Raw genomic sequence first — 57671 nt, forward strand, 5'->3', positions numbered from 1 at the left:
TTTGTTGAAAGTATACTGGGCATTCACCACCGCCAGTAACCAGCCCTGCTTACCGTCCAGCACCCCGCCACGCAGCAGCAACGTTTTCAGAAACGCGCCCAGCGTGTGGGTGAAGATGCCGGTCAGCGTGGCCTTCTTGCCGCGCTGGTGGCGTTCCTGCGCCCACGCGGTGGCATAGCTGAGCTGTTTACGCTGGAAGCTGGCGAAATCGCGGCAGGTCAGGTGTAGCAAATCGCCCGTCAGGGGGATCTGCCGGGCGCTGTCGCAGACCAGTGACTCGTGGACCAGGTTGTCGTTGTACTGATAGCGCTCGCGCTCATAGAGGCGCATTACGCGGTCTGGATACCAGCCGCTGTGGCGCATAAAACGGCCCAGGAAATAGTTACGACGGGCAATGCTGTAGACCGCTTCGGGCTGCGGCGCGGCAAGCACGGTCTGAATGGCTTGCTGGAGTTCCGGGGTGACACGCTCGTCGGTGTCGATCATCAACACGTAATCACCGGTAGCATACTTTTGCGCGCGCTGGCGCTGGATGCCATAGCCTTGCCAGTCCGTATTGATAAAGACCTTTGCACCCGCTGCGCGGGCAACGTCCACCGTGTTGTCCGTGCTGCCGGAGTCAAGGACGACGATTTCGTCAGCCCAGGCGATCGAAGCCAGGCAGTCCGGAAGCAGGTCGGCGGCGTTTTTGGCGATCATCACGACCGACAGACGCGTTGACATTAGTGGCTCCGCTGAGGCAGATAAGGTTGCAGAAGCTGCAGAAGACGGGTGAGTGCGCCCTGGTTCTGATGCAGCACTTCGACGGCATGGCGACCGTACCACAGACGATAATCTTCGTCCGTCAGAAGGGTCGACACCTCTTTGACGACGGAGTCCGCGTCGGTCACGGTAATTAAACCATCGGCCTGCTGCAATTTGGCGCAGATATCTTTGAAGTTAAACGTGTGCGGACCCATCAGCACCGGAATGGCGTGCGCAGCTGGCTCGAGCGGGTTATGGCCGCCGCGTTCCACCAGGCTGCCGCCGACAAAGGCGAGGTCGGCAATGCCGTACAGCAACATCAGCTCGCCCATGGTATCGCCAATCACCACCTGGGTGCTGCCGGAAGGGATCTCACCGCTGCTGCGCAAGGTGAAGCTGAAGCCGCCTTTCTGCACCATTTCACGGGCATCTTTAAAACGCTCCGGATGGCGGGGAACGAGGATCAGCAGTAAATCAGGGAATTTTTCCAGCAGCTTGCGGTGCGCCTGCAGGATGATCTCTTCTTCGCCATCATGGGTACTGGTTGCAATCCAGACCTGACGACGCGGGGCCCACTGGCGACGCAGCGTGATCGCGCGGGCGGCGAGTTCAGGGGTAACAGAAATATCAAATTTCAGGCTGCCCGTTACCGCAAGCTGGTTGCGTTTCAGGCCCAGCGCGATAAAGCGTGCGGCATCTTCTTCATTCTGCGCGGCAATCAGGGTGATTTTGCTCAGGAGACGGCGCATAAATTTACCCAGCTTGCCGTAGCCTTTCGCCGAGCGCTCTGACAGGCGCGCGTTGGCAATCACCAGTGGAATTTTACGGGCATGCAGGGCGGAAATCATGTTCGGCCACAGTTCAGTTTCCATCACGATCACCAGTTTCGGGCGAACGGTATTCAGGAAACGATTCATGGCGCAGGGCAGATCGTAAGGGAGGTAGACGTGATGAACGTCTTTGCCAAAGGCGGATAACGCGCGCTCTGAGCCGGTCGGGGTCATCGTCGTGACGGTGATGGGCAGCGACGGGTAGCGGTGACGCAGGGCGCGAACCAGCGGGATCGCTGCCAGCGTTTCACCAACAGAAACGGAATGCAGCAGAATACCGTCCGGGGCGACTTTATTGCGGCAAAAGCCATAGCGCTCAGCCCAGCGTTTACGGTACGCAGGCGCTTTACGGCTACGAAGCAACAGTCTCAGCCACACCAGTGGCTGAATGATGTAGAGCAGGGCGGTATACAACAATTCCAAGCGATTATCCGTTTTTTAGTTTCGGCCGGGAAATTCTAAGCATTTAAGCGTGCTAAAGCTATCTCTTATGCCAGATACCGTTTTAAACGGAAGTAGCGTCGACCCAGACGCCAGCGCAAACGCGGACTTTTAGCACTTTTCCAGATAAGCTTCCAGATCCCGGTATCAAAGAACTCTTTGATAATCATGGTCTTCTTCGCCTCATCCTTCATGTTGTCGAAGGTATGAATGATCCCCAGCCCCTCTTTGGCGATTTGCCAGTGGCAAGCCGGGATATTTTTCACTTTATCCGGGTAACGCTGGTTAATGGCGTCAAGCATCTGCAGGATTTTCATGTAATGACGGGCGGAGCGAATCAGCGTGTCGTCATTATCCGGAGTATGCGATACCGAAGCAGAGTGAATGTAGTAGTCATAAAAGCGTTCGCTGGTGTACTGAACGCGTTCCGCGGCAAGCAGCACTTCGGTCGTCCACGGAATATCCTGATGGCGAAGGCCGGGTTCAAAATGGAAACTGTGTTTACGAATAAAGTCGTGGCGATAGATGTTTAACCAGGTGACGTGCAGGAACTTTCGTGAATCCAGCGCCTTCTTTAACCACGCCGGGCCAGTCATGACATCCGTCGAGGCGAGTTTATCTTCAGGGAAAATAGGGCGAGAGGGTTTCTTGTTGTTTTCCCAGACGTAGTTCCCATTGCAGGTCGCGACATCCAAATCCTGCGTGACGGCCATATCCAGAAGACGCTGGTACATGCCCGGCTTGAAGACATCATCAATATCCGGGAAAGAGAGATACTGACCCGTTGCGACGGCCAGGCCGGTATTACGCGCGATGGATACGCCCTGATTTTGCTGTTCAATCACCTGCAACTGCGGCAGTTTTTCACGCCAGCTTTCGACGATCTGCATCGAACGGTCAGTAGAGCCGTCATTGACAATAATGACTTCCATGCTGTCGATGCGTTGATTCACAAGGCAGGTAAAGAACTGATCCAGAAAAGCTTCACCGTTATATACGGCAACCACCACGCTTAATAATGGCGCTGAATTTTGCATAAGAAACCTGATTATTTTTGATTGTCTACCAAAGCAATATATTGCCGGCAAATGGCATTGATGCCGAACGACGCAATGGTTGCACCGCCAACGACCGGCGGGGAGGTATAAATATCGACCAGCGTTTTTGCCAGTGATTCGTCGTTTAACTCTGACAGCCCGCGCGCCAGGTCTCCCGTGAGGATTTCAGCGGGGCCTCCTGGACAATTTGTACTGACCGGCGGGGTCTGGCAGATAATGGATTCGACCAGCACATTACCAAAACCTTCGCAGTCAGAACTTAACACTAAGAGCCGCGCCCCTTTTATCCAGGGGTAGGGGTTAGCGTCGAATGGGCGGAAAACCGTTTTGTTTTCAATACCCAAATCTCTGGCAAGCTGCTGTAATTTTTGGATTTTGGCATCGGACCCATTGCCCATCATGACCAGTGTAGTGTCAAGTTGACTCAGTGCGAACGCACGTAAAAGCCGATCGTGACGTTTGTGCTCATGGAAGCGGCCAACATGAATGATGTAATCCTTCCCTTGCATTTCAAAGGGGGCATCAGCCAGACGCTGAATTTCAGGGATATCAAACGGGTTATGGATTACCGCTTTGCGTCGAAGCGTGAGCGCCAGCGTTTCTGAAAGATCTTTCAACACGGCGCCTGAAACAGCGACAACATTACGATTTTCGTAGGTATGACGAATTTTAAGATGCTTAAACCAGCGAGAAAGCCCGCGGCGATGGCGCAAATAGGAGAACGAGAACATGCCATGCACGCAAAACCAGACTTTATCGCGTTCCAGCGCACGGCAGTGTGCAACAATGCGGTCGGTTTTGTGCAAATGAGAGAACACAACGTCAAATTTTCCGCTGCGTTCAGCCCGCTCAATAGCCCGATCCAGCAGATGGGCGCGGCGTGGGATCTCCGTCAGCTTTCGCCACGGTTTTTTGCAGGTATCCTGAACAACCTGATAATCAATGCCTTCCGGGATGGCGTAATCGCATACTTTCCGCAGGGAGAAGAGAGAGACCTGATGTCCCATTTCTATCAATCCACTGGAAAGTGTAAGAACCGTTTTTTCAGCTCCCCCACCGGGTAAACCATCAATAATCATTAGGATGCGCATTTTTAATCCAGTAATTTTTGATAAAGCGAAATAAGCTGACTTGACAGTTTTTCGGGGGTGGCGTCTTTCACACGTTCCCGTGCCGCGCGTCCCATATTGTTATTTTTTTCCAGAGAAGGAATGGCGGATATCGCTTCCTTCAATGTCTTGATATCAAGGGCGTCGCAATAAAATCCGTTCTGGCCTTGCTGAATAAATTCAGCGCCTCCGCAACTCTCTGAAGTTATGACGGGTAAACCGCAGGCCATTGCTTCAAGAATGACGTTAGGAAAGGGATCATACAGCGTTGGCAACAGTAAACCATCGGATAGCTGATAAAAAGGAAGCGTTTCTTTTTGCATCCCCAGGAAACGGATTTGCCCTTCGCAGCCGAGTGAACGGGCAAGATCGCGATAACGACGTTCTGCTTTATCCTGTCCAACCACAATCAGCCATGCCGCTGTTCCAGCGATAGCCCGTATGGCGCTGGCCAGGCCTTTTCGTTCGAACCCGGAGCCGACAAAACAGAACACCACGGCATCGGCTGGCAAACCAAATTGCTGACGCAACGCGGCACGTTGTGCCTCCTGAGCCGGAACGAAGCGGCTGGAATCAATAGAATTATAAATTACATGTATTTTTTTTGCGTCAATATCAAAATCTTCGACAATTTCGCGTTTGATCATCTCCGCATTACAGATAACCGCTTTGAGTTCCGGTGCCTGGTACATCTCTCGTTCGGCATGCATCACATAGCGGTGATAGCGATCGACCATCAGCATCTTTGCACGCCAGGCGGGTAGAATGCGTGCACGCTGCAGTAGCCAGCGGCGGTGGACGCCATCGCCTGCGCGGTAGATGTCACAGCCCGGGATTCGCTCGTGGCTTTGCACAATATCAAACTGTTGTTGTTGCCACAGTTCACGTGCGGCATGGGCAAAACCACGCTCGCGGCTGATGCGGCCCCACTTTCGCGGATCGCAAATGTGGATATGCCAGTCGTCCTGCTTTTCTCCCTGCCATTCACGGGTGATGACATTCAGCTCAAGATTTTGGTTGCTTAACGCGGTGAGCGCGCGGGAGACGAACCGTTCCGCTCCGCCATCAGGACGATATTTTTGGCGCACAATAGCCAGACGATGGTGTTTCATGACAGATATCTCTTTGCAGCAGAGACGACAGCATCCACGGGAATGGCGTCGAGATAGCGCTCTTTAGTGTTGGTATCAATGGCGTCCGGATCGGGGAGCGGGCCGAAGTCGCCAGCCCAGATAACGTCGCCATTGACCTGCCACGGAGACCAAAACGTCAGCTTGGAAGGGCCAAAGAGTGCCACGCAGGGCGTCTGCAGCGCGGCGGCCATATGCATCGGAACCGAATCAACCCCAATAAACAGGCAGGCATGATCGATCAGCGCTGCAAGCTGGCGCAGCGTTAATTGACCGGCCAGCGAGACGACGCCGATCTTCGGGGACGCGGCGAGAATGCGATCGATCATCGCCATCTCTTTTTTATCCGGCCCGGCCGTGAGTACGACGGTATGCCCATCTTGCTGCAGCGCTGTAATCGTTTGCGCCATTTTGTCTTCATCCCAGCATTTGAAGAACCAGCGGGATGTTGGCTGAATCACGATATAGTTATCACTCACACCCTTTTTCTCCAGCTGTTGGCGGGCGAAGTGCCAGTCATCTGCGCTGTAGGCCATGGTGACGGCGGGCTGCGCCGCGACTTGTAATGGAGACAGAATGGAGAGGTTTTGCTCGACGGTGTGCAGAGACTGGTGATTTGCAACGGAGACTAAATCGCTGTGACAAAAACGCCAGAATGCATTGTTGCGTTTGTTAAAGGCAAATCCGAGACGAACCGGCGCGCCGGTGAAGCGGGTGACAATAGCGCTACGCCACTGATCGGCAAGGTTAATCACCAGATGATAATGTTTTTTCCTTAACGCACACAGCAACTGCCACTCTTTCTGTAGATGCTTGAGTGTGCCCAGGTGCTTCCATTTACGATCGATTCCATAAATGGTGCCAATTGCCGGATGCGCGGCGAGCATGTCGCGCGTTTCTTCATACAACAGCACATCAATTTGCGCGTGTGGCCAGTGTTGACGTAATGAATCAATGACGGGGGTGGTCAATAACATATCGCCATGATGGCGGAGTTTGATCAGTAAAATGCGCAAATCAGGCGTGTCAGGTAAGTTATTCATCATCATCTTATCGGCGTTGTACTGTTGGCAATTCTAATAGACCTGATAGCGACTTGCACTCTTTCTCCATAATCTCAGGAATTTCCCAGCAAGGGTTTACTGATGGTTTGGAGAGTGCGTAACATAGCGCTAACTTCCCTGTCTTGCGGACTCATTATGAAAAAACCCGCGTTTATCATCACGATTGATACTGAGGGCGATAATCTCTGGCAGAACCACCGCGTCATTAAAACGGAAAACGCGCGCTATCTGGCCCGGTTCCAGACGCTGTGTGAACGTTTCGGCTTTAAGCCCGTGTGGCTGACAAACTATGAGATGGCGATCGAGCCCGTTTTCATCGACTTCGCCAGGGACGTGATCGCTCGCGGCCAGGGGGAGGTGGGCATGCACCTCCACGCATGGAATAGCCCGCCTGAGCACGATCTCACGGGTGATGACTGGCGCTGGCAGCCTTATTTGATTGAATTTTCAGACGAGGTGATGCGCGAGAAAGTGCTGTTCATGACCCGCCTGCTGGAAGAGACGTTCCAGACCAAAATGTTAAGCCACCGCGCCGGGCGCTGGGCGTTTGATAGCCGTTATGCCAGGTTACTGATTGAGCTGGGGTATCAGGTTGATTGCTCGGTGACGCCACGGGTGAACTGGCGCAATGCGAAGGGGGCTCCGCAAGGCCATGGTGGGACGGATTACCAACATTTTCCGGACCGTGCCTACTTTATTGACGTTAACGATATTTCCCGGGCGGGCACGAGCCCTTTACTCGAAGTGCCAATGAGCATTCAGTATAAACATCCTGCCTGGCTGAACACGATCAAACAGGGTTACGATCGTCTTCGTGGTAAATACCGCTCACCTTCTGTGAACTGGTTACGTCCGACAGGTGGTAATGCGTCGCAGATGATTGAGGTTGCGCAGCAATGCCTTTCTCAGGGAAATGATTACGTCGAGTTTATGCTCCATTCGTCGGAATTTATGCCCGGGGGCAGTCCTACGTTTAAGGACGAGGCGGCGATCGAGGGGTTATACGAGGATCTGGAAGCGCTGTTTAGCTGGTTATCCGACAAGACGGTGGGGATGACGCTGGCGGAGTTTTATCAACACAAGAAAAAATAATGCCCGCATGGCGGGCATTATCACTTACTGGCGTTGTCTGGTTTGTGAAAAGAGTGTACTCAGCGCAAACACGGTGACAAAGAAGATGAGCGCCTCTGAGCTCAACAAAATGACGTCCGTCAGACCATAGAGCAATAAAAGAAGCATGGTCGTCAGCAGCAGACCATTTTTATTTTTAAGTGCGTACACGATCATCGAGATATAGAAAAAGAATAATATTACCAGCCCGGGGATCCCCTGCAGAGAGTATTTTTCAATAAACTCGTTGTGCAAATGTACCCTGATAAATTTGAGTGCTGCGGCGAGGTGTGGATGCCCATTTTTCACATATTGCTGTGTCCAGACTTCACGGTCCTCGACTGACTGTCCCAAAGGATGGGCAAGTCCATTTTGAATACCCACATTCCACATAGAAAAACGTGCGCCGAGTGAGGTGGCATCATATCCTTTTTGATAACGTTCTATTTCAGATTGTGTTTGTTGTATCTTAGGCAGAATTAACGGCTTGTAACTTACAACCACTATACCTGCCACAATACATAAGAAAATTAGCGTTGATTTCAAATGGATTCTTCTGAAGTGGTAGAGTGTGAGTACAATTGCCAGGAGCAAATATAATCCCATTGCGGCGCGCGTAGCCGTCAAAAGAATGACGAAATAAGATATCAAGATGGTGAGTCCTGCGGCCACATACAGCTTTCTATTTTTCTGAAGATAAAGACTGTATACAAACGCCAGTGACAGTACAGAGTAAACATAGGCCGTCACGGTCGCTCTATTTATTGCCATTTCGATACGTCCCATACCCTGAGACGCTTGCCATAAGCCATAGCCAGTGGCAAGGACAAACCCTGCACCAGAGGCATACAAGAAATATTTCTGAAAAGCTTTTTTATCAATATAAGATTTGAACTGATCAAGATAGAAAACGAGAATACTCGCCAAAATCAATTTCTTGCTGGCGCCAAGGTAATCGCTATAAGCGTTCAAGCCTTCGTTATGGTATTCATAGGTCATATACCAGATAAGATTGAGCAACCCAATCAGCATAATGGGCAGTGCAATGGAAAAGGGGCGCAGGGTGATTCTTTTATATTCGCACGCCAGGCCGATAATGCTGGCATAAACCGCAATATAGAAGAATTCACGCTGTTTCCCTGAGCTCAGTAACGCCAGCGCAAGCGAAATGAGGCTCAAAATAAGCGTCAGTTGATAGAGCCGCAGTTTTACTTTTTCCATAATGCCTCAATAACCCTTTTTTTGTAGCTGAAACGAACATCGCTGGAGAAGAAAAAAGAGAACGAATAAAGTGCTTTTACTCGTTGCATAACCAGTTTGAGTTGCGCGTCGGTCAGATATTGTCGATGGTTACTGTAAATATCAAACCAGTGGCAATTAATGAGATGCCTGAATGATAGCGGGAATATCTTTTCCATCTGTAATGTGCATTCTACAAGCGTAGCGATTTTACTGGCGTCAAGACGGCTCGATAAACTATCGTTACGTTTGATGTAATAATAGTGCCCCTTCCGCTGGAAGACTATTTTACTCGATTGCATCAGCATGCCGGGAAACACGGCGAAATCTTCATAACAGACCATTGAAGGGATCGGGTTGCTTTCGTACAGCTTCCGATGAACGAATTGCCCGATGAGGTGCGCCTGAAAGTCTTTATGCTGCAGGAAACGCGTTATTGCCTGGTGTTGTGATAAAGCAACGGGAGAGAACCCATGCCAGTCAGTGGTGATTTTTTGCGTATCGCGTATTTCCAGCAGGCGCGTCAGGAGCATATCAGGCCGCTGTGCTTGCAGAAATGCCACGGCGTCCCGGATGCTGCCCGGTTTCAGTCGGTCATCGCTATCCAGCATGGTAATGTACTCACCTGACGCCAGAGAGAGTGCGCTGTTTCGAACATGACCGACGTTACGGTACTCAACGTATCGGGATTGCGCATTCGGAAGCTTTGGCAACCACGTCTCAATAATATCCTGTGTGGAATCATTGGAACTGTCATTAAAGATAATGATTTCTACATCATCGCCCGCATTATCAATCGCGTTTTGCAGGCTTTGTAGCGTTGCGTCAAGCGTGTCCTGGGCGTTATGTGCGGCAATAATGATGCTTAGAAAAGCCATAACAATTAGTTTCCCTGGGCATCAACGGTATATGCGGCCGCGTTAGCCGTTGGTAACGCGCAAATGAAATGTCTAATGTTGTCCAACGATTCATCTGTTACAGAGAAGAGTTCTTCCCGGCTTTGTGAGAAGTAATAGCGAGTCTCAAAAACATACGAGCAAATATTGTCATCATTCCCAACCAACAGTACGTTGCCAAGCGGACGCTGTTCATAGTGGCAACAGGGTCCAAACAGTAAGATTACCGGCACGTCCACCGCGTCGGCAACGTAGACATTTCCTGAGTCGGACGCGATATAACAATTCATTTTTGAAATGGCCCACGGGAGTTCTTCAAGCGAAATTTTGCCAATCAGATTGATGAAGTTGGGCAATTCGCCATACGCGCGGGTGATATCATCCATCCACGATTGTTCGTTCGGGGCGCCAAACACATAAAACTCGCAGGGCAGGTCGGCGAGATGATCGGCAATCCGCTTCCAGATGCCCGGCGGGACGGTTTTCGCTTTATTTCCTGCGGCAATACTGATGCCAATGCGGATCACGCCGGGTTTATCAAGGATTGCCGGATATGTCGCGGGTTTAAAAAGTGGTCTGGTGGCGTGCTTTGGTGAGTCTTTCCAGGTCAGCGTGCGGTCGGCAAGCTTGAGATAGTTAGTCACCGACAATGTCTTTTTGCCGTGTTCAACGGTGCCGTCTGCCGTTGCATAGAAAATTCCGTGATACCACCTGCGTGTGTATGTGCTTAAGAACTGTTTGTTTTTGGCGTTACAAACGGAGGCAAAAAAAAGATTTACGCTGTTAGGCTGCAGAAGATACACATTGTCATAGCGGTTCATGATCCGGCAGGCAAAGCAGAGCTTTCGCCACAGGTTACGCTTATGCTGTTCGATGAAAAAAATCTCGTCGATCGTCTCATCATGCTTCGCCAGTGCACCTACGCTGCGACTAATAAGTACGTCGCTTTTTTGCAGGTATGCCAGAAGGGGCGTTGCATTAACAAAATCGCCGATTTTTGCTGTCTGAATAACCAGGTTTTTACCTGTGTCTTTGCGAAACAGCTTTCGGATGAGTTTCACCGGAAAGAGTAAAATCAGCAGAAATACATAACTCATGGGTTAAATATCCCTGTCAGAAAGCCGATGGCTGCCCTGTAAAAATGAAAAAATAGCATCTGCGCTAATATCCTTCGTGTGTTGCGTTGGGCTGACCATCTGGTGCTGGTTTTTGCCGTAGCCCCCAATCAGACCCGGATCGGTCGGGCCGAATATCGTAATATTCGGGCGATCCAGCGCTGCGGTTAAATGGCTTAATCCTGTATCCACGGAAACGACGGCATTCGCCCCCGCCAGCTCTGCGGCCACCTGCGCCAGCGTGAGTCTGGGCAATACCTCAACGTGCGAAAAACCGGAGGCCAGACGTTCTGCACGCTGTCGCTCATGTTCAGCGCCCCAGGGCAGTTTAATATGGATCCCGGTAGGTTGCATTAGTTCAATCAGTCTTCGCCAGTGCGTTTCCGGCCAGTGTTTATCGTCGCGCGTTGTGGCATGGAGGAAGACAAGATAAGGCTGAGTACAGGGGTCTGTATTGCGCAAAAAGTGCTGCGCAATGGCGTAGTCGCCCTGGGATTCCGGTTTTACATAGCCAAGACTCTTGGCAAACAGTTCACGGGTACGCTCCACCGCGTGCTGTTGTTTTGCAATACGGTGGCGACGGTTATAGAACAGGCTCGCCAGCGGCTCGCGGGCGGAGTGCCAGTCCATGCCATGCTTTACGCCGTGTGCCAGACGCGTCACCAGCGCGGCGCTTTTCACCAGCCCCTGCGCGTCGATGATCGCGTCGTAACGCTGCGCCTGAACCGCTTCGCGGAAGGCGGTGCGCTCGGCTTTAATCGGTGTGGAGAACCATGCTTTGCGCCAGCGGCGAATGGCCACCGGGATCACGCGGTCTACTGCTTCATGCCAGGTAGGGATCTGCGCGAAGCCTTCTTCCACCACCCAGTCAAAACGGATGCCCGGAATGGCCTGCATCGCGTCCGTCAGCGCAGGCAGCGTATGCAGAACATCACCCATAGAGGAGGTTTTAACGATCAATACCCGCATCCGTTACCCTTCTTCGCTCAACAGCAGTTCGTTGAGTTCTTCGAGAACACGCTGCGGCGTGATGTCGATCAGGCTCTGGTGATAGCCTTCTGCGGCATCGCCTTTGCGCACCTTGTGGTAGCCGGTAATCAGGCGAATGACGCGCGCTTTGTGCGACAGCGGCGGCGTGAAGTCCGGGCTGCTTGGACCATACAGCGCGACCAGCGGGCGGTCCAGCGCGGCAGCGACGTGCATCAGGCCGGAATCATTGGTCACCACGGCTTTACAGGCGGCGATCAGAATAACAGCTTGTTCGAGCTGCGTTTCCCCGGCCAGGTTTCGGCACCAGGCCTGCTGCTCTGTGCTGAGCGTGGCGAGAATTTCATTGCCTGCTTCGTGGTCTTTTGCCGAGCCAAACAGCACAATCTGATAGCCTTCGTCGATCAGCTGTTTTGCCAGCTCCGCATAGTGATAGTGCGGCCAGCGTTTTGCCGGACCGAACTCCGCACCAGGGCAGAAGCCAATCATCGGGCGTTCAGACGAAAGACCAAACGCGTTGCAGGTCTGGGATTTCTCGCCGTCATTAACCTGAAGCTGCGGCCAGAGCAGCGGCTGCGGCAGATCTTTCGCACTGCGCATCACGCCTTTGTCGTAGGCCAGCGCCACGTAGCGCTCCACCATTAGCGGCCAGGCCTCTTTGTCCAGCACCCGCGCGTCGTTCAGCAGGCCGTAGCGCATTTCACCGCGCCAGCCGGTACGGTGCGGAATACCCGCAAAGAAGGGCACTAAGGCAGATTTGAAAGAGTTCGGCAGGACATACGCGCGATCGTAGCGCTTCTCGCGCAGGCTATGGCCGAGCTTGCGGCGTTCGCCGATTTCCAGCGCACCGTGGCCGAGCGGCATCGGGATCGCCTCGTTCACTTCCGGCATACGCGATAACAGCGGACGGCACCACGCGGGTGCCATCACGTCGATTATCGCCTGGGGATAGCGCGCCTTGAGCGTGCGATAGAGACTTTGCGACATCATCATGTCGCCCACCCATGACGGGCCGATCACCAGAATTCTCATACTTACGCGTCGCGGTTCAGCCAGGCCATATATTCCGTTACGCCTTCGGCAACGGTCTTGAACGGCTTGTCGTAGCCAGCTTTACGCAGGTTAGTCAGGTCTGCCTGGGTGAACGCCTGGTAGCGGCCTTTCAGCTTATCCGGGAACGGAATATACTCAATGCTGCCTTTTTTGTGGTACGCCAGCGTCGCGTCTGCCACTGCCTGGAAGGATTCCGCGCGGCCAGTCCCCAGGTTGAAGATGCCGGACACACCGTTTTCCCAGAACCACAGGTTGACTGCAGCCACATCGCCCACGTAGACGAAGTCGCGCTTAAAGCCGTCGCTGCCTTCGAACAGTTTCGGGCTTTCGCCATTATTCAGCTGGGTATTCAGGTGGAATGCCACGCTCGCCATGCTGCCTTTGTGCCCTTCGCGCGGCCCGTAGACGTTGAAGTAACGGAAGCCGACAATCTGGGAGTTCGCTTCTGGCAGAATCTGACGCACGTATTCGTCGAACAGGAATTTGGAGTAACCGTAGACGTTCAGCGGTTGCTCGTATTCGCGGGATTCGATGAAGTCTGAGGTACGCCCGCCGTAGGTGGCAGCAGAAGAGGCGTACAGGAACGGAATTTCACGCTCCAGGCAGTAGTGAAGGATCTCTTTGGAGTACTGATAGTTGTTGTCCATCATGTACTTGCCGTCCCACTCGGTGGTGGATGAGCACGCACCTTCGTGGAAAATGGCTTCAATCTCGCCAAACTCTTCACCTGCCATAATCTGGATAAGGAAGTCTTCTTTATCCATGTAGTCAGCGATGTTCAGATCCACCAGGTTAACGAACTTGGTGCCATCTTTCAGGTTGTCCACCACCAGGATGTCGGTGATGCCTTTGTCATTGAGAGCCTTAACAATATTGCTGCCGATAAAGCCTGCGCCGCCGGTAACGATGATCATAACGGTAACCTTTGAAGTGTGGAGTCCGGGGACAATCCCGAACGCTAATGTTTCTATCATATCATCACAATGCCCTGTCTTCAGCCATTCACCGATATGCGGTAGGGGTACACGTGATTTATGCTGCAAAAACGACAAGAGATACTGCGTCATCTCGTCATGAACTATAGGTTTGGGTAATATGTCCCGAAATTTGCCGAGTCTGGAGAATTGCAATGCGTGGTGATTTTTACAAACAGTTAAACAGCGACCTCGACACCGCACGTGCGGAAGGGTTGTTCAAGGAAGAGCGTATTATCACGTCTGCTCAGCAGGCGGACATCACCGTTGCCGACGGCAGCCACGTGATCAACTTTTGTGCGAACAACTACTTAGGTCTTGCGAATCACCCTGAGCTGATTGCCGCAGCGAAAAACGGCATGGATACCCACGGTTTCGGTATGGCCTCCGTACGCTTTATTTGCGGTACCCAGGACAGCCACAAGCAGCTTGAACAAAAGCTGGCGAGCTTCCTTGGAATGGAAGACGCGATTCTCTACTCCTCCTGCTTCGACGCCAACGGCGGTCTGTTTGAGACCCTGCTTGGCGCAGAAGATGCGATTATCTCCGACGCCCTGAACCACGCCTCCATCATCGACGGCGTACGCCTGTGTAAAGCGAAGCGTTTCCGCTACGCCAACAACGACATGGTTGAACTGGAAGCGTGCCTGAAAGAGGCCCGTGAAGCGGGTGCTCGCCACGTGCTGATCGCCACCGACGGCGTGTTCTCCATGGACGGTGTGATCGCTAACCTGAAAGGTGTCTGTGACCTGGCGGATAAATACGACGCGCTGGTCATGGTCGATGACTCTCACGCGGTCGGTTTTGTCGGCGAAAATGGCCGCGGTTCCCACGAATACTGTGACGTGATGGGCCGCGTGGATATCATCACCGGTACGTTGGGCAAAGCGCTCGGCGGCGCGTCCGGTGGTTATACCGCTGCGCGTAAAGAGGTGGTTGAATGGCTGCGTCAGCGCTCCCGCCCGTATCTGTTCTCCAACTCCCTGGCGCCGGCCATTGTTGCCGCCTCCATCAAGGTACTGGAGATGGTGGAGTCCGGCGCTGAGCTGCGCGACCGCCTGTGGTCGAACGCCCGTCTGTTCCGTGAAAAAATGAGCGCCGCAGGTTTCACCCTTGCCGGTGCCGATCACGCCATCATCCCGGTGATGCTGGGTGATGCGGTCGTGGCGCAGAAATTTGCTCGTGAACTGCAGAAAGAAGGGATTTACGTCACCGGGTTCTTCTTCCCGGTGGTACCAAAAGGCCAGGCGCGTATCCGTACCCAGATGTCTGCGGCGCATTCGCCTGAACAAATTGAACGTGCGGTGGAAGCCTTTACCCGCATCGGCAAACAGCTGGGCGTAATTGCCTGAGGACGTGTGATGAAAGCGTTATCCAAACTGAAAGCGGAAGAAGGGATTTGGATGACCGACGTGCCGGAGCCGGAAGTCGGTCATAACGATCTGCTGATCAAAATTCGTAAAACCGCCATCTGCGGTACTGACGTTCACATCTACAACTGGGATCAGTGGTCACAGAAAACCATTCCGGTCCCGATGGTTGTCGGTCACGAATATGTGGGTGAAGTGGTTGGCATTGGTCAGGAAGTCAAAGGCTTCCAGATTGGCGACCGCGTCTCCGGTGAAGGCCATATCACCTGCGGCCACTGCCGCAACTGCCGCGGCGGGCGTACGCACCTGTGCCGTAATACCATTGGCGTGGGCGTAAACCGCCCGGGCTGCTTCGCGGAATACCTGGTGATCCCGGCGTTTAACGCGTTCAAAATCCCGGACAATATCTCTGACGATCTGGCCTCCATCTTTGACCCGTTCGGTAACGCGGTACACACGGCACTCTCCTTCGACCTGGTGGGTGAGGATGTGCTGGTGTCTGGCGCGGGCCCCATTGGCATTATGGCGGCAGCCGTGGCGAAGCATGTGGGCGCGCGTAACGTGGTGATCACCGACGTGAACGAATACCGTCTGTCGCTGGCGCGTAAAATGGGCGTCACCCGCGCGGTGGATGTTTCCAAAGAGAGTCTGACCGACGTGATGGAAGAGCTGGGCATGACCGAAGGCTTTGACGTAGGTCTGGAGATGTCCGGTGCGCCGCCGGCGTTCCGCACCATGCTCGACACCATGAATCACGGTGGCCGTATCGCGATGTTGGGTATTCCGCCGTCAGATATGTCTATCGACTGGAACAAGGTCATCTTCAAGGGGCTATTCATCAAAGGCATTTATGGCCGTGAGATGTTCGAAACCTGGTACAAGATGGCGGCATTAATTCAGTCTGGTCTGGATCTGTCCCCGATTATTACTCACCGCTTCTCAGTTGATGAGTTCCAGAAAGGCTTTGACGCGATGCGTTCAGGCCAGTCTGGGAAAGTGATCCTGAGCTGGGATAAGTAATCAAAAAGGGGCCAGCGGCCCCTTTTTTTACTGATTTTTTTTCTCTTCGTCCGTCAGGTAACGCACCTTGCGGGTATAGTCCTGACCTTTGAACAACAGTTTGTTTTCAGGTGATTCAAGATACTTTTGCCATTCTGAGAGCGGAAAACCACCGTGCGCACCAATCACCTCTTTCGGCACAACGGCTTCCTGTCCGCCAATCTTCTTGGACACCGGCCAGTTCATCCAGTCGCCCAGGTTAACCGTTTTTAAATCCAGCATGTCCAGTAGCGCGGCGAGCGGCAGCTGATCCGTCGGCGGTTGTGTGTCTTCCATCAGTTCCCAGGTATCCTGGAACAGCGTGAGCCACAGCGGGCAGATACGGCGCCAGGTCTTTTTAGTGGCCGCAAGAAACGCACCGTTAACATGATCAACCAGATACGGGCGCACCGTCTCTTTGTAATACGCCGGGACTTTCTCCGCTGGCGCGCCGTCCAGCTTGGCAATCATTTTGCCCTGGCGGAAGCTGGAGTAGATGTGCATCTCGGCCATGTTGATTTCTGGCATCTTCAGCAGGTTGAGATCGGAATCGATCATCAATACGCCTTCACCGCGCGCCTGCAGCGGGGCGTTAAGCTTCACCAGGCGGCTAAGGTAGATCTGCTTGTAGCGATAACCTTCTTCACGTTTTGGTAGGTCGAGGGTCACTATGCGGGTTTTCGGCGGCAGATTGCCAAACGCGGATTCTGGTTGATCGCTGACAATCACAATCTCGCTGACGTCGGTGGCATATCGCTCTGCAAAGGTCGCGGACAATAACGCCTCTTCGACGAAATCCGCACCGGTGCAAGGGATCACGATAGAGTCAACCGCCACGAGATCGCGCGTGACCGGAAGGGAAGCGTAGGGAATGTTATGTCGCCCGGTGATGTGGCGGTAGCGAGCATTCAGGAATTTAAACATGTTCTTCTCGTTTGGTTATTGCGCGCCAAGAACGGCCTCGACACCGTTAACATAGCTTTCAATGGCATACACGTTGCAGACATTCTGATGCGCAGCGGCGGCGAGCCGGGTGCGCAGATCGGGATCCTGCCAGATATTATCCAGGTGTTGAGCAAGTTGCGACACATCGCTCCACGGGAAAAGCAGCCCGGTCGATGCATGATCGATCAATTCTGCCGTGCCGGTCACCTTTGAGCCAATGACGGGGATATTCAGCAGCATCGCTTCCAGCACGACGCGGGGCAAGCCTTCGCTCTGCGAGGCCAGAATAAACGCGTCAAAGGTCGCGAGGTAGTCAAAAGGCGTGTTCTGGAAACCGGTGAAAATCACATGCTCAGCAATACCCAGCGCATCAGCTTGTGCCGCCAACGCACCGCGTTCAGCCCCCTCACCGACCAGCACCATCTTCCACCTCGCCTCGGGATGTTTCTGGTTGAATTGTGCCAGCGCTTCCAGCGTGTGGTGGTTGGCTTTGCGAGGGATTAATGAGCCAATGCTGCCGAACACGAACGTGTCGTCATCAATGTTCAGGCGATTACGCATCGCGCGTCGGTCGGGTAAAGGCTGATGGATGTCGATGGCATTGTTGACCGTCGTACACAGCTCGGGTCGGACCCCATGCTGAACTAACACGCGTTCTACGCCATGTGAGACGGCGATGATTTTTGTGGCATGGGTATTCACCAGCTTCACCAGCGGCGGGGTCAAAACAGGTTCAATTCGACAGTGCTGGATTATCCGCGCATGCACGTTTGCACCTGCCAGATAACCCTCTTCGTTAGAGCCCGGCTGGTTGTTCATATAAAGCGTATCGAAACCGCCATCCCTGAAAATCGTCTCGATTTTGCTAACGTTGGGTCGAATACGCCAGAGCGTATCAACATGACGTGTAAATGCCTTCCGGGCGCTGCGGGAGAAAAACAGCAGGCTACGTCCCAATTCTTTGGCAATCTTCGCCCATGCGGGCTGCTTATGTTGAGGGATGACAATTAAGGGAATGCCAATACTGTTCAGCACCTGGCCGATGGTTTGCCCTTCGGCCCGGCTGTAGTCACTGTAAAAACAACAGGTAATATCGAACTTTTCGCGGTTAATGCGCTTCAGAAGTTCGAGCATACTGTTGGTGCCTCCTCCCCATTCTTTACCGGTATCGAGGAGCAGAATTTTGTGTCGCTGCGGCATTTTTCTACCTTAATCGCCTGTCACTGAGAATGGCTCACTGATACTTTCTTACCCCATCCCTGCCACTGGTGCTGGAAGTATTGCACCAGCGTACTCTGGCTCACGCTTTCGCTGATGACCGCGAAGAAGCGGGTTGCATGCACCGGTTCAGGCGGTTGTTTCAGCTTGCAATTCTTCACGCCACGGAACGGGTTACGCGGCTGCGTTGCGGGTGGTTGTGCGCTACCCGGGCGAGACGTATCGACCTGCGGCTCATTGAGCAGATCGCTCGGACGTACCAGTGTGATATCTGGTGGCAAGGTCGGCAACATCTGTTGTAAAACGCGCACCGTAGAAGGATGCGGGTGGCCGATGGCAATGGCTGAACCATTGCGTCGGGCGAGCTGCACGGCGCGATTGAACTGCACGCGAATGTCGGCCTCGTTCTGAGTATCATCCAGGAACACCTTGCGCTTGATCACCTTCACTCCCGTTCCCTGAGCGGCACGCATCGCCTGGCTGTTGCCGATGGTCATGCTGTCGAGGAAGTAGAGGTTGTAGCGTTCCAGCGCCCGCATCACTTTTAGCATGCCGTACAGGCTGGAGGTCATCGCGCTACCCATATGGTTGTTCAGGCCAACGGCATACGGCACGTTGTTGTAAGCGTCACGGATGATGCGCTCGATCTCATCGCTGCTCATATCCGGACGAAGCGTATCTTTTTCCAGCGGCTGTTTACTGAGCGGTGCCATCGGCAGATGGATGAGGACCTGATGTCCGCTGTTGTGGGCTTTGGTCGCCATCTCACGGGCGTGAGGCGCATTCGGAAGGACGGCGACAGAGATGGCTGGCGGCATCGCCAGCACCTGATTTTCATAGTGCGGACGATAACCGAAGTCATCAATCACAATCGCGAGTTTACCTGCGTATACCGGTGCAGCCAGCGCCAGCGCGCTGACGACGGAGAGAACCATTCGACGAAATTGAAGCAAAACTTATCTTCCCAACCACGGCTGTGGATTGACCGCCTGACCCTGACGACGAATTTCGAAATAGAGTGACGGGCGGCCCTGACCGCCACTGCTGCCCACAAGGGCGATGGGTTGGCCTGCGCGCACCTGTGTGCCAACGCTGACCAGTGCGCTCTGATTGTAGCCATAAAGACTCATGTCGCCTTTACCGTGCTCAACCACTACCACAAGACCGTAACCCTGCAGCCAGTCGGCCAGAATCACTCGTCCATCGGCAATGGCTTTCACTTCACTACCTTCAGACGCACCGATAACGATCCCTTTCCAACGTAGCTCACCCTGCAGCTGTTCGCCATAACGATGCAGAAGTGTACCGCGAACGGGCCAGTAGGCCTGACCGCGTGGGGAACCCAGACCGCCGGTACGCGACATCAGGGAACGTTCGCTTTCGCTTGGCTTGTAGGTGGTACCTTTGCGGGAGGCTTCCTGCTGCTTGTCGCGGACAGCCTGTGCCTCGCGGGCCTCTTTTTCGGCACGCGCTTTCGCCGCGGCTTCGGCACGGGCGATACTGTTACGCAGTTTTGATTCGTTGGCACGCATTTCACTCAGCTGGCTCTGACCTTGCTGAATGGAGGACTCAAGACCGGAAAGGGTTTTCTTGCGCTCGTTACGGGCCTGCTCAAGTTTCGCCTGCTGCGCTTTTTGTTCGTAGAGCAACGTCTGCTGCTGACTCTGCTTCTCTTCCAGCTCAGCTTTTTGGGTGGAGACCTCTTCACGCGTCTGTTTCAACTGCGCAATGGTCTCCTGACGCGCCTGGTTCAGATAACCGAAGTAGGCCTGCAGACGCTGACCGCGCTGGCTCTCTTCACCGCTGAGGATCAACTGAAGACCGGTGTGTTCACCCTGTCGGAAAGCGGCATCAAGCTGTGCGGCAAGATTGCGCTCCTGTGCATCACGCTGGCGCTCCAGTTTGGCAATCGACGCGTTCATCTCGTCGATCTGTTTATTCAACTGAGCGAGGGTATCTTGCGTTTCACGGAGCTTACGGGCTGCGGCCGAAATAGCTTCTTCCTGCTGCTTAAGCTGGGCGAGCAGGGCGGAGCGTTGCTGTTGTTGCTGGCGTACCGCACGCTCTTTAGCGGCGATATCCGCCTGAATGGATTTCAACTGGTCGCGATCGTCCGCGTGGGCGGATGCGGCGCACAGCAATACGCCAGCGCTGAGTGCGCTGGCGCAAAGCAGGGGTCTGACTGATAACCTAAGCGGCTTCACGACCCATGTGATTGAAAAAATCGCCTTTCCCCTCATGGGGAGGGATTATTCCACGATGAACAGCGGCTTACCAGTCATCTCTTCAGGGATCGGCATACCCATCAGCGACAACATGGTTGGCGCGATGTCAGAAAGCTTGCCGCCTTCCACTGCTTTCAGTGATTTATCACCGACATAAATCAGCGGAACAGGCAGGTTGGTGTGAGCGGTATGCGCCTGGCCCGTTGCCGGGTCGCGCATCTGTTCCGCGTTACCGTGGTCAGCGGTGATCAGCAACTGACCGCCTACGGACTCAACCGCTTTTGCAACCTGCTCAACGCAGTGATCCAGTGCTTCAACCGCTTTCACGGCGGCTTCCATCACGCCGGTATGACCGACCATGTCGCCATTCGGGTAGTTACAGATGATGGTGTCGTACTTGCCGCTCTTGATGGCCGCGACCAGTTTTTCAGTCAGCTCAGCAGAGCTCATCTCTGGCTGCAGATCGTAAGTCGCGACTTTCGGTGAGTTGATCAGAATGCGCTCTTCACCTTTGAACGGCTCTTCCACGCCGCCGTTAAAGAAGAAGGTCACGTGCGCATATTTTTCGGTTTCGGAAATACGCAGCTGCGTTTTGTCATTCTTCGCCATCCACTCGCCGAAGGTATTAGCCAGCGAGGCTGGTGGATACGCGCATGGGGCTTTGATGTCTGCCGCGTATTCGGTCAGCTGGATGAAGTCGAGGTTTACCACTTTCTTACGGGCAAAACCGTCGAAGTCGCTGTTGACGAAAGCACGGGTGATTTCACGCGCGCGGTCAGCGCGGAAGTTCATGAAGATCAGCGCATCGCCATCTTCCATGGCGGCATCGGGCTGGCTTTCAGCACGAATCACGGTCGCTTTCACGAATTCATCGTTTTCATCACGTGCATAAGCGGCTTCCAGGGCTTCAACGGCCGTCGCGAACTGGAACTCACCTTTTGCCAGGGTCATCAGGTCATAGGCCTGTTCAACGCGATCCCAGCGGTTGTCGCGGTCCATGGCGTAGTAACGACCAATGATGGAGGCGACGCGGCCTTTGCCCAGTGCGGCAAATTTCTCTTCGAAGGCTTGCAGAGAGCCTTTTGCGCTGCGCGGTGGCGTATCGCGACCATCCAGGAAGGCGTGCAGATAGATTTTTTCTGCACCACGCTCGGCGGCCAGTTCAACCATCGCCATGATGTGATCTTCGTGGCTGTGTACACCGCCCGCGGAGAGCAAGCCCATGATGTGCACGGCTTTACCTGCCGCAACGGCTTTATCTACCGCGCCGCAAAGAACCGGGTTCGCGAAGAAGGTGCGTTCTTTGATTTCGACATCCAGACGGGTCAGGTCCTGATAGACGATACGGCCCGCGCCCAGGTTAACGTGACCGACTTCGGAGTTGCCCATCTGGCGGTCAGGCAGACCGACTTCCAGACCGGATGCGTCGATCAGGGTATGGGGACGTTTCGCCCACAGCGCATCCATCACCGGGGTTTTTGCGCTGAAAATAGCGTTATCCTGGCTGTCTTCACGGTAGCCATAGCCATCCAGAATCACCAGTACCATAGGTTTTTTAGAAACCGACATTGCAACAACCTCATGCTCAAGAGTCAAAATTTGCGTAATTTTACTACAGCTGAATCGATCAAATAGCCGCAGAAGATCAAAGAAAGCGCAGGGGCAAGGCGCTGACCGGACCATTTTGAGGCATTTTTTTAGGTGGCATGCCGCAGAAAATGGATTAGGTTAGGGTCGCTGGCTGTATTTGCCAGAACGCACAGGTATACTCCTGTCCTGGTTTTTTTATCACTTAGTCGGGAGTAGTTACCCTCCATGCAAGAAATTATGCAATTCGTTAGCCGCCATCCGGTTCTGAGCATCGCGTGGATTGGCCTGCTGGCTGCTGTGCTGTTCACCACATTTAAGAGCCTGACGTCTAAGATTAAGGTTATCACCCGTGGTGAAGCGACGCGTCTGATCAACAAAGAAGATGCCGTCGTTGTCGATCTGCGTCAGCGTGACGATTTCCGTAAAGGTCACATTGCAGGCGCAATCAACCTGTTGCCAGCTGAAATCAAAGCGAACAACGTGGGTGAGCTTGAAAAACACAAAGCCCAGCCAATTATCGTTGTTGATGCAACCGGCATGCAGGCGCAAGAATCTGCCAGCGCGCTTTATAAAGCGGGCTTCGAAAATGTAACGGTACTGAAAGAAGGGATCTCCGGCTGGAGCGGGGAAAATCTTCCTTTGGTTCGCGGTAAATAAGGAGTTCAGTCATGGCCAATATTGAGATCTACACCAAAGCGACGTGCCCGTTCTGCCACCGTGCGAAAGCGCTGCTGAACAGCAAAGGCGTCACGTTCAAGGAACTGCCGATCGACGGTGACGCGGTTAAACGTGAAGAGATGATCCAACGTAGTGGTCGTACGACGGTTCCGCAGATTTTTATTGATGCGCAGCACATTGGCGGCTGTGATGACTTGTATGCGCTCGACGCCCGTGGTGGACTCGATCCGCTGCTGAGCTAAGAGACTTTAGGACAATTAAAAAGGGTTTTTCCATGTCAGAACAAAGCAATAATGAAATGATTTTCCAGATCCAGCGCATCTACACGAAAGATGTCTCTTTTGAAGCGCCAAATGCGCCGCACGTTTTCCAGAAAGACTGGCAGCCAGAGGTTAAACTTGATCTGGATACCGCATCTACCCAACTGGCAGATGACGTGTATGAAGTTGTACTGCGTGTGACCGTGACCGCCTCTCTGGGCGAAGAAACCGCGTTCCTGTGTGAAGTACAGCAGGGCGGTATCTTCTCCATCGGCGGCATCGAAGGCAACCAGATGGCGCATTGCCTGGGTGCATACTGCCCGAACATCCTGTTCCCGTATGCGCGCGAATGCATCACCAGCCTGGTTTCTCGCGGTACATTCCCGCAACTGAACCTTGCGCCAGTTAACTTTGATGCGCTGTTCATGAACTATCTGCAGCAGCAAGCTGGCGAAGGTGCTGAACAACATCAGGATGCCTGATGAGCACTGTTAATGCTTCAATGACTGTGATCGGTGCCGGCTCATACGGCACCGCTCTTGCCATCACGCTGGCAAGAAATGGTCACGACGTGGTCCTGTGGGGCCACGATCCAAAACATATCGCCACGCTGCAGCACGACCGTTGCAATGTGGCGTTTCTCCCGGACGTTCCGTTCCCTGACTCCCTGCACCTGGAAAGCGATCTTGCGACCGCGCTGGCGGCCAGCCGCAACATTCTGATTGTCGTCCCGAGCCATGTGTTTGGCGAAGTGCTGCGTCAGATTAAGCCGCTGATGCGCCCGGATGCCCGTATTGTCTGGGCAACCAAAGGTCTTGAAGCGGAAACCGGACGCCTGCTGCAGGACGTTGCCCGCGAAGCGCTGGGTGATGCGATCCCGCTGGCGGTCATCTCCGGTCCGACCTTTGCCAAAGAGCTGGCTGCTGGCCTGCCGACGGCGATCTCGCTGGCATCGACTGACCAGGCTTTCGCCGACGATCTCCAGCATCTGCTGCACTGTGGCAAGAGTTTCCGCGTCTACAGCAACCCTGATTTTATCGGTGTCCAGCTGGGCGGTGCGGTGAAGAACGTGATTGCTATCGGTGCCGGGATGTCTGACGGTATTGGCTTTGGCGCCAACGCCCGTACGGCGTTGATTACCCGCGGCTTAACCGAGATGTCCCGTCTTGGCGAGGCGCTGGGCGCCGATCCGGCCACCTTTATGGGGATGGCGGGTCTGGGCGATCTGGTGCTGACCTGTACCGACAACCAGTCTCGTAACCGCCGCTTTGGCATGATGCTCGGACAGGGCAGCGATGTAAAAAGCGCGCAGGAGAAGATTGGACAGGTGGTGGAAGGCTACCGCAATACCAAAGAAGTCCGCGAATTGGCGCACCGGTTTGGTGTCGAAATGCCAATAACCGAGGAAATTTATCAGGTATTGTATTGCGGAAAAAATGCGCGCGAGGCAGCATTGACCTTATTAGGTCGTGCGCGCAAGGACGAGCGCAGCAGTAAGTAGTCGGAACCATTGTCACCTGAATGACCCAGCCAGCGCAGAACTGGCTGGTCATTAACTTATCGTCTGGAGTAAGCAATGCCGTGTGAAGAACTGGATATCGTCTGGAACAATATTAAAGCCGAAGCCCGGGCGCTGGCCGACTGTGAGCCTATGCTGGCCAGTTTTTACCATGCTACGCTACTCAAACACGAAAACCTTGGTAGTGCTCTCAGCTACATGCTCGCCAACAAGCTGGCTTCCTCGATTATGCCTGCTATCGCCATCCGCGAAGTGGTGGAGGAGGCATACGCCGCTGACCCGGAAATGATCGCCTCTGCCGCCTGTGATATTCAGGCCGTGCGTACGCGTGACCCGGCGGTAGATAAATACTCTACGCCTCTGCTTTACCTGAAAGGCTTCCACGCCCTGCAGGCGTATCGCATCGGCCACTGGCTATGGAATGAAGGCCGCCGCGCGCTGGCAATCTTCCTGCAAAATCAGGTCTCCGTGACCTTCCAGGTCGATATTCACCCGGCAGCGAAAATTGGCCGTGGGATTATGCTCGACCACGCCACCGGCATTGTTGTGGGTGAGACGGCGGTGATTGAAGACGACGTTTCGATCCTGCAGTCGGTTACCCTTGGCGGTACCGGTAAAACCAGCGGCGATCGCCATCCGAAAATTCGTGAAGGGGTGATGATTGGCGCGGGTGCCAAAATCCTCGGCAATATCGAAGTCGGACGCGGCGCGAAGATTGGTGCAGGGTCGGTTGTGCTCCAGCCGGTTCCGCCGCACACCACCGCGGCTGGCGTACCGGCGCGTATCGTCGGCAAACCAGACAGCGATAAGCCGTCCATGGATATGGATCAGCACTTCAACGGTATCCACCATACGTTTGAGTATGGCGACGGCATTTAACTTCTGAGAATGGCGCCCGGGTACCCCAGCTGGCGCCATGCTTCATACACCACCACCGACACCGCGTTCGACAGGTTCATGCTGCGGCTGTCCGGCATCATCGGAATTCGGATTTTCTGCTCAGCGGGCAGGGCATCCAGAATCGTGGCTGGCAGGCCGCGGGTTTCCGGGCCAAACATCAGATAGTCACCGTCCTGATAGCTCACGGCGCTGTGTGCTGGCGTGCCTTTGGTGGTCAGGGCGAACAAGCGCTGCGGCTTTTCGCTTTCCAGAAACGCGGCGTAATCATGATGGCGCACGACGGCAGTAAATTCATGGTAATCCAGCCCCGCGCGACGCAGACGCTTGTCGTCCCACGTAAAGCCCATCGGCTCAATGATGTGCAGACGAAAGCCGGTGTTGGCACACAGGCGGATGATATTGCCGGTATTCGGCGGAATTTCTGGTTCGAATAAAACGATGTTAAGCATGCTGCCCCCTTAATTGCGGGGGCAGAATAGCAGAAAAGTGAGGAATTACGCGACGCCAGGTTCCTGCGCACGGCAACGCAGCATTTTGTAGCACGTTGCCGCTGCGGCGACCAGGGCAGGCACGCTGAGGATCATCAAAATACTGTCCGCCTGCCACTGCAGGGAAAGCAGCTGAGCGCTGGTCATGGTTCCCGCCACGCCGCCAAAGCGGCCGATCCCCTGCATCCAGGCAATACCCGTTGCGCGGCACTCTGTTGGGTAAAAAGTCGCTGCCAGGGTTTGCATGCCCGATTGCGCCCCGTTCATCGCGATCCCCATCAGGAAAATCAACCCGCCAAACAGGGCGATATGATTATGCTCAATGCCCAGTAACAGAATGAGACCCATTGTCAGCACAAAGCCACCCGCGACCACTTTGTGTGCCTCCCAGCGATCCATCATCCAGCCCGCGAGCAGAATGCCTGCGGTACCGCCGAAGGTGAACAGCGAGGTGAGCCAGGCGGATTCCGCCAGCGCATAGCCCATCCCCTGCATCAGGGTCGGCATCCAGCTCAGCAGGACGTAGTAAATCACCAGCCCCATAAAGTAAGTGACCCACAGCATCAGTGTGCCGGGCAGCCAGGGCATGGAGAAGAGCTGCGCCACGCTCCCTTTCTTAGAAGCGACTTTTTCCTCTGCCAGGAAAAAGCCGGTAACGCTCTCCAGGGTGCTGCGGCTGAACCGGCTGGCGATACGGCGGATCTGCATGACGTCCTTCCCGCGCTGCACCAGAAACTTCACCGACTCCGGCAAAAATAGCGCCAGCAGCAGCGTCAAAATCAGCGGCGCAATTGCACCCGTCAGCAGCACGCTTCGCCAGCCATGGTGGGGAATAAGCCACGAAGAGATCGCACCGCCCCCTGCGGCACCCAGAGGGAAGCCGCAGTACATGGTATTAATCGCCATGGCGCGGCAGCGCTGGGGGGCAAACTCGGAAATCAGCGTGATGGCGTTTGGCATTGCGGCACCGAGGCCAAGGCCCGTCAGAAAACGCCACAACGTCAGCGTATTCAGAGTTTGCGCCCAGGCCGTGCCCAGGCTTGCAAGGCCGAAGAACAGGCAGGAGAAGACCAGCACGCGCTTGCGCCCCATCTTGTCCGATACCGGGCCTGCAATGAGGGCACCCAGCGACAAGCCCAGCAGGGCTGCGCTCAGCACCGGCCCCAGATCCTGTTTATGTATCCCCCATTCTGCCGACAGCGTAGGGGCGATGTAACCCATTGCTGCGGTATCAAATCCATCGATCGCCAGAACCAGAAAGCCCAGTACGATAAGAAGCCAGTGAAACCCTGAAAAGGGACTCTCATCGATCACCTGCTGAATATCCACCTTGCCTGAATACGTCATATGCTCCTCTCCGATGTGATGTTGTTTTTGTGTTCTTGTATTTGCTTGTCTATACAATTGCGGAGGGAGTAAATATGTCAAATTTTCTTATCCAATTTGTTATCTAAGTGTTATTTTCGGCAAAAAAAAGCGCCCGAAGGGGGAACCGGGCGCGTGAACAGCGGTGTTAACAGGAGGGGTATTCAGGCAGCGTTTCCCTGCGCAAGGGGAGCCAGCGCCGCCGGTAATCGACTTAACTCCTGCACCAGAGAGTCTTTGCTGATTTCGCTAATGGTTTTCGCACCGGTCAGCGTCATCGCGACTTTCATCTCTTTTTCGATCAGGTCAAGCAGGTTCGCCACGCCAGCCTGACCTGCCGTCGCCAGCGCGTACAGATACGCACGGCCCAGCAGCACGCTGTCGGCGCCGAGCGCGATCATGCGTACCACGTCCAGCCCGTTGCGAATGCCGCTGTCGGCCAGAATCGCGATATCGCCTTTCACCGCATCGGCAATGGCGGGCAGCGCGCGTGCGGAGGAGAGCACACCGTCGAGCTGACGCCCGCCGTGGTTTGAGACCACAATGCCGTCTGCGCCAAAACGTACCGCGTCGCGGGCATCTTCCGGGTCGAGGATCCCTTTGATCACCATCGGGCCGTCCCAGAATTCGCGGATCCACTCCAGGTCTTTCCAGGAGATGGACGGATCGAAGTTGTTCGCCAGCCAGCCGATGTAATCTTCCAGCCCGGTCGGTTTACCGAGGTAAGCCGAGATATTGCCCAGATCGTGCGGACGTCCGTTCAGACCCACATCCCACGCCCACTGCGGGTGCGTCACCGCCTGCCAGTAGCGGCGCAGAGCGGCATTCGGGCCGCTCATGCCGGAGTGGGCGTCGCGGTAGCGCGCGCCCGGCGTTGGCATATCGACCGTAAAGACCAGCGTGGAACAGCCCGCCGCTTTGGCGCGCTCCAGCGCGTTACGCATAAAACCGCGATCGCGCAGTACGTACAGCTGGAACCACATCGGACGCTTGATGGTCGGCGCGACCTCTTCAATCGGGCAGACGGAGACGGTAGAGAGGGTAAACGGAATACCCCTGGCATCCGCGGCCGCCGCCGCCTGCACTTCGCCACGACGGGCGTACATACCGCACAGGCCGACGGGGGCGAGGGCGACCGGCATGGAGAGCGTTTCGTTGAACAGCGTCGTCTCAAGGCTCAGGTCAGACATATTCTTCAGCACGCGCTGACGCAGGGCCACCTCTGACAAGTCTTCCACATTGCGGCGCAGGGTGTATTCGGCATACGCCCCGCCGTCGATGTAGTGGAACAGGAACGGGGGCAAAATGCGCTGCGCCGCGGCGCGATAGTCACTGGCTGCTGAAATGATCATGCTTTGTTCTCCCTGGAAATATCACTGTCGCCAGGCAGACGGGTAATACGCGCCTGTCGGGCCTGGTCTTCATCGAATCGTTTGATGGTGGTGTGAACGAAGCCGAGATGCGCCATCATCGCCTTGCGTGCGGCCTCGGCATCACCGGCCAGAATGGCGTTAAGCACCGCCTCGTGTTGTTCAGTCAGCTGGGCAAACACCGGCGGAACCAGGTACATGCGCTGGCGGCTTTGTTTGACGGAGGATTGCAACAGGTCGAAGAACCCGCGCATGGTCTGGAGCAGAACCACATTGTGCGACGCTTCGGCAATGGCCAGGTGAAAACGCACGTCAGCCTGGGAGGCGATATCCGGGTCGCTGCTTTGCGTGGCCTCAAAGCAGGCTTTGAGCTTCTCTTTGTCGGCCTCGGTTGCCCGCATGGCCGCATGCCAGGCGGTGCTGGTCTCGATGGCGTGACGCGCTTCGAGGATGTCAAAGCTGTAGTCCGGGTCATTTTCCATCAGCGTCTTCAGCGGCTGAACGATGTTTTGCTCGGACCAGTCGTCATGCTGCCAGCGCACAAAGGTGCCGCCGCCGCGACGGCTCACCAGTACCCCTTCGCTGACCAGCGTGGCCAGCGCTTCACGCAGGGAATTACGCGATACACCAAGCTGGGCGGCGAGCTGGCGTTCAGCGGGCAACTTCATGCCCGCTTCCAGCTGTTGTTCTTCAATCAGCGCCCGTACGCGAGAGGCTATCTCGTCGGACAGGCGTCTGGGCATCACTATCATGGGATCATCCAGGTTAAGACATAAGCCTGCAGGGTGGTGATCACCCCGACCATGCAGGTGAATATCAGGCTGTGTTTCACGGTAAAGCGGAACAGATCCGACTCTTTACCGACCAGTCCCACCGCCGCACAGGCAATGGCGATGGATTGCGGGGAGATCATTTTCCCGGTCACGCCGCCGGTGGTGTTCGCAGCGACCAGCAGGACATCCGACACGCCAATCTGCTGGGCCGCCGTAGCCTGCAGTGCAGCAAACAGGGCGTTCGACGAGGTATCTGACCCGGTCAGGAACACACCCAGCCAGCCGAGGAACGGTGAGAAGAAGGTGAAGGCGTGGCTGGTATGGGCCAGCGCCAGTGCCAGCGTCGATGACAGGCCGGAGTAGTTCGAGATAAACGCGAACGCCAGCACCATGCCGATGGAGTAAATCGGCAGCATCAGCTCTTTAATCGTCGCTGCGAAGGTCTGCACCGCGGCGGCAGGCTTCATGCGCAGCCACACCACGGAAAGGATCGCGGCAAACAGGATGGCGGTCCCGGTGGCGGAGAACCAGTCGAACTTATAGACCGCGGCATACGGTGTGGCGGCATGCACGACTGGCGGCATGCGGGCGACCATTTTGTCGAGGAACGGCACGGAGATGTTAATCACCATGTCGTACAGCGCGCCGCCCGGGGCGAACAGGGCTTTAAACGGCGGGATGCTCCACAGCGTTACCGTTGCGGTCAGGAACAGGAACGGTGACCAGGCACGGATCACCTGCCCTGCGGTATAGCCCGTGCGTGCCAGGGTTTGATCGACCTGCGAGGCACCCATGTCGGCGAAGCGGAAAATACGTACCGGCTGCCAGCGTTTCAGGAACAGGGTCAGGCAGACCAGCGAGACCAGCGACGAGATAATGTCCGGCAGCTCCGGACCGAGGAAGTTTGAGCTCAGGTATTGCGCGATGGCGAACGAACCGCCCGCCACCATTACAGCAGGCCACGTCTCTTTCACGCCGCGCCAGCCGTCCATAATCGCCATGATCCAGAACAGCACGATGATGGTCAGGAACGGCAGCTGGCGACCCACCATCTGGCCGATCTCAAAGCTATCCAGCCCGGTCACCTGTCCGGCGACCAGAATCGGAATCCCCATTGCGCCAAACGCCACCGGGGCGGTATTCACAATCAGGCACAGGCCCGCGGCATAAAGCGGGTTAAAGCCGAGGCCCACCAGCAGGGCGGCCGTAATGGCGACCGGTGCGCCAAATCCGGCGGCACCTTCCAAAAACGCCCCGAAGGAGAAGCCGACAATCAGCATCTGCAGGCGCTGGTCCGGCGTGATGGAGAGAATCGACGAGCGGATGATGTCGAACTGCCCGGTTTTCACCGAAATTTTATAGACAAAGACAGCGGCGATGATGATCCACGCAATTGGCCACAGACCGTAGAAGAAACCGTAGACAACGGAGGCCAGCGCGCGATCGACCGGCATTTTGTAGAAGAACAGCGCCACCAGCAGAGCGATGGCAACGGTGTACGTCGCGGCAAGGTAGCCCTTCAGCTTGAGCTTAATCAGCGCAAAGAAGAAGAACAGGATTGGAAGCGATGCGATCAGGCTCGACAGCCAGATATTTCCGGCCGGGTCGTAGTTTTGTTGCCAGAGGCTCATGCAGGTCTCCTGGGGACCAGATAACCTGCGCGGCGGGTGAGTCTCCGCTCATCTCTGCATCACAGGTTATGTAAAAGTGGTCCTGCCAATGTTGTATTGTAGGGTTAATGACAATAAATGGTTAACCAGATGTTATGGGGTGGCAATGGTTTTGTGAGCGGAAATAATGGAATTGTGAACCAGGGGAGGATTGATTGCGCAATTGGTTGGACCAAATCATGCGAAGGGGAAAAGAGTAGGCCGGGTAAGCGCAGTGCCACCCGGCATGAAATCAGAACGCGGTCTTACAAAAGCCCGTCATCTCTTTCAGGCCCATTTCACGGCCAAGCTCGGTCATCGGGTGCACGACCACCAGGCCACGGACGCTTTTCTTCAGCTTGCCCATGTCAGCCTGTTCTTTTTTGGTGATTGCGCGGCGGTGTGGCATGTTCATCAGCTTCTGCGCTTCGTTGCTCAGCTTCTGGCCTTTTACTTCGCGCAGGCGCTCGATCTCTGCCTCCAGCTTCGCGGTCTCTTTCTCCAGCTCGGCGTACTTCTCGGCGGAATCGACCAGTGACAGACCCGCCATCTGGTGACGGATCAGATCCAGGCGGTCGCTCAGGCGTTTAATTTCGTTCTTTTCGACTTCTTTCATGACAAATAACTCTGAAAACGGGGAATTTACAGGGAAGGATACACCAATGTGAGCAGGCTTACTTCTGAAACGCTTTTTTTAAGCTGATCCGGGAAATCAGCTCAGTCAGGGAAAGGACCATCGTGGAGCGGACAACCTGCTGATAACGCAGCTTTTGCATCGCGTATAGCTCAGGGTCGCTGCTGTCGAAATGAGGGGCAGGGGGCAGCGCGGCCACGCAGTGCAGCTCGCCGAAGGGCCCCAGGATCTCATCATCGGTAAAGGCGTATTCGTTACCGTCATGATTGAGCTCCTCACGTAGCGCCATTAACAGCTCTGCATCTTCGTACTCTTGCCGGTTCAGCACGCCAAGACCGTAAATCAGCTTCAGACGCACCGATAAATCGCCCAGCGGTCCATCGCCGTCCAGTAACGGTTCTACAGCATATTTTACCGCGTAGTCGTCTTTGCGAAACACCTGAAGCACCAGGATATTTACCGCCTCGGTTAACAGCTCGACGGCGGCAATCAGGAAGCTTCGTACGGTTTTGCCAGCATTCAGACGCTCAAGCACACGATTTTCAAAGGCCTGGGTTTGTTCCATTATTGCCTGCATATCTGACAATCTGTTATCTGGGCGCAGGCTAACCTGCGCCACACTGTGCATCATTTGGTTGCGTTGTATGCGTTAACCGCCTCCACAACCACGTCGCTATTGGCGTCCAGACCGGAAATCTGCGCCAGCGCAGCCTGCGCGCCTTTGTCATCAATCAGCTGAGCCAGCTCGATCGCCTGCGGGTCCTGATCGCTGCGGTAGTGCATTGCAGCGGCAATCCCTTTCACCAGGTTGGCATGCGGCAGACCGTATTCCAGCGTGCCGAGCAGCGGCTTAATCAGACGGTCGCCTGCACTCAGCTTACGCAGCGGTTGACGTCCCACGCGCTCAACATCATCTTTCAGATACGGGTTTTCAAAGCGGCCGAGGATTTTCTGGATGTAGGCTGCGTGTTTATCAGCATCAAAACCGTAGCGTTTGATCAGCACCGCGCCGCTCTCTTCCATGGCCCCTTTTACCACCGCGCGGATTTTCTCATCGAGGATCGCATCGCGAATGGTCTGATGACCGGCCAATTTTCCGAGGTACGCGGTTATAGCATGCCCGGTGTTCAGCGTGAAGAGTTTGCGTTCGACAAATGCCATCAGGTTATCGGTTAATTCCATTCCCGGAATAGTTGGCAGCGCACCTTTAAACTGAGTTTTATCGACGATCCACTCGCTGAAGGTTTCCACGGTCACTTCCAGCGGGTCGTGGGTGGCGGATGCTGACGGCGGAACGATGCGGTCCACGGCGGAATCCACAAACCCAACGTGCGCGTCGACCCAGGCTTTATCTTCGTCAGCCACGGCCGCCATGACATGGCCTTTCAGCTGTGTGGTGCCGCGTACCATGTTTTCACAGGCGATGATGTTCAGCGGGGTGTCGATGCCCTGCGCTTTACGTTTTGCCAGGCCTTTAGCCACCGCCGGGGCGATACGCTCCAGAACCACCGGGCCTACCGCCGTGGTGATAAGGTCAACGCTGGCAATCAGGTCGATTACGTCGTCGCCAATGCTGCTGACCGCGTTCACGCCTGAGACGGTATCGACCTGCTCGTTTTCGCCCACCACATGGACCTGATAGCTATGACGGGCATTCAGGGCATCCAGGACCACCTGATTCACATCGGCGAACGTCAGCGTAATGCCCGCGTCTGCCAGCAGTTTGCCGATAAAACCACGACCGATGTTACCTGCGCCAAAATGTAATGCTTTCATAGTGTTAACCTTCATCAATGTTTTTACCCGAGAGGGCTGGGGTGAGGAGCTTTCTCCCCCTCACCCTAGCCCTCTCCCCGGGGGGAGAGGGAAGAGGCGCTGTTATTTGTTCAGCAGTGCCAGAACTTCTTCAACGCTGGTGGTTTTGGCCAGACGCTCGATAACGGACTCATCGTCCAGGGCGTTGGTCAGGCTGGTGATCACCTGGATATGCTCGTTGTTGCGAGCGGCGATACCAATCACCAGACGGGCGATGTCATCTTCTTCTTCACCGAAGCGTACGCCATCAGGATACTGACAGAACACCACACCGGTTTTCAGCACGCGGTCTTTCGCCTCAACGGTACCGTGTGGAACCGCGATGGATTCACCGAGATAGGTTGGGGTCAGTTTTTCGCGCTCCAGCATCGCATCGACATATTCAGGCTGAACGTAACCGCCTTTTACCAGCTGTTCACCGGCAAAGCGAATCGCTTCTTCTTTAGTAGCCGCGGTACGGCCGAGGAAGATGTTCTCCGCACCCAGTTTAAACAGGTGGGCATTACTCTCGTCAAAGCTATCCTGCAGGCTGGTGCGCACTTTCACTTCGTTATCTTCATGACGCTGCGCGGCAACCAGACGTTCGGTCAGGCTGGTGTACAGGCCGCTGTCGAGGAAGTTAGTCAGCGAAATGTGCTGTGCCTGCGGTACCTGACGCATGGCGCGTTCGGTCAGATCGCGGTGGGTGATCACCAGGTCAACGTCCGGCGGCAGACTGTTAATTGCGCTGTTGGTCACGGAGATGTTGGTCAGGCCCGCATCCTGTACTTTCTTACGCAGAACGCCGGCACCCATTGCGCTGGAGCCCATACCGGCATCACAAGCAACGATGATTTTACGCACGTGGCTCAGGTCGTTAGAGACATCGCCAGCCGCCAGCGGGGTCGCGCCTTTGGATTCCGCCTTCATGTCGTGCATACGGCGGGTTGCCGCTTCGATATCGTCATCTTCTTTCACTTTGCTGGTTTTCAGCAGGATAGAAGAAACCACGAAGGAGACCGCCATGGCCGCACAGATAGCCGCGATGTTAGCGAAGTAGGCACCTTTCGGGGTCATCGCCAGCACGGCCAGGATAGAGCCCGGAGAAGCAGGGGAGACCAAACCGCCGCCCAGCACGCTCAGGGTGAACACGCCGGTCATACCGCCGAGGATAACGGCCAGGATCAGGCGTGGGTTCATCAGCACGTACGGGAAGTAAATTTCGTGGATACCGCCCAGGAAGTGGATGATAGCCGCACCGCCAGCAGACTGCTTAGCGCTGCCGCGACCAAAGAACATGTATGCCAGCAGAACGCCCATACCCGGACCTGGGTTCGCTTCAATCAGGAAGAAGATGGACTTGCCGAGATCGTGAGACTGCTGAATACCCAGCGGCGAGAAGATACCGTGGTTGATGGCGTTATTAAGGAACAGAATTTTCGCCGGTTCAACGAAGATAGACGCCAGCGGCAGCATGTCGTGCGCCACCATAAAGTTAACGCCTGCCGCCAGAATTTTGGACAGCACTTCAACCGCAGGGCCAATGCCGAGGAACGCCAGAATCGCGAGGATCATCCCGATGATGCCCGCAGAGAAGTTGTTCACCAGCATTTCGAAGCCGGATTTGATCTTACCATCTACCCAGACGTCGAATTTCTTAATCGCCCAGCCGCCCAGAGGACCGGCAATCATGGCACCGAGGAACATCGGCATATCCGCACCGACGATAACACCCATTGTGGTGATGGCACCCACAACGCCACCACGGTCACCGCCTACCAGACGACCACCGGTGAAACCGATCAGCAGCGGCAGGAGGTAAGTAATCATAGGGCCAACAAGTTTCGCCAGCGTTTCGTTAGGCAACCACCCTGTCGGAATGAACAATGCGGTGATAATACCCCACGCGATAAACGCGCCGATATTTGGCATCACCATGTTGCTGAGGAAACGACCAAAGCTTTGAACTTTGATCTTGAAATCGGATGACATAAAACACCCCTTCTTATGTTTACGCTTAGGCTTGCGGCCCGAGGTTTATCGTTAATGTGCGGCGGCAGAGGTAGCCGGGCCCTGTTCTGATGCTGTGAAATCTGGCACTGAATCGTTCAACTGTCCAGACAGTGAAAATTTGTGTGACATATGTCACGTAAATGTAGGGGGTGTGGCATTCAATGACGTGATCCGAATCACAAAATTAGTGGGTAAAAAAAATACGATGGCGAAAAACAAAGCAAAAACCACGCGTTTCTGTGATTGTGATCTCATTTTTGTTTTGTGGGTTTGTTTCTGGATTGTGACTGATTTCACAAAATATTTTTATGCAGATTTCTCTGGCTGTGATCGGCGGCAAACTCTGCTTTGCGAATTGGCGTCAGGATAGTCTTGAGTGACACGTAAAGCTAAAAAACCACTTTTCATGTGTGGTATGGCGAAAAGTTAAAAGGTGGATTACGCTCATAATGTAAGGTTAAGTATATTATTATTCAGGTTATATTTTGACACGTTTATAAACTTGCATGGAGATATTATAAAAACCGATACTCCCCGGCTCTGAAATAACCAGTGTGCCTTTTAAATTTAAAAATAAATTAATTAGGCTGCGTGCTGTTTTATTCGTTTAATGAGTTGACGTTGTTTAAGTGAGGAAAATATGTTTCTCAACTATTTTGCGTTGGGCGTATTGATTTTTGTATTTCTGGTGCTTTTTTACGGGATTATCGCTATTCATGATATCCCTTATAATATGGCTAAAAAACGTAATCATCCCCATGCCGATGCGATTCATACGGCAGGCTGGATTAGCCTGTTCACCCTCCATGCCATCTGGCCGTTTCTGTGGATTTGGGCCACGCTCTACCGTGAAGATCGCGGTTGGGGCATGCAGAACCACATTACAAAGCCAGATGAGGTGCCAGGCATGGATGCGCTGTCCAAACGCGTAGCCGAATTAGAACAAAAGCTGGCGGCGGTACAGCCCACTGCCGATCAGAACACGCTGGAGCGCTAATCATGGATCTGTTGATTATTTTGACCTATGTGGCATTTGCCTGGGCGATCTTTAAAATATTCCGCATTCCGGTAAATCAGTGGACGCTCGCCACCGCAACGTTGGGTGGGGTATTTATTGTTGCCGGACTGATTCTGTTAATGAACTATAACCATCCGTATACCTTTACGGCGCAAAAAGCGGTTATTTCCATTCCGATTACACCGCAGGTGACGGGCGTGGTCACCGAAGTGACTGATAAAAACAACCAGCTCATTAAAAAAGGCGAAGTGTTATTTAAACTTGATCCGGGCCGCTACCAGGCGCGGGTCGATAGACTCAAGGCCGATCTGGTCACCGCAACCCACAATATCGATAGCCTGAAAGCGCAGCTTGCAGAAGCCGTCGCTAATACCACGCGCGTCTCGGCAGAGCGTGACCGCCTGTATAAAGATTATCAGCGTTACCTGAAAGGCAGCCGGGCGAAGGTGAACCCGTTTTCTGAAAGCGATATCGACAACGCGCGGCAGAACTATCTGGCGCAGGATGCGCTGGTGAAAGGTTCTGTGGCTGAACAGACGCAGATTCAAAGTCAGTTAGACAGCATGGTGAACGGTGAACAGTCGCAGATTGCCTCATTACGCGCCCAGCTTGCCGAAGCGAAATACAATCTCGATCAGACCGTGGTGCGCGCGCCGAGCAACGGCTATATCACCCAGGTGCTGATCCGTCCGGGGACCTATGCCGCCGCGTTACCTCTGCGTCCGGTCATGGTCTTTATTCCGGAACAGAAACGTCAGATTGTGGCGCAGTTCCGCCAGAACTCGCTGCTGCGTCTTAAGCCGGGTGATGAAGCGGAAGTGGTGTTTAATGCGCTGCCGGGCCAGGTATTTACCGGGAAACTCACCAGCGTCCTGCCGGTGGTGCCGGGAGGGTCGTACCAGGCGCAGGGGGCGTTGCAGGCATTGACCGTCACACCGGGCACGGATGGCGTACAGGCGCTGATTGAACTGGAGCCTAACGCCGACGTCGATGCGCTACCAGACGGTATCTATGCCCAGGTGGCGGTCTATTCAGACCATTTCGCCCACGTCTCGGTGATGCGTAAAGTGTTGCTGCGCATGACCAGCTGGATGCACTACCTCTACCTCGATCATTAATCCCGCCAGGGCAGGAATGCGACATCCATACCTGCCCTTTTTTCATCCCGTGATCCATACTGACCTTTTTCCGGCATCAAGGATCAGGCAATGAAACTCATCGGTAGCTATACCAGTCCCTTCGTGCGAAAAATCTCGATTCTCCTGCTGGAGAAAGGGATGACATTCGAATTCGTCAATGAACAGCCCTACAACGCTGAAAACGGCGTCGCGCAGTACAACCCGCTGGGAAAAGTTCCGGCGCTGGTGACGGACGAGGGTGAATACTGGTTCGACTCCCCGATTATTGCGGAGTATATCGAGCTGTTGGGCGTGGCCCCGGCAATGCTGCCGGCTGACCCAAAAGCGGCGCTGGCGGTGAAGCAGATTGAAGCCCTGGCCGATGGCATTATGGATGCGGCGCTGACTTCCGTGCGTGAGCAGGCAAGGCCCGCCGCACAGCAGTCAGAAAACGAACTGCTGCGCCAGCGGGAAAAAATCAACCGCAGTCTGGATATGTGCGAACAGCTCATCCGGGAGGGAAAAATTCACACCGACAGCCTGAACCTGGCCACCATCGCCATTGCCTGCGCCATCGGGTATCTCAATTTCCGCCGCGTGTCCCCCGGCTGGTGCGTTGACCGACCGTTGCTGGTGAAGCTGGCTGAAACGCTCTTTAGCCGCGAGAGCTTTGCCCGTACCGAACCGCCAAAGGCTTGACGCGGGTTATAACACTTCGCTGCAGGAGGCGGTACAATCTCTCCACATGTTAACTCCCTCTCCCGTCGGGAGGGGGGAAGATATTTACTCGCCAGGCGCTTTCATGACTACTCATCATTCGCTCTACAGCCAGATCCCCGCTACCGATCGTCTTCTTCGCGAACCTCGCATTCATGCTGTTGTGGAGCGTTTCGGCCATACCGCGACGGTTGAGATGTTACGCCTGCTTCAGGACGAAGCCCGATGCGCCATTCAGGCAGAAAATAGCTTGCCCGACTGGTGTAGCGAGTGGGAGCTGGAAGTGGAACATCGGCTGGACAAGAACGCGCAAAGCGCATTACGCCCGGTGATCAACCTTACCGGTACCGTGCTGCACACCAACCTGGGCCGCGCGCAGCAGGCGGAAGAGGCCGTGGCTGCGGTCGGGCAGGCCATGCGAACGCCGGTGACGCTGGAGTACGATCTGGACGGCGCAGGACGCGGGCATCGCGATCGTGCCCTGGCGGATCTGCTGTGCCAGCTGACCGGTGCAGAAGATGCCTGCATTGTGAATAACAACGCCGCAGCGGTGCTGCTAATGCTGGCGGCCACCGCCAGTGGCAAAGAGGTGGTGGTATCCCGCGGCGAGCTGGTGGAAATTGGCGGGGCGTTTCGCATTCCGGACGTGATGCGCCAGGCGGGCTGCACGCTGCATGAGGTCGGTACCACCAACCGTACCCATGCGAAAGATTATCGCGCAGCGGTGAATGAAAACACCGCCCTGCTGATGAAGGTTCACACCAGCAATTATCAGATTGAAGGCTTCACCAAAACGGTTGATGAGGCCGAGCTGGCGGAAATTGGGCGCGAACTGAATATCCCGGTGATTGCCGATCTCGGCAGCGGTTCGCTGGTGGACCTGAGCCAGTACGGCTTGCCAAAAGAACCGATGCCGCAAGAGATGATTGCGGCGGGCGTCAGCCTGGTGAGTTTTTCCGGCGACAAACTGCTGGGCGGGCCGCAGGCCGGAATTATCGTCGGCAAACGCGAGCTGATTGCCCGGCTGCAGCAGCATCCGCTCAAGCGCGCCCTGCGAGCCGATAAAATGACCCTTGCCGCGCTGGATGCGACGCTGCGGCTCTATCTCCATCCGGAGAAACTGGCCGACCGCCTGCCTGTGCTGCGTCTCTTAACCCGTGATGCCGCCTCGATTCGTGCGCAGGCCGAGTTATTGCTGCCGCGCATCGCCCCGCACTACCCTGATTTTGACGTTCGGATTGAGCCCTGCCAGTCGCAGATTGGCAGCGGTTCGCTGCCGGTGGACAGGCTGCCGAGCGAAGCGCTCACGTTTACCCCGCGTGACGGGCGCGGCAGCCACCTGGAGGCCCTGTCGTTACGCTGGCGCGCCATGCCTGTGCCGGTTATCGGGCGGATTTACGATGGACGAATGTGGCTGGATCTGCGCTGCCTTGATGATGAAGAGCGATTTCTGGAGATGTTGTTGAAATGATTATTGCCACCGCCGGTCATGTCGACCACGGAAAAACGACGTTGCTGCAGGCGATTACTGGCATAAACGCCGATCGTCTGCCGGAAGAGAAAAAGCGCGGCATGACCATCGACCTGGGCTATGCCTACTGGCCCCAGCCAGACGGCCGCGTGCTGGGTTTTATTGATGTACCAGGGCACGAGAAGTTTCTGTCTAACATGCTGGCGGGGGTGGGGGGTATCGATCATGCCCTGCTGGTCGTGGCCTGCGATGACGGCGTGATGGCGCAAACCCGCGAGCATCTGGCAATCCTCCAGCTGACCGGCAACCCGCAGCTGACCGTAGCGCTGACGAAAGCTGACCGCGTGGATGACGCGCGCGTCGGCGAGGTGCGCGAAGGGGTGCAGGCCACCTTACGGGAGTATGGTTTTGCCGATGCGCCGATTTTTGTCACCGTGGCCACCGAGGGACGCGGCATCGACGAACTTCGTCACCATTTGCAGCAACTGACGTCACGTGACCACGCAAGTCATCATCGCTTCCGTCTGGCGATTGATCGGGCATTTACCGTAAAAGGGGCGGGCCTGGTGGTCACCGGTACCGCGTTGAGCGGTGAAGTGAAGGTGGGCGATAGCCTGTGGCTGACGGGCATTAACAAACCGATGCGCGTGCGCGGCTTACATGCACAGAACCAGCCCGCAGAGCAGGCGCATGCCGGGCAGCGGATCGCGCTGAATATTGCCGGAGATGCGGAAAAAGAGCAGCTTAACCGCGGCGACTGGCTGCTGGCCGATGCTCCGCCAGAGCCGTCTGAACGCGTGATTGTCTCTCTGCAGACGAATGTGCCGCTGACTCAGTGGCAGCCGCTGCATATTCACCACGCGGCCAGCCATATCACCGGACGCGTGTCGCTGCTGGAAAACGATCTTGCTGAACTGGTTTTCGATTCACCGCTCTGGCTTGCAGACAACGACCGTCTGGTTCTGCGGGATATCTCCGCGCGGGAAACGCTGGCCGGGGCACGGGTGGTGGCGCTTAACTCGCCGCGACGCGGCAAGCGTAAACCGGAATATCTGCAATGGCTGGCCGCGCTGGCACAGGCCCCTGATGATAACGCCGCGCTGCGGGTGCATCTCGATCGCGGTGCAGTGAACCTGGGTGATTTTGCCTGGGCACGCCAGCTGAGCAGGGAAGGATTAGACCCGCTGACCCGGCAGCCGGGCTTTATTCAGGCCGGTAATAGCCTGTTGAATGCCCCGGTTGCCGCACGCTGGCAGCGCAAAATACTCACCACTCTCGCGACGTATCATGAACAGCATCAGGATGAGCCTGGTCCGGGGCGTGAGCGTCTGCGCCGCATGGCGCTGCCGATGGAAGACGATGCGCTGGTGCTGCTGCTGATTGAAAACATGCGCGAAAGCGGGGTGATTAAAAGCCACCACGGCTGGCTGCACCTGCCGGATCACAAAGCCGGATTCACCGCAGAGCAGGAGGTTATCTGGCAGAAAGTGGCTTCGCTGTTTGGTGATGAGCCGTGGTGGGTTCGCGATCTGGCGCGCGAAACGAACACCGACGAGCAGGCGATGCGTCAGGTATTACGCCACGCGGCGCAGCAGGGGCTGATAGTTGCGATCGTGAAAGATCGTTATTACCGTAACGATCGCATTGTGGCGTTTGCTAACCTGATCCGCGAGCTGGATCAGGCGCGCGGCTCTACCTGTGCAGCCGATTTTCGCGATCGGCTAAACGTAGGGCGCAAGCTGGCGATTCAGATCCTGGAATATTTCAATCGTATTGGGTTTACGCGTCGCCGCGGTAACGACCATGTTCTGCGAGATTCGTTATTATTTCCTGAAACTCCGTGACCCCCGTCGTAAACACCGTTACCGGTTGGCGAGAAAATCGCCAGCCGGGACTACCCTTGTTGTACACCAACAGCAAGGAGACGGTCATGACAAACAATCCTCCCTCTTCGCGTATCCAGCCTGGCGAGTATGGTTTTCCCCTCAAGCTAAAGCCTCGTTATGACAACTTTATTGGCGGCGACTGGGTGGCCCCCGTCGACGGCGAATACTATTCCAACCTGACCCCCGTTACCGGCCAGCCGCTGTGTGAAATAGCCAGCTCCGGCAAGCGCGATATCGATCTGGCGCTGGATGCGGCGCACAACGCGAAAGACAAATGGGGGCATACCTCCGTTCAGGATCGGGCAGCCATTCTGTTCAAAATCGCTGACCGGATGGAGCAGAATCTGGAACTGCTGGCGACGGCAGAAACCTGGGATAACGGCAAGCCGATCCGGGAAACGATGGCGGCAGACGTGCCGCTGGCCATTGACCACTTCCGCTATTTTGCCTCCTGTATTCGCGCTCAGGAGGGCGGAATCAGCGAGGTCGACAGCGACACCGTGGCGTATCACTTCCACGAACCGCTGGGCGTGGTAGGGCAAATTATTCCGTGGAACTTCCCGCTGCTGATGGCGAGCTGGAAAATGGCGCCCGCGCTGGCAGCAGGCAACTGCATTGTGCTCAAACCGGCGCGTCTGACCCCGCTTTCGGTTCTGCTGCTGATGGAAATCGTTGGCGATCTCCTGCCGCCGGGCGTGATTAACGTGGTGAACGGTGCGGGTGGCGAGATAGGGGAGTATCTGGCTACGTCTAAACGTATCGCCAAAGTGGCATTTACCGGGTCGACGGAAGTGGGCCAGCAGATCATGCAGTACGCCACCCAGAACATCATTCCGGTGACGCTTGAGCTCGGGGGAAAATCCCCGAACATCTTCTTTGCAGACGTGATGGAAGAAGAGGATGCCTTCTTCGATAAAGCCCTGGAAGGGTTTGCGCTGTTTGCGTTTAACAAGGGTGAAGTCTGTACCTGCCCGAGTCGCGCGCTGGTGCAGGAGTCTATCTATGAACGCTTCATGGAGCGCGCCATTCGCCGCGTCGAATCTATCCGCAGCGGGAACCCGCTCGATAACGTTACGCAGATGGGGGCGCAGGTCTCACATGGACAGCTGGAGACCATCCTCAACTACATTGATATCGGCAAGAAAGAGGGCGCAGATATCCTGACCGGCGGACGCCGTAAGGTACTTGGTGGCGATCTGCAGGACGGGTATTACCTTGAGCCGACGATCCTGTTTGGCAAGAACAACATGCGCGTCTTTCAGGAGGAGATTTTCGGACCGGTGCTGGCGGTGACCACCTTCAAAACGATGGAGGAGGCACTGGAGATTGCCAACGACACGCCGTATGGCCTGGGGGCAGGCGTCTGGAGCCGCAACGGTAATCTGGCCTATAAAATGGGCCGGGGCATTCAGGCCGGGCGCGTCTGGACCAACTGCTATCACGCCTATCCGGCACACGCCGCATTTGGGGGTTATAAGCAATCCGGCATCGGGCGTGAAACCCACAAGATGATGCTGGAGCATTACCAGCAGACGAAATGTTTGCTGGTCAGCTACTCCGATAAACCGCTGGGCCTGTTCTAGTCGCCCTGCTCAGGCCGTCCCTGGGCGGCCTGAGCAATTTGCTGGCGCAGGCAATTGAGGACGCCATCAAGGACGTACTGCACACGCCAGGGCTGGTATTCACGTTTGCGGAATATCGCGGTCAGATCGAGCCACCACTCTTCCTGATGCGGGAAGCAGGGAACCAGCATGCCTTGCGCTAATTCTTTTTTCAGGCTCTCTTTAGGTGCGAATACGATGCCAAGATTATTTCTTGCCAGCTCCAGCGCCGTCTGCGTGTTGTCGCAAATATAATTTCCGGTCACCCTGTAATCTTGCACGTTATCACTACCATGGGTACGAAAACGCCAGATATTTGCATCGTCGACCAGCATGGAATCGATCAGAATACATGAGTGATTAATTAAATCGTCAGGTCCGGCTAATGGATGGTTATTCAAATATTCCTGGGTGGCGAATGCCGTAACGGAATATTTTGTTAATACGCTGGCGACCAGACTTCCATCTTTTGGTTGTGCATAGGTAATTAAAATATCGCAGTCATCCGGGAAGGAAACGCCTTCTGAAAATTCATTGCGGTCCAGGTTGTACGTTTTCAGGGAGATACGAATGTCGCCGATGTCTTTTATCTGATGGATGACATGGCGCGCGAGGTAGGTGACAATTCCCGTGGGCGCGTAAAGGGTCACTTTGCCCCGCTTTTCATGCTTATAATCGGCAATGAAATTCACGAGCTGATCGTTTTTGTCCAGCGAAGCGTCAATATAGGGAAGTAACGCTTCACCAAACTGAGTAAGCGCAAGCTGACGGGTCGTGCGCTCAAAAACCTTTAGTCCAACCCGCGCTTCAAAATCAGAGAGATATTTACTGACGTTAGCCTGCGCCATACCCAACAGGGCAGCAGCATCACCAATGCTGTGAGTGGCGGCGATGACGGAGATTATTTTTAATTCGCGTGGCTTTAGCTGTAATTTACTCATCATGCGTGCCCATCTATATCATTATATATATAATATTATATAAACCGCAGCGTTGCATTGGCAAATTTGTAACCATTATTATTCGCCCCGCTTGTTTGGCGTTTAAATGGATTACTTTGATGACTATTAAATACAATTTACTTATCGCTGCCACGTTATTTGCAGCTACGTCTGCAATGGCCGGTGACTTTTCAATAGGGGCGGGGGCTGTATTTAATGAGTCGCCTTATAAGGGGTATAACGAAAATACCACTGCGGTGCCGTTAATCAGTTACGAAAGCGATCGTTTTTATGTGCGCCAGACCACGGGCGGCTGGATCCTGTGGAAAGACGCAAAAAATGAACTCAGCCTGACCGCATCGTGGATGCCGTTGCATTTTGATCCCGATGACAATGACGACCATCAGATGAAACAGCTTGATGAGCGTAAGGCGTCCGCTTTCCTCGGTGGCGCGTACTATCACCACGAAAGCTGGGGTTCTTTGAAAGTGGCGGTCTCTGGCGATGCCACGGATGAAAGCGGCGGCATGATTGGAGAAGTCTCCTACTTTCGACCCATCAGGATGGAACGTCTGACCCTGACGCCATCTGTGGGTGTTTTTTATACCGACGAAAGCTATAACGACTACTACTACGGCGTATCCGGCAACGAGTCTCGCCGCTCAGGTCTGAAGCAATACACCGCCGGTGACAGCTGGACGCCATACGTTGGCCTGGCGGCTAAATATCAGTTAACCCAGAAGCTGTACCTTAACGCTAGCGCGGTCTACACCGTGTTGCCTGACGACGTGAAGAACAGCCCGATGATCGACCGCGACGACAGCTTCGTGCTGATGACCGGGCTGACCTGGCGCTTCTGATACGTTAAAGCCGGTTTACTCCCTCTCCCCGTGGGTGTGTACAGTCCGGGGGGAGGGCAACAGAACGCAAATATTCAGCCTTCATCCACCCATATCCGCATCTCCCCTTCTCCCCGGTTTGCCCAACTGAACCAGGGAATAAAGGTCAGCGTCTGGGGCTGACGCTGTACCGGCGAGCGATCGTACTGCCACAGCGCATCCGTATCCTTCGCGTGATAACCGCTCCCCTCCGCCTGTATCAACATTTTGTGCGCGAAAATGCCTTTGCCTTCAAATACCCGGAACGCACTGTTTTCAGGCAAAGAAAGGTTATGCAGATTTGCGCCGTTATCAGCTTCTTCCAGACAGTAAACCAGGGGCCCGCGCTGAAGCGCGACTTTACCTGCCTGCTGGCGCACCTGCGGGTTACCGTACACGCGGCGAACCGGCATAGGGAGTGTCAGAGTCAGCGTGTCGCCCTCATGCCAGCAACGGTTGAGGTAAAGATATCCACGAACGACCTCACCGGTGACGCGTTCACCATTCAGCGAAACAGCCGGTTCGGCGCACCAGTCCGGCAGCCGCAGGGCCAGCGTGTGAGTCACCGGAACAGGCGAGGTTATTTCGATGGTCACCTGATCCTGCCACGGATAGTTACCGCTAATACGTAGCCGGAGTGTGTTTTCATCAATCTGTATGGCGACATCGTTCCCCACATACAGGTTGATCAACAGGGCATCCGGGCGAACGGTATAAATGTAATGTCCCAGTGAGGTCAGCACGCGGGCGATATTCGGCGGACAGCAGGCGCAGCCGAACCATCGCTGGCGGACGGGCTTCACGTGATCGTAGATATGGTTGAACGCCAGCGTTTTAGGATGTACCTCCAGCGGGTTCACATAGAAGAAGTGTTTTCCGTCCAGCGCCATGCCGCCGAGTACCGTGTTGTATAACGCGCGCTCCATCACGTCGGCGTAGTGACTGTCTGCCTCCATCTCGAGCATCCGGCGGGCAAACATCATCAGGCCAATGGAGGCGCAGCTTTCCGCGTACACCGTATCGTTGGGCAGATCGTAATCGCTGCTGAATGCCTCGCCGCTACTTTGCGAGCCAATCCCGCCGGTAATGTACAGCTGGCGCTGCGCCATGTTATTCCACAGCCGCAGGCAGTCCTGGCGTTTACCTTCGTCGCCGCTCATGCGCGCCAGATGCGCCATGCCCGCCATCAGGTAGACAAAGCGTACCGCATGGCCGATGGCCGTTTGTTGTTCAGCAAGAGGTTGATGTGCCTGGCTGTAGGCTTTGTCCTTGACCATCCACGCAGGTCCATAGGTATTCCAGTATGACGTTTTGCCACGCTTCTCGTACTCGATATCGTAGAAGTGAGGCTGGGCGCCGCGTTCCTCAATAAAGTATTTCACCAGATTGAGGTAGCGTGGTTCCTCCGTGACGTCGTACAGCCGCATCAGCGCCAGCTCGATTTCCGGGTGGCCAGGATAACCGTGCAGCTGCGTTTCGCCAGGGCCAAACACGCTGTCGATATGGTCTGCCAGCCTGCACACCACATCCAGCAGGTTGCGTTTACCGGTTCCCTGAAACCAGGCCACGCCAGCCTCAATCATATGCCCGGCGCAGTACAGCTCGTGGCATTCGGCCAGATTGGTCCAGCGCGCCTCGGGGGCCTTAACCGTAAAGTACGTATTGAGATAGCCATCTTCACACTGTGCTGCGGCAATCAGTTCAATGACCTCGTCGGCGGTTTTTTCCAGTTCAGCATCCGGTTTCTGGCATAGCGACCACGCCACGGCCTCCAGCCATTTCGCCACGTCGCTGTCCTGAAACACCATCCCGTAGAATTCACCCTCTTCCAGACCTGCGGCAATGCGGAAGTTGGTAATGGCGTGGCTGGGTTCAGCCTCTGCCACGCGATCGTTCAGCGCATCCCACTGGTAGGGGATCACCACATCACGGACCAGTCGTTGATACTGCCCGAGAAACGGGTCATTGATTTTCAGTTGGTGCAGATCGGGTTCCATTACGGACATCGTATTCTCCTCAGGAAGGGACATGACGCTGGCGCAGATCGGTGGCAATCCGCGACATCAGTGGATTGTTAAGCCTGCACCAGCGGATAGTGACCGCCAGCAGCAGATGGAAAAGGGCAGGCAGCAGTGTCTCCATGGCGGTGATGCCCTGTAACGAGGCTGGCGTCTGGTTACCCATGCCCGGCTGATAGGCTACGGTGATAAACACCAGGCTGATGATCCCGGCGCTGGATGCCCATGCGAGCTTGATGAAAAACAGGTTGAAGGCGAAGTTCATGCCCGATGAGCGCACGCCGTTTTTCCATTCACCGTAGTCATCGGCAAAAGCCATCAGCGAGAAGTGCAGTGGCAGGGTAAAACCGAGGATCACGCCGTTGCTTAAAATAATCACTAGCCAGAGCGTCTGGTGCGCCGGGCCTCCCGGCAGAAACCACATGCCCACCGCAAGCGCAGCGAGCACCAGGTTGGTGTAGTAGTAGAGTTTGACGGTATCAATACGGCGCGACAGCGGATTGACAATCACCGCACCCAGAATGGCCGCAAAAGTCACCATCGTGAAAAACAGCGAGGTATAGGCCGTGCTGCCCTGCAGGACGTAGGTGATGAAGTACATATATCCGCCGCCGCGAATGTTGAAAACGTTGATCAGCAGAAACGACATCACCAGCATCAGGAGCAGTTGATCGTTTTTACGCAGGCCCGCAAGGTGCTCGCGTAAGGTGAATTTACCCATCAGCGCCAGCGGAACGCGCTCGCGAACCCAGAAGAAGCAGCAGAGAAACATCACCACGGCGACAGCACACAGGACGCCGACGCCAAGCTGATAACCCTTTGCGGCATCGCCCTGACCGAGCTCCGCGACCAGCCATGGCAAACCCACAGAGACCAGAAATCCCGCCACGCCGCACAGCACAAAGCGCCATGACTGGCAGGCGATCACCTCGTTATGTCGGGTAGTCATGGTGTTAATCAGCGCGCAGTAGGGCACGTTAATGGCGGTATAACCAACGGACAACAGCAAATAGGTACCAAACGCCCAGGCGATTTTCACCCCCATGCTGGCTTCCGGTACGGTGAACGTCAGCACGCCAATAACCCCGATGGGGAGCGCCACCCATAGCTGCCAGGGACGAAAACGTCCCCAGCGGCTCTGCGTGCGGTCAGCAATCACGCCCATCACCGGATCGGAGATGGCATCAAACACACGAAGAGCAATAAATAGCGTGCCCACGAGCGCGGGAGTGAGGCCAAAGACATCGGTATAGAAAAAGGTCAGGAAATTCATGATCAGGCAGGTAATTACCGTCCCGCCCGCATCACCCAGGCCATAGCCAATTTTTTCGCGGACGGACAGCCGGTCATCTGCCGCCCCTTGTGTCACGTCTGATTCAGTAATCGGTGTGGAAGTCATGAAGTAACTCCTCGATGAACGAATTTATTATCGTATTTATGCAAGGTACCCATTTATTCTGCATTGAACGGCAAGGCCAACAAGGGAAGGGAAAAGTATAAAAAGGTGACGATTCCGACCTGATGAAGAAAATGTGATTTCGATCGGACAGTTATTCAGATATTAGTTAATAATCAATGCGTAAATTGAATATTGATGGCAATAAAAGCGGAATGGTGAATATCCATGCTCGAATTATCCATAGCGCTTCCGATTAAGGTCCAAAATGGCGGGCTATTTATTTCCCGGGGCGTGGGTCGCCATCCTGCGCGGAAATTAACATCGTGGGAGATTATTTTTGTCGAAAAAGGGACATTAACGATCCAGGAAGAAAATACGGTGTTTGAGGTGCGTGCGGGGGAGACGTTACTGCTTTGGCCTGACAGGCGACACGTGGGTGTGGGCGAATTCCCTGTCGATCTTAAATTTTACTGGCTGCATTTTGAGATTGAACATTACCCCTCTTCACAACCCAATCTGGCGATAGAACAGCATTGTCGCGTGAGGGACACCCAGTCTGTCATTTCTCTTTTCCGCCAGTTCTTAAGCGAGCAGGAGAAATTACAGCGAACCATGGCGCTTGAAATCATTTTACTGCTGATCTTACAGCAAATTTCCCGTCCTTCCGGATATGAAGACAGCGCCAATGAAGCCGGTGCGGCCATGGCGTGGAAGGCGAAACAGCTTATTCGCACACAGTTTCATTTACCGCTTTCAACGTCGCTATTGGCAAAAGAGCTGCACTGCAATGCGGATTATCTTGGGCGAGTATTTCGCCGGACATTTCATTTAACCCTGACGGAGGCCATTCATCGCCAGCGTGTCCGGGCGGCAGAAAAATTACTGCTCAACGAGGCCGCATCATTAACCGAAGTAGCGACACGCTGCGGTTTTAATGATGTGGGCTATTTTCGACAGATTTTTTCTAAGCACACCGGTCTAACGCCCGCCGTCTGGAAACGGCGGTACTGTAAAGAGCATATTAATTCTGGTTGACCTGCCTCGGGGTCGCCAGATTATGCCCGCTGTGCAGCATCATCTGGCGTAACGCGTCACTGACCGTCTTCGAGCCAGGCTTTTTCGATTTCTTCGGCGAGAATTTTGACGCCTGCTTCAATTTTTTCCGGATCGGGCACGTAGTTCATACGCATGCACTGGTGCGTGTGCGGCCACGGCTTATCCAGACCCGGGAAGAAGTAATCACCCGGCACCATCAACACACCGCGTTTTTTCAGACGCTGGTAGAGCAGTTCGGTGGTGATCGGCAGGTCCTTAAACCACAGCCAGAGGAAAATCGCCCCTTCAGGTTTGTGGATCAGGCAGCGCTCTTCCGGCAGGTAGCGGCGAATCGTCGCGATGGTTTCCTGAACGCGCTGATAATAAAACGGCTTGATAACCTCGTTAGACAGACGCAGCAGGTCGTTGCGCTTAATCATTTCACACATCATTGCCGGACCGATGCCGCCCGGTGAAAGGCTGATAATGCCGTTCATATTGGTAATGGCGGTGATGATTTTCTCGTTGGCGATGATGATGCCGCAGCGGCTACCCGGCAGGCCCAGCTTAGAGAGGCTCATACACAGAACGATATTCGGGTTCCACAGCGGACGCGCTTCGCTGAAGATAATGCCCGGGAACGGCACGCCGTAGGCGTTATCGATCACCAGCGGAATGCCGTGCTGATTTGCCAGCGCATCCAGCTTCATCAGCTCGTCGTTGGTAATGACGTTGCCCGTCGGGTTAGTCGGACGGGAGACGCAGATCATGCCCGTCTCTTCACCGATATGCAGATGTTCAAAATCGACGTGATATTTGAACTGGCCTTCCGGCAGCAGCTCAATGTTAGGGCGTGCGGAGACGAACAGATCCTCTTCCAGACCGGAATCGGCATAGCCGATATACTCCGGGGCCAGCGGGAACAGCACTTTTTTGGTTGTGCCGTCGGCGCGACGTCCAGCGAACAGGTTAAACAAGTAGAAAAACGCGCTCTGGCTGCCGTTTGTTAGTGCAATATTCTGTGGTTCGATATCCCAGCCCAGCTCGTCACGCAGCATTCCAGCGAGGAGCGCCAGCAGTTCAGTTTTGCCCTGAGGACCGTCGTAATTGCAGAGCGCATCGGTCGCTTTGCCGTTTTCCAGCATCTGAGCGAGCAGCGTCTGGAAATAGGTATTCATCTCCGGAATTTGAGCCGGGTTTCCGCCGCCGAGCATGATTGCGCCCGGTGTGCGCAGCCCGTCGTTGAGGTCCTCCATCAGGCGAGTAATGCCTGAATGGCGGGTGAATTTGTCGCCGAAAAGTGAAAACGTCATAGCAGGTGATCTGTCGAGCTTATTTTGAAAGTGGGTAACCATAACGCTAGCACCGTGTTGGTGCAAATCGGGTGGTGTGGTCGGATTTGTTGTTTTATGTGGCGGGTAAGGATTTATTCAGTGAATTGTTCTGGCGGTTTTTTCTCCCCTCACCCCGGCCCTCTCCCCTGTGGAGAGAGGGTTAGGGTGAGGGGGGATTATTGATTACCAGCCCATACCACCATGACTTTATCGCCCTTGTGCTCGCGCACAAAGCCATACCCTTCTTTCAGCGACAGCGTGGTTTGCTTGCCTTCGCCGATCGCCGGGTGACGGGCGCGGAACTGACCCAGCATTTGCCAGTGGGCGACGGTTGACGCCTGCGTGCCCGTGACATCCTGCCAGTTCATATCCGAACGGGTGCCCTGAAGCGGGTCGGAGCCCGTCGGGCCGAACGGACGTTCGGATTCATCCCCGTAATAGATTTGTACGCTGCCCGGTGCCAGCAGGAGCAGCTCAGCCGCGCGCTGACCACCTTCGCGGAACAGGCGTGTGTCATGGGAGGAGAGGTAGCTCAGAACGTTGAAGCTTTGCAGCTTTTCTGCCATCTGCTGCCACGTCAGGTCGATATCGGCCAGGCAGTTCACCGCCTTTGCCGCCTGCTCCTGATAATCAAAGTTGATCATCGCATCGAAACCGTGGCGGTAATAATCACTCAGCATCACCCCGTGACCCCAGGATTCCCCGGTCATCCAGAACGGTGCGTTGTCGAGCTTTTTGTCCGGGTTCGCCCCTTTCCAGGCCGCCAGTGCCTGACTAGTCTGATCTTTTAGCTGCTGCCAGGCCGCAAGCTCGACGTGCTTCGCGGTATCGACCCGAAAACCGTCGATTCCGTAGTCTCGTACCCACTGGCTGAGCCAGTGAGTCAGATAGTCGCGCGGGGTATATCCCGGGATGGCCTTTGCGTGGGTATCGGGTTTGTGTTGATAAAAATTGGGTAACCCGGAAGGGACGGTGGATTCCGTTTTCAGGTCGGGCAGGAACGCCAGCGACATCGTCAAATCATCAAAGCCAGGGTTGTCGTAATCACCGATGTCGGTACGGATCCATTTCTTGCCCCACCATTTTTCCCATGCGGCTTTGTCGCTGAAGTTAATGTAGTCATTGAAGCTGTGCCAGGTTTGGCCTGCACCTGGCTTCCAGTCGGTCCAGTGTTCACCCAGCGTTTTTTTCAGCTCATCACCCTGTAAATACAGCGCGCCAAACTGATACGCCTGCATGTCTGCTAGCGTCGCGTAGCCCGTGTGGTTCATGACGATATCGAACAGGATGCGGATACCACGCTTGTGTGCTTCATCGACAAGATGGCGCAAATCTTCTTCGGTACCCATGTTGGCATCAAGCTTTGTCCAGTCCTGGGTGTAATAGCCATGATACGCATAGTGAGGGAAATCTCCTTTGGTCCCCCCGCCTACCCAGCCGTGGATCTGCTCAAGCGGAGAGCTTATCCAGAGCGCATTCACCCCCAGTTGCTGTAAATAATCGAGCTTGCTGGCAAGTCCCTTGAGGTCGCCACCGTGGAAGGTGCCAATCTCCTGCATGCCGTCTTTATGGCGGCCATAGCTGTTGTCGTTGCTCGGGTCACCGTTCACATAGCGGTCGGTCAGGACAAAATAGACGGTGGCGTTCTGCCAGCTAAACGGTGCGGGTTTATCCGTTTCGGCGCGCTCAAGCAGCAGCAGGCCATTACTGCCAGCGGCGGGCTGCAGGGTAATGTTTCCGTTCTGTACCGTCGCGGTCTGTTTGCTGTAGAAATCACGCACTACTGTCCCTTCCGGGAAAGTATCGCTAACGTTCAGCGTCAGCGGTTTACCATCCCACTTCGGACACTGGCGGATAGCGGTTGCCACCGGTTGTTCTGCTGCACTCTGAATTGTCAGCAGCATTGTGGGCGTGCCGGAGCGAGTATCAATCCGCATCTGATATTCACCGTCGCGGAAAAGGCGCCACTGCGGCGGCGTGCTATCGCAGGGTTTGAGCGACAGCATCTCATTGAGTTTTATCGCCTCTGATGGCTGCCAGCACGTCTTGTCAAAACTCAGCGTAAGAGGACGCGTACCCTTCGCAAGCTTTGCCTGGCTGGTGAAAATCCCGGTGCCTTCGGCGCTAAAACTATTAAACCCCTGTGATGACCAGTCAGCGTGTGCCAGTGCGGGTAGCATCAGAAAAGCCAGAGCGGTGCGTTTCATTCCATTTTCCTGTCGCGGCATTTTTAACCAGTTTGCCATCAGGCGGAGGGTAAAAACTCATCCTCCAGCGCTTTCTGCCAGGAGGATGGGTGAGGATGAGTGATCCCGCGCAAAATTAGGCAGTTATCTGCGATATCGCGCACAAATTTTCAGGAGTGCTGTTTTTATAAGCAAGTTTCAGGTGACATAGTTTCGGATTTGGACTATTTCTATACGTGCTCTTGAAGTCTATTTTTGATATGATTTGAGATTCCGCTCTCAAATTTGTGAAAAAAATAAGGTGTTAGGATGATGACATCCGACCAGGAGACCTAATGATATCGACTCCCATTCGACGATATGGGGCTGCGATACTCATGTTACTCACCATGGCATTTTCAGGTGAGGTGCTTGCGAAGACGCACACGGATACAACGAGTAAGAAAGCCCACGTAATAAAGACGACAAGTAGTAAGGTTAGCAGTAAACAAGAGTATTCTCGCAATAGTGCAAAGAGTAGTTCACTTCCTGATTTGCGAAAATACCCTTCCGGAACACCAAGGAAAAAAGCGTTTCTCCGGACGGTAATGCCTTACATCACGAGTCAAAATGCCGCGATTACTGCGGATCGTAACTGGCTGATTTCCAAACAGTACGATAGCCGCTGGTCGCCTTCAGAACGAGCGCGTCTGAAAGATATCACGAAGCGCTACAAGCTGAGCTGGAACGGTAACACCCGTCGTGTGCCGTGGAATGCTCTCCTTGAACGTGTCGATATCATCCCGAATAGCATGGTTGCGACCATGGCGGCAGCCGAAAGCGGCTGGGGAACGTCAAAGCTGGCGCGTAATAACAACAATCTTTTCGGTATGAAGTGTGTGAAAGGTCGTTGTAATAATGCGCCTGGCAAGGTGAAAGGCTATTCTCAGTTTGAATCAGTCAAAGATTCCGTGGGTGCCTATGTGGTCAATCTGAACACGCACCCGGCCTACTCATCTTTCCGTAAATCACGTGCTCAGTTGCGTAAAGCGGATCAGGAAGTGACGGCCAGTACGATGATCCACAAGCTGAAGGGTTATTCGACGAAGGGGCAGAGCTATAACAACTATCTGTTCGCGATGTACCAGGATAACCAGCGCTTAATCGCCGCCCATATGTAATCACTAAAAACGCCTTCTAAATGAAGGCGTTTTCTTTTCTATATCAGCACCTCGCTGTGGCGATCCCGATACTCTTTTGGCGTGGTGTCATACTCTTTGCGAAACACCGAATAGAAATATTGCAGCGACGGGTAACCGCACATCTGCGAGATTTCGTTGATCGACAGTGATGTTGAGATGAGCAGGCTGCGGGCTTTCTCCAGTTTCTCCGCATGGATGACGGCATGAATGGTTTCGCCCACTTCTTCTTTGAAACGCTTCTCCAGATTCGAACGAGAAATGCCCACCGAATCCAGAACCTGATCGACCTTAATTCCTTTACAGGCGTGGTTGCGAATATAGTGCATCGCCTGAATGACGGCCGGGTCACTCAGGGAACGATAGTCGGTTGAGCGACGCTCCACGACGCGGACAGGGGGTACCAGCAAACGCTGAAGCGGCAGAGACTCTTTATCCAGCAGACGATGCAGCAGCTTCGCTGCCTGATAGCCCATCTGACGGGTGCCCTGTGCCACAGAGGAGAGCGCCACGCGGGAGAGATAGCGGGTGAGTTCTTCGTTATCAATGCCAATCACGCACAGCTTCTCGGGCACCGGGATATGTAAATGCTCGCAGACCTGCAGCACGTGGCGGGCGCGGGCGTCGGTGACGGCAATAATGCCGGTTTGCGGGGGCAGCGTTTGCAGCCAGTCCGCCAGCCGGTTTTGCGCGTGCTGCCAGTTTTCCGGAGCCGTCTCCAGCCCCTGATACACTACGCCGCGATACTTCTCCTGCGCGACCAGCTGGCAAAACGCATGCTCGCGCTCGACTGCCCAGCGCTTGCCGCTGGTGGCGGGTAAACCATAGAACGCGAAACGATGGACGCCTTTCTCTTTTAAATGAAGAAAAGCGGCTTCGACCAGGGCATGATTATCGGTGGCGATATAGTGAACCGGCGGGTAATTTTCGGGGGAATGGTAGGAGCCGCCGACGCCCACGATCGGGACATCGACGTCGGTCAGCAGCTGTTCAATGACGGGATCGTCATAGTCAGCGATGACGCCATCCCCCAGCCAGTCTTTGATGTTCTCCAGACGGGTGCGGAAGTCTTCCTCAATGAAGATATCCCACTCGGATTGCGACGCCTGCAAATATTCACCCACGCCTTCAACGACCTGACGGTCGTAGGCTTTATTGGCATTGAATAACAACGTAATGCGGTGACGCTTTTCAAACATGGCTCACTTCCCAATTAAGTCACAATACGGTTATCAGGCTCGTCGCTTGGTGGCAGAGTCCATCCAGACTGCCAGTAAAAGAATGGCCCCCTTGACGATATACTGCCAAAACGTCGGGACGTCCATCATACTCATCCCGTTATCCAACGACGCCATGATAAATGCCCCCATGACCGCACCCGCCACGCTACCGATACCGCCGGCGAGGCTGGTGCCGCCAATGACGCAGGCGGCAATCGCATCCAGCTCGGCGATGTTACCTGCGGAGGGCGAACCGGCACCCAGACGCGAACTGAGGATCAACCCGGCGATGGCGACCATCAGGCCGTTAATGGCGAACACCGCGAGCTTAGTGCGCTCGACGTTGATCCCCGAGAGACGGGCAGCTTCAAGGTTGCCACCGATGGCATAAATGCGGCGGCCAAACGCGGTGCGCGTCGCCATAAACATCCCGCCCAGCAGTAACAGCGCCAGCAGCAGGACCGGTGTCGGAACACCGCGATAGTCGTTAAGAAGCCAGATGGCGCCCAGCACAATGACCGCAGTCAGCGCATGGCGTCCTACCACGGAGGTTGATGCCGGTGACGCCAGCCCCAGCGCCTGACGACGCATGCGCCCCCGCCACTGCCAGGCGACAAACGCCAGCAAACCTACCACGCCAATCGTAAAGCCCACGCTATCGGAGAGGTAGCTCTGACCAATTTGTGACATGGCGGCGCTGGTGGGGGAGACGGTAGTGCCGTTGGTAATCCCGATTAAGATCCCACGGAAGGCCAGCATCCCCGCCAGGGTGACAATAAACGACGGGACTTTGCGGTAGGCAACCCACCAGCCGTTCCAGGCCCCCAGGACCAGACCCAGTACCAGCGTCACCGCCACGGTCAGCGGCAGCGGCCAGCCAAGCCAGACGTCGAAAATAGCCGCCACGCCGCCGAGCAGGCCCATCATCGAGCCTACAGACAGGTCAATTTCTGCCGAGATAATGACGAACACCATGCCTACGGCCAGGATCCCGGTAATGGCGGTCTGGCGGAGCAGGTTAGAGACGTTACGCGCGCTTAAATATGAGCCATCGGTCATCCAGGTAAAAAACAGCATGATGACGATAATTGCTGCGATCATCACGAAGACCTGCAGGTTCAGCGCTTTTAGCCCTGCGAACGCACCGGGCGTCGGAACGGCGACTTTGATATCAGACGGATTGCTTTTCGACATGACGTTCGCTCCTTAAAGCGGCTTCCATCACCTGCTCCTGCGTCAGGTTCTGGTTAATCAGGTTGGCTTTCAGTTTCCCCTCGTGCATCACCAGCACGCGGTCGCTCAGGCCGAGCACTTCGGGTAACTCAGACGAAATGACAATGACGGCAATCCCTTGCTGAACAAGCTGATTAATCAGTTTGTAGATTTCATATTTGGCACCGATATCAATCCCGCGCGTTGGCTCATCGAGGATTAATATGCGTGGGTTGAGAAGCAGGCAGCGCGCCAGAATCGCTTTCTGCTGGTTACCGCCACTCAGGCGGCCAATCGCCAGTTCCGGGGAGGACGTTTTGACCTTCAGCCTGGCAAGCGACTGAAGAATGCACTGTTGCTCTGCGGCATCGTCCAGGCTGCTCAGCGCGCCGGAGAACCGATCGAGTGCCGCAAGCGTGATGTTTTTCCCCACCGCCATGACCGGTACGATGCCGTCTTTTTTACGATCTTCCGGCACCATAGCAATGCCGCGGGCAATCGCCTGCTGGCAGTTGTCGATTTTCACTGGCTGGCCGTCGATATAAATCGTGCCCTCCCAGCGCCCGGGCCACACGCCAAACAGACACTGTACGGCCTCCGTGCGTCCGGCGCCGACGAGGCCCGCAATCCCGAGAATTTCGCCGCTGTGAAGAGAAAACGAGACGTTATTCACGCGTTTAATGTGGCGGTTAACGGGGTGCCACGCGGTCAGGTTTTCCACACGCAGCACTTCCTCGCCTCTGGCGTGTGGCTCATTCGGGTAGAGCGCCGTCAGCTCGCGGCCTACCATCATGGTGATGATGTCATCTTCACTCATGCCTGCCGCTTCGCGCGTGCCGATGTGTTGCCCGTCGCGAATGACACAGATGGTGTCCGAAAT

Annotated in this window: 51 protein-coding genes (2 of these 51 only partly in view); 17 read left to right on the forward strand and 34 right to left on the reverse strand. The window is 55.0% G+C overall.

Annotated elements, in window-relative coordinates; genetic code table 11:
• The 6 genes from ABFI50_RS09725 to rfaQ form a co-directional block, all read right to left on the reverse strand.
• A protein-coding gene (locus ABFI50_RS09725; RefSeq protein ID WP_014881987.1) for a glycosyltransferase family 2 protein crosses the window boundary here: on the reverse strand, window positions 1–723 show its 5' portion. The gene continues 48 nt to the left of window position 1, outside the view; only the first 723 of its 771 coding nucleotides appear in the window; the start codon lies at window positions 721–723; its stop codon lies off the left edge, out of view.
• Window positions 723–1997 carry a lipid IV(A) 3-deoxy-D-manno-octulosonic acid transferase gene (gene waaA / locus ABFI50_RS09730; RefSeq protein ID WP_014881988.1) on the reverse strand — a complete coding sequence of 425 codons (1275 nt, stop codon included), beginning with the start codon at window positions 1995–1997 and terminating at the stop codon, window positions 723–725. The genes ABFI50_RS09725 and waaA overlap by 1 nt, the downstream gene beginning before the upstream one ends.
• A gap of 65 nt (window positions 1998–2062) precedes the next feature.
• Complete coding sequence (locus tag ABFI50_RS09735; RefSeq protein ID WP_014881989.1) at window positions 2063–3052, reverse strand: glycosyltransferase; 990 nt, start codon at window positions 3050–3052, stop codon at window positions 2063–2065.
• An 11-nt stretch (window positions 3053–3063) separates the two neighbouring features.
• Window positions 3064–4164, reverse strand: a complete 1101-nt coding sequence (locus ABFI50_RS09740) for a glycosyltransferase (RefSeq protein WP_023331722.1) — start codon at window positions 4162–4164, stop codon at window positions 3064–3066.
• A gap of 2 nt (window positions 4165–4166) precedes the next feature.
• Window positions 4167–5294 (reverse strand): glycosyltransferase family 4 protein, encoded by a 1128-nt coding sequence (locus ABFI50_RS09745; protein ID WP_014881991.1) that lies wholly within the window; start codon window positions 5292–5294, stop codon window positions 4167–4169.
• A complete protein-coding gene (gene rfaQ, locus ABFI50_RS09750) occupies window positions 5291–6361 on the reverse strand; it encodes a putative lipopolysaccharide heptosyltransferase III (protein ID WP_347485949.1) in 1071 nt (356 codons plus the stop codon). The genes ABFI50_RS09745 and rfaQ overlap by 4 nt, the downstream gene beginning before the upstream one ends.
• Window positions 6362–6511: 150 nt before the next feature.
• Here rfaQ and ABFI50_RS09755 point away from each other — a divergent pair, with 150 nt between their 5' ends.
• Window positions 6512–7468, forward strand: a complete 957-nt coding sequence (locus tag ABFI50_RS09755; protein ID WP_014881993.1) for a polysaccharide deacetylase family protein — start codon at window positions 6512–6514, stop codon at window positions 7466–7468.
• Window positions 7469–7492: 24 nt separating this feature from the next.
• On the opposite strand, the gene ABFI50_RS09760 is transcribed toward ABFI50_RS09755, so the two are convergent.
• Genes ABFI50_RS09760 through rfaD form a run of 6 tightly spaced genes read right to left on the reverse strand, consistent with a single transcriptional unit; the run spans window position 7493 to window position 13690 of the window.
• Window positions 7493–8707 (reverse strand): O-antigen ligase family protein, encoded by a 1215-nt coding sequence (locus tag ABFI50_RS09760; RefSeq protein ID WP_248217211.1) that lies wholly within the window; start codon window positions 8705–8707, stop codon window positions 7493–7495.
• Complete coding sequence (locus tag ABFI50_RS09765; protein WP_248217212.1) at window positions 8695–9603, reverse strand: glycosyltransferase family 2 protein; 909 nt, start codon at window positions 9601–9603, stop codon at window positions 8695–8697. Before ABFI50_RS09765 ends, ABFI50_RS09760 begins: the two co-directional genes overlap by 13 nt.
• 5 nt (window positions 9604–9608) lie before the next feature.
• Window positions 9609–10718 carry a glycosyltransferase family 9 protein gene (locus ABFI50_RS09770; RefSeq protein WP_347485953.1) on the reverse strand — a complete coding sequence of 370 codons (1110 nt, stop codon included), beginning with the start codon at window positions 10716–10718 and terminating at the stop codon, window positions 9609–9611.
• Window positions 10719–10721: 3 nt separating this feature from the next.
• Window positions 10722–11705, reverse strand: coding sequence for a lipopolysaccharide heptosyltransferase RfaC (gene rfaC / locus ABFI50_RS09775; protein WP_023336550.1), 984 nt, complete (start codon window positions 11703–11705; stop codon window positions 10722–10724).
• 3 nt (window positions 11706–11708) lie between these two features.
• Window positions 11709–12755 (reverse strand): ADP-heptose--LPS heptosyltransferase RfaF, encoded by a 1047-nt coding sequence (rfaF, locus tag ABFI50_RS09780; RefSeq protein ID WP_014881998.1) that lies wholly within the window; start codon window positions 12753–12755, stop codon window positions 11709–11711.
• Between the two features lie 2 nt (window positions 12756–12757).
• Window positions 12758–13690 (reverse strand): ADP-glyceromanno-heptose 6-epimerase, encoded by a 933-nt coding sequence (gene rfaD, locus ABFI50_RS09785; RefSeq protein WP_014881999.1) that lies wholly within the window; start codon window positions 13688–13690, stop codon window positions 12758–12760.
• 215 nt (window positions 13691–13905) lie between these two features.
• Here rfaD and kbl point away from each other — a divergent pair, with 215 nt between their 5' ends.
• Entirely contained in the window at window positions 13906–15102 is a 1197-nt protein-coding gene (kbl, locus tag ABFI50_RS09790; protein ID WP_100124601.1) for a glycine C-acetyltransferase, read from the forward strand.
• 9 nt (window positions 15103–15111) lie between these two features.
• Entirely contained in the window at window positions 15112–16140 is a 1029-nt protein-coding gene (tdh, locus tag ABFI50_RS09795) for an L-threonine 3-dehydrogenase (protein WP_014882001.1), read from the forward strand.
• A 27-nt stretch (window positions 16141–16167) separates the two neighbouring features.
• Here tdh and ABFI50_RS09800 read toward each other — a convergent pair whose 3' ends face one another.
• Genes ABFI50_RS09800 through gpmM form a run of 5 tightly spaced genes read right to left on the reverse strand, consistent with a single transcriptional unit; the run spans window position 16168 to window position 22115 of the window.
• Complete coding sequence (locus tag ABFI50_RS09800; RefSeq protein ID WP_014882002.1) at window positions 16168–17082, reverse strand: hypothetical protein; 915 nt, start codon at window positions 17080–17082, stop codon at window positions 16168–16170.
• A gap of 15 nt (window positions 17083–17097) precedes the next feature.
• Window positions 17098–18303, reverse strand: coding sequence for a glycosyltransferase (locus ABFI50_RS09805; protein ID WP_023331731.1), 1206 nt, complete (start codon window positions 18301–18303; stop codon window positions 17098–17100).
• 20 nt (window positions 18304–18323) lie between these two features.
• Window positions 18324–19274: a divergent polysaccharide deacetylase family protein gene (locus tag ABFI50_RS09810; protein WP_032635331.1), complete on the reverse strand. Its 951-nt coding sequence runs from the start codon at window positions 19272–19274 to the stop codon at window positions 18324–18326.
• A gap of 3 nt (window positions 19275–19277) precedes the next feature.
• Complete coding sequence (gene envC, locus ABFI50_RS09815) at window positions 19278–20537, reverse strand: murein hydrolase activator EnvC (protein ID WP_230278613.1); 1260 nt, start codon at window positions 20535–20537, stop codon at window positions 19278–19280.
• A 33-nt stretch (window positions 20538–20570) separates the two neighbouring features.
• The gene (gene gpmM, locus ABFI50_RS09820) at window positions 20571–22115 is read right to left on the reverse strand and encodes a 2,3-bisphosphoglycerate-independent phosphoglycerate mutase (RefSeq protein ID WP_023338902.1); all 1545 of its coding nucleotides are present in this window, start codon (window positions 22113–22115) and stop codon (window positions 20571–20573) included.
• 246 nt (window positions 22116–22361) lie between these two features.
• Here gpmM and ABFI50_RS09825 point away from each other — a divergent pair, with 246 nt between their 5' ends.
• The 5 genes from ABFI50_RS09825 to cysE all read left to right on the forward strand — a co-directional run bounded on the left by ABFI50_RS09825 (window position 22362) and on the right by cysE (window position 25472).
• Window positions 22362–22793 carry a rhodanese-like domain-containing protein gene (locus tag ABFI50_RS09825; RefSeq protein ID WP_014882007.1) on the forward strand — a complete coding sequence of 144 codons (432 nt, stop codon included), beginning with the start codon at window positions 22362–22364 and terminating at the stop codon, window positions 22791–22793.
• 11 nt (window positions 22794–22804) lie between these two features.
• Window positions 22805–23056: a glutaredoxin 3 gene (grxC, locus tag ABFI50_RS09830; protein WP_014882008.1), complete on the forward strand. Its 252-nt coding sequence runs from the start codon at window positions 22805–22807 to the stop codon at window positions 23054–23056.
• 32 nt (window positions 23057–23088) lie between these two features.
• A complete protein-coding gene (gene secB / locus ABFI50_RS09835; protein ID WP_008502716.1) occupies window positions 23089–23556 on the forward strand; it encodes a protein-export chaperone SecB in 468 nt (155 codons plus the stop codon).
• Window positions 23556–24575: an NAD(P)H-dependent glycerol-3-phosphate dehydrogenase gene (gene gpsA / locus ABFI50_RS09840; protein ID WP_014882009.1), complete on the forward strand. Its 1020-nt coding sequence runs from the start codon at window positions 23556–23558 to the stop codon at window positions 24573–24575. The genes secB and gpsA overlap by 1 nt, the downstream gene beginning before the upstream one ends.
• Window positions 24576–24650: 75 nt before the next feature.
• Window positions 24651–25472 carry a serine O-acetyltransferase gene (cysE, locus tag ABFI50_RS09845; protein ID WP_008502718.1) on the forward strand — a complete coding sequence of 274 codons (822 nt, stop codon included), beginning with the start codon at window positions 24651–24653 and terminating at the stop codon, window positions 25470–25472.
• Here the strand turns inward: cysE and trmL are convergent.
• From trmL to ABFI50_RS09890, 9 genes are all read right to left on the reverse strand, one after another.
• Entirely contained in the window at window positions 25469–25942 is a 474-nt protein-coding gene (trmL, locus tag ABFI50_RS09850; RefSeq protein WP_248217214.1) for a tRNA (uridine(34)/cytosine(34)/5-carboxymethylaminomethyluridine(34)-2'-O)-methyltransferase TrmL, read from the reverse strand. The two genes, cysE and trmL, sit on opposite strands and share 4 nt — an antisense overlap.
• Before the next feature lie 45 nt (window positions 25943–25987).
• Window positions 25988–27328 carry an aromatic acid/H+ symport family MFS transporter gene (locus tag ABFI50_RS09855; protein ID WP_047343732.1) on the reverse strand — a complete coding sequence of 447 codons (1341 nt, stop codon included), beginning with the start codon at window positions 27326–27328 and terminating at the stop codon, window positions 25988–25990.
• 182 nt (window positions 27329–27510) lie between these two features.
• Window positions 27511–28698 (reverse strand): quinone-dependent L-lactate dehydrogenase, encoded by a 1188-nt coding sequence (lldD, locus tag ABFI50_RS09860; RefSeq protein ID WP_023331735.1) that lies wholly within the window; start codon window positions 28696–28698, stop codon window positions 27511–27513.
• On the reverse strand, window positions 28695–29468 hold the full coding sequence (gene lldR / locus ABFI50_RS09865) for a transcriptional regulator LldR (RefSeq protein ID WP_014882013.1): 774 nt from the start codon (window positions 29466–29468) through the stop codon (window positions 28695–28697). Before lldR ends, lldD begins: the two co-directional genes overlap by 4 nt.
• Complete coding sequence (gene lldP / locus ABFI50_RS09870; protein WP_014882014.1) at window positions 29465–31120, reverse strand: L-lactate permease; 1656 nt, start codon at window positions 31118–31120, stop codon at window positions 29465–29467. Before lldP ends, lldR begins: the two co-directional genes overlap by 4 nt.
• 271 nt (window positions 31121–31391) lie before the next feature.
• Complete coding sequence (locus ABFI50_RS09875) at window positions 31392–31754, reverse strand: YibL family ribosome-associated protein (RefSeq protein WP_014882015.1); 363 nt, start codon at window positions 31752–31754, stop codon at window positions 31392–31394.
• A 58-nt stretch (window positions 31755–31812) separates the two neighbouring features.
• Window positions 31813–32403: a mannitol operon repressor MtlR gene (gene mtlR / locus ABFI50_RS09880; protein ID WP_023331737.1), complete on the reverse strand. Its 591-nt coding sequence runs from the start codon at window positions 32401–32403 to the stop codon at window positions 31813–31815.
• Window positions 32400–33548 (reverse strand): mannitol-1-phosphate 5-dehydrogenase, encoded by a 1149-nt coding sequence (gene mtlD / locus ABFI50_RS09885; protein WP_014882017.1) that lies wholly within the window; start codon window positions 33546–33548, stop codon window positions 32400–32402. Before mtlD ends, mtlR begins: the two co-directional genes overlap by 4 nt.
• 102 nt (window positions 33549–33650) lie before the next feature.
• On the reverse strand, window positions 33651–35558 hold the full coding sequence (locus ABFI50_RS09890) for a PTS mannitol transporter subunit IICBA (protein ID WP_014882018.1): 1908 nt from the start codon (window positions 35556–35558) through the stop codon (window positions 33651–33653).
• A gap of 661 nt (window positions 35559–36219) precedes the next feature.
• On the opposite strand from ABFI50_RS09890, the gene ABFI50_RS09895 reads away from it, so the two are divergent.
• The 6 genes from ABFI50_RS09895 (at window position 36220) to aldB (ending at window position 43372) form a co-directional block, all read left to right on the forward strand.
• A complete protein-coding gene (locus tag ABFI50_RS09895) occupies window positions 36220–36576 on the forward strand; it encodes a DUF3302 domain-containing protein (protein ID WP_014882019.1) in 357 nt (118 codons plus the stop codon).
• Between the two features lie 2 nt (window positions 36577–36578).
• A complete protein-coding gene (locus ABFI50_RS09900; protein WP_014882020.1) occupies window positions 36579–37715 on the forward strand; it encodes an HlyD family secretion protein in 1137 nt (378 codons plus the stop codon).
• 90 nt (window positions 37716–37805) lie between these two features.
• Window positions 37806–38414, forward strand: a complete 609-nt coding sequence (locus tag ABFI50_RS09905; RefSeq protein ID WP_014882021.1) for a glutathione S-transferase — start codon at window positions 37806–37808, stop codon at window positions 38412–38414.
• Window positions 38415–38517: 103 nt separating this feature from the next.
• Window positions 38518–39903 (forward strand): L-seryl-tRNA(Sec) selenium transferase, encoded by a 1386-nt coding sequence (selA, locus tag ABFI50_RS09910; RefSeq protein WP_045269048.1) that lies wholly within the window; start codon window positions 38518–38520, stop codon window positions 39901–39903.
• The gene (gene selB, locus ABFI50_RS09915; protein ID WP_045269047.1) at window positions 39900–41747 is read left to right on the forward strand and encodes a selenocysteine-specific translation elongation factor; all 1848 of its coding nucleotides are present in this window, start codon (window positions 39900–39902) and stop codon (window positions 41745–41747) included. Before selA ends, selB begins: the two co-directional genes overlap by 4 nt.
• 86 nt (window positions 41748–41833) lie before the next feature.
• Window positions 41834–43372: an aldehyde dehydrogenase AldB gene (aldB, locus tag ABFI50_RS09920; protein WP_176260993.1), complete on the forward strand. Its 1539-nt coding sequence runs from the start codon at window positions 41834–41836 to the stop codon at window positions 43370–43372.
• Here the strand turns inward: aldB and ABFI50_RS09925 are convergent.
• The gene (locus ABFI50_RS09925) at window positions 43369–44334 is read right to left on the reverse strand and encodes a LysR family transcriptional regulator (RefSeq protein ID WP_059361794.1); all 966 of its coding nucleotides are present in this window, start codon (window positions 44332–44334) and stop codon (window positions 43369–43371) included. The two genes, aldB and ABFI50_RS09925, sit on opposite strands and share 4 nt — an antisense overlap.
• Window positions 44335–44450: 116 nt before the next feature.
• Here ABFI50_RS09925 and ABFI50_RS09930 point away from each other — a divergent pair, with 116 nt between their 5' ends.
• Entirely contained in the window at window positions 44451–45191 is a 741-nt protein-coding gene (locus tag ABFI50_RS09930; RefSeq protein WP_014882026.1) for a MipA/OmpV family protein, read from the forward strand.
• Between the two features lie 74 nt (window positions 45192–45265).
• Here ABFI50_RS09930 and ABFI50_RS09935 read toward each other — a convergent pair whose 3' ends face one another.
• Together ABFI50_RS09935 and ABFI50_RS09940 are read right to left on the reverse strand one after the other, a co-directional pair.
• Window positions 45266–47215, reverse strand: a complete 1950-nt coding sequence (locus tag ABFI50_RS09935) for a glycoside hydrolase family 127 protein (protein WP_176260995.1) — start codon at window positions 47213–47215, stop codon at window positions 45266–45268.
• Between the two features lie 10 nt (window positions 47216–47225).
• Window positions 47226–48626 (reverse strand): MFS transporter, encoded by a 1401-nt coding sequence (locus ABFI50_RS09940; RefSeq protein ID WP_045282192.1) that lies wholly within the window; start codon window positions 48624–48626, stop codon window positions 47226–47228.
• Between the two features lie 225 nt (window positions 48627–48851).
• On the opposite strand from ABFI50_RS09940, the gene ABFI50_RS09945 reads away from it, so the two are divergent.
• On the forward strand, window positions 48852–49661 hold the full coding sequence (locus tag ABFI50_RS09945) for a helix-turn-helix domain-containing protein (RefSeq protein ID WP_176260996.1): 810 nt from the start codon (window positions 48852–48854) through the stop codon (window positions 49659–49661).
• Between the two features lie 56 nt (window positions 49662–49717).
• Here ABFI50_RS09945 and avtA read toward each other — a convergent pair whose 3' ends face one another.
• A complete protein-coding gene (gene avtA, locus ABFI50_RS09950) occupies window positions 49718–50974 on the reverse strand; it encodes a valine--pyruvate transaminase (protein WP_176260997.1) in 1257 nt (418 codons plus the stop codon).
• Window positions 50975–51171: 197 nt separating this feature from the next.
• Window positions 51172–53202 carry an alpha-amylase gene (locus ABFI50_RS09955; protein ID WP_176260998.1) on the reverse strand — a complete coding sequence of 677 codons (2031 nt, stop codon included), beginning with the start codon at window positions 53200–53202 and terminating at the stop codon, window positions 51172–51174.
• A gap of 314 nt (window positions 53203–53516) precedes the next feature.
• Here ABFI50_RS09955 and ABFI50_RS09960 point away from each other — a divergent pair, with 314 nt between their 5' ends.
• Window positions 53517–54341, forward strand: coding sequence for a protein bax (locus ABFI50_RS09960; protein WP_014882032.1), 825 nt, complete (start codon window positions 53517–53519; stop codon window positions 54339–54341).
• A gap of 38 nt (window positions 54342–54379) precedes the next feature.
• Here the strand turns inward: ABFI50_RS09960 and xylR are convergent, their stop codons facing one another.
• The 3 genes in view from xylR to ABFI50_RS09975 are tightly spaced (at most 33 nt apart) and all read right to left on the reverse strand, a layout consistent with a single transcriptional unit that may run on beyond the window.
• Complete coding sequence (xylR, locus tag ABFI50_RS09965; RefSeq protein ID WP_014882033.1) at window positions 54380–55558, reverse strand: D-xylose utilization transcriptional activator XylR; 1179 nt, start codon at window positions 55556–55558, stop codon at window positions 54380–54382.
• Window positions 55559–55591: 33 nt separating this feature from the next.
• Window positions 55592–56773, reverse strand: coding sequence for a xylose ABC transporter permease XylH (gene xylH / locus ABFI50_RS09970; protein ID WP_014882034.1), 1182 nt, complete (start codon window positions 56771–56773; stop codon window positions 55592–55594).
• Window positions 56751–57671, reverse strand: partial view of a xylose ABC transporter ATP-binding protein gene (locus ABFI50_RS09975; RefSeq protein ID WP_014882035.1) — the 3' portion only. It continues 621 nt past the right edge of the window; the window shows 921 of its 1542 coding nt (coding positions 622–1542); its start codon lies off the right edge, out of view; the stop codon is at window positions 56751–56753. Before ABFI50_RS09975 ends, xylH begins: the two co-directional genes overlap by 23 nt.

Source organism: Enterobacter sp. HNDS-6 (genome assembly GCF_039850505.1).
GTDB lineage: Bacteria > Pseudomonadota > Gammaproteobacteria > Enterobacterales > Enterobacteriaceae > Enterobacter > Enterobacter kobei.

Excerpts from the sequence above, each read along its gene's own strand:
- ABFI50_RS09735 (WP_014881989.1), bottom strand. The coding sequence starts at position 3,052 with ATGCAAAATTCAGCGCCATTATTAAGCGTGGTGGTTGCCGTATATAAC.
- ABFI50_RS09740 (WP_023331722.1), bottom strand. The coding sequence starts at position 4,164 with ATGCGCATCCTAATGATTATTGATGGTTTACCCGGTGGGGGAGCTGAA.
- ABFI50_RS09745 (WP_014881991.1), bottom strand. The coding sequence starts at position 5,294 with ATGAAACACCATCGTCTGGCTATTGTGCGCCAAAAATATCGTCCTGAT.
- rfaQ (WP_347485949.1), bottom strand. The coding sequence starts at position 6,361 with ATGATGATGAATAACTTACCTGACACGCCTGATTTGCGCATTTTACTG.
- ABFI50_RS09755 (WP_014881993.1), top strand. The coding sequence starts at position 6,512 with ATGAAAAAACCCGCGTTTATCATCACGATTGATACTGAGGGCGATAAT.
- ABFI50_RS09760 (WP_248217211.1), bottom strand. The coding sequence starts at position 8,707 with ATGGAAAAAGTAAAACTGCGGCTCTATCAACTGACGCTTATTTTGAGC.
- ABFI50_RS09765 (WP_248217212.1), bottom strand. The coding sequence starts at position 9,603 with ATGGCTTTTCTAAGCATCATTATTGCCGCACATAACGCCCAGGACACG.
- ABFI50_RS09770 (WP_347485953.1), bottom strand. The coding sequence starts at position 10,718 with ATGAGTTATGTATTTCTGCTGATTTTACTCTTTCCGGTGAAACTCATC.
- rfaC (WP_023336550.1), bottom strand. The coding sequence starts at position 11,705 with ATGCGGGTATTGATCGTTAAAACCTCCTCTATGGGTGATGTTCTGCAT.
- rfaF (WP_014881998.1), bottom strand. The coding sequence starts at position 12,755 with ATGAGAATTCTGGTGATCGGCCCGTCATGGGTGGGCGACATGATGATG.
- rfaD (WP_014881999.1), bottom strand. The coding sequence starts at position 13,690 with ATGATCATCGTTACCGGCGGCGCAGGCTTTATCGGCAGCAATATTGTT.
- kbl (WP_100124601.1), top strand. The coding sequence starts at position 13,906 with ATGCGTGGTGATTTTTACAAACAGTTAAACAGCGACCTCGACACCGCA.
- tdh (WP_014882001.1), top strand. The coding sequence starts at position 15,112 with ATGAAAGCGTTATCCAAACTGAAAGCGGAAGAAGGGATTTGGATGACC.
- ABFI50_RS09800 (WP_014882002.1), bottom strand. The coding sequence starts at position 17,082 with ATGTTTAAATTCCTGAATGCTCGCTACCGCCACATCACCGGGCGACAT.
- ABFI50_RS09805 (WP_023331731.1), bottom strand. The coding sequence starts at position 18,303 with ATGCCGCAGCGACACAAAATTCTGCTCCTCGATACCGGTAAAGAATGG.
- gpmM (WP_023338902.1), bottom strand. The coding sequence starts at position 22,115 with ATGTCGGTTTCTAAAAAACCTATGGTACTGGTGATTCTGGATGGCTAT.
- ABFI50_RS09825 (WP_014882007.1), top strand. The coding sequence starts at position 22,362 with ATGCAAGAAATTATGCAATTCGTTAGCCGCCATCCGGTTCTGAGCATC.
- grxC (WP_014882008.1), top strand. The coding sequence starts at position 22,805 with ATGGCCAATATTGAGATCTACACCAAAGCGACGTGCCCGTTCTGCCAC.
- secB (WP_008502716.1), top strand. The coding sequence starts at position 23,089 with ATGTCAGAACAAAGCAATAATGAAATGATTTTCCAGATCCAGCGCATC.
- gpsA (WP_014882009.1), top strand. The coding sequence starts at position 23,556 with ATGAGCACTGTTAATGCTTCAATGACTGTGATCGGTGCCGGCTCATAC.
- cysE (WP_008502718.1), top strand. The coding sequence starts at position 24,651 with ATGCCGTGTGAAGAACTGGATATCGTCTGGAACAATATTAAAGCCGAA.
- trmL (WP_248217214.1), bottom strand. The coding sequence starts at position 25,942 with ATGCTTAACATCGTTTTATTCGAACCAGAAATTCCGCCGAATACCGGC.
- ABFI50_RS09855 (WP_047343732.1), bottom strand. The coding sequence starts at position 27,328 with ATGACGTATTCAGGCAAGGTGGATATTCAGCAGGTGATCGATGAGAGT.
- lldD (WP_023331735.1), bottom strand. The coding sequence starts at position 28,698 with ATGATCATTTCAGCAGCCAGTGACTATCGCGCCGCGGCGCAGCGCATT.
- lldR (WP_014882013.1), bottom strand. The coding sequence starts at position 29,468 with ATGATAGTGATGCCCAGACGCCTGTCCGACGAGATAGCCTCTCGCGTA.
- lldP (WP_014882014.1), bottom strand. The coding sequence starts at position 31,120 with ATGAGCCTCTGGCAACAAAACTACGACCCGGCCGGAAATATCTGGCTG.
- ABFI50_RS09875 (WP_014882015.1), bottom strand. The coding sequence starts at position 31,754 with ATGAAAGAAGTCGAAAAGAACGAAATTAAACGCCTGAGCGACCGCCTG.
- mtlR (WP_023331737.1), bottom strand. The coding sequence starts at position 32,403 with ATGATGCACAGTGTGGCGCAGGTTAGCCTGCGCCCAGATAACAGATTG.
- mtlD (WP_014882017.1), bottom strand. The coding sequence starts at position 33,548 with ATGAAAGCATTACATTTTGGCGCAGGTAACATCGGTCGTGGTTTTATC.
- ABFI50_RS09890 (WP_014882018.1), bottom strand. The coding sequence starts at position 35,558 with ATGTCATCCGATTTCAAGATCAAAGTTCAAAGCTTTGGTCGTTTCCTC.
- ABFI50_RS09895 (WP_014882019.1), top strand. The coding sequence starts at position 36,220 with ATGTTTCTCAACTATTTTGCGTTGGGCGTATTGATTTTTGTATTTCTG.
- ABFI50_RS09900 (WP_014882020.1), top strand. The coding sequence starts at position 36,579 with ATGGATCTGTTGATTATTTTGACCTATGTGGCATTTGCCTGGGCGATC.
- ABFI50_RS09905 (WP_014882021.1), top strand. The coding sequence starts at position 37,806 with ATGAAACTCATCGGTAGCTATACCAGTCCCTTCGTGCGAAAAATCTCG.
- selA (WP_045269048.1), top strand. The coding sequence starts at position 38,518 with ATGACTACTCATCATTCGCTCTACAGCCAGATCCCCGCTACCGATCGT.
- selB (WP_045269047.1), top strand. The coding sequence starts at position 39,900 with ATGATTATTGCCACCGCCGGTCATGTCGACCACGGAAAAACGACGTTG.
- aldB (WP_176260993.1), top strand. The coding sequence starts at position 41,834 with ATGACAAACAATCCTCCCTCTTCGCGTATCCAGCCTGGCGAGTATGGT.
- ABFI50_RS09925 (WP_059361794.1), bottom strand. The coding sequence starts at position 44,334 with ATGATGAGTAAATTACAGCTAAAGCCACGCGAATTAAAAATAATCTCC.
- ABFI50_RS09930 (WP_014882026.1), top strand. The coding sequence starts at position 44,451 with ATGACTATTAAATACAATTTACTTATCGCTGCCACGTTATTTGCAGCT.
- ABFI50_RS09935 (WP_176260995.1), bottom strand. The coding sequence starts at position 47,215 with ATGTCCGTAATGGAACCCGATCTGCACCAACTGAAAATCAATGACCCG.
- ABFI50_RS09940 (WP_045282192.1), bottom strand. The coding sequence starts at position 48,626 with ATGACTTCCACACCGATTACTGAATCAGACGTGACACAAGGGGCGGCA.
- ABFI50_RS09945 (WP_176260996.1), top strand. The coding sequence starts at position 48,852 with ATGCTCGAATTATCCATAGCGCTTCCGATTAAGGTCCAAAATGGCGGG.
- avtA (WP_176260997.1), bottom strand. The coding sequence starts at position 50,974 with ATGACGTTTTCACTTTTCGGCGACAAATTCACCCGCCATTCAGGCATT.
- ABFI50_RS09955 (WP_176260998.1), bottom strand. The coding sequence starts at position 53,202 with ATGAAACGCACCGCTCTGGCTTTTCTGATGCTACCCGCACTGGCACAC.
- ABFI50_RS09960 (WP_014882032.1), top strand. The coding sequence starts at position 53,517 with ATGATATCGACTCCCATTCGACGATATGGGGCTGCGATACTCATGTTA.
- xylR (WP_014882033.1), bottom strand. The coding sequence starts at position 55,558 with ATGTTTGAAAAGCGTCACCGCATTACGTTGTTATTCAATGCCAATAAA.
- xylH (WP_014882034.1), bottom strand. The coding sequence starts at position 56,773 with ATGTCGAAAAGCAATCCGTCTGATATCAAAGTCGCCGTTCCGACGCCC.